Annotated in this window: 60 protein-coding genes and 1 pseudogene (2 of these 61 only partly in view); 20 read left to right on the plus strand and 41 right to left on the minus strand. The window is 47.5% G+C overall.

Going from position 1 to position 56,468, the window contains the following annotated elements; all coding sequences use genetic code 11:
* The 3 genes from ACMUEV_RS15920 to hisG form a co-directional block, all read right to left on the minus strand.
* Positions 1 to 108: the 5' end (the start) of a TetR/AcrR family transcriptional regulator gene (locus ACMUEV_RS15920; RefSeq protein ID WP_017288138.1), read on the minus strand. The gene continues 474 nt to the left of window position 1, outside the view; the window shows 108 of its 582 coding nt (coding positions 1-108); it begins with the start codon at positions 106 to 108; the stop codon falls past the left edge of the window.
* Between the two features lie 223 nt (positions 109 to 331).
* Positions 332 to 2,128 carry an ABC transporter ATP-binding protein gene (locus tag ACMUEV_RS15925; protein WP_190652301.1) on the minus strand — a complete coding sequence of 599 codons (1,797 nt, stop codon included), beginning with the start codon at positions 2,126 to 2,128 and terminating at the stop codon, positions 332 to 334.
* Positions 2,125 to 2,769, minus strand: coding sequence for an ATP phosphoribosyltransferase (gene hisG, locus ACMUEV_RS15930; RefSeq protein WP_190652302.1), 645 nt, complete (start codon positions 2,767 to 2,769; stop codon positions 2,125 to 2,127). The genes ACMUEV_RS15925 and hisG overlap by 4 nt, the downstream gene beginning before the upstream one ends.
* A 93-nt stretch (positions 2,770 to 2,862) precedes the next feature.
* On the opposite strand from hisG, the gene rppA reads away from it, so the two are divergent.
* A complete protein-coding gene (gene rppA / locus ACMUEV_RS15935; protein WP_190652303.1) occupies positions 2,863 to 3,543 on the plus strand; it encodes a two-component system response regulator RppA in 681 nt (226 codons plus the stop codon).
* A gap of 9 nt (positions 3,544 to 3,552) precedes the next feature.
* Here rppA and ACMUEV_RS15940 read toward each other — a convergent pair whose 3' ends face one another.
* Together ACMUEV_RS15940 and ACMUEV_RS15945 are read right to left on the minus strand one after the other, a co-directional pair.
* Positions 3,553 to 4,143, minus strand: coding sequence for a Uma2 family endonuclease (locus ACMUEV_RS15940; RefSeq protein WP_190652304.1), 591 nt, complete (start codon positions 4,141 to 4,143; stop codon positions 3,553 to 3,555).
* A gap of 102 nt (positions 4,144 to 4,245) precedes the next feature.
* On the minus strand, positions 4,246 to 4,836 hold the full coding sequence (locus tag ACMUEV_RS15945) for a Uma2 family endonuclease (protein ID WP_190652305.1): 591 nt from the start codon (positions 4,834 to 4,836) through the stop codon (positions 4,246 to 4,248).
* A gap of 75 nt (positions 4,837 to 4,911) precedes the next feature.
* Between ACMUEV_RS15945 and ACMUEV_RS15950 the strand changes: the two genes are divergently transcribed.
* Positions 4,912 to 5,778 (plus strand): FTR1 family iron permease, encoded by an 867-nt coding sequence (locus ACMUEV_RS15950; RefSeq protein WP_190652306.1) that lies wholly within the window; start codon positions 4,912 to 4,914, stop codon positions 5,776 to 5,778.
* Here the strand turns inward: ACMUEV_RS15950 and ACMUEV_RS15955 are convergent.
* The 12 genes from ACMUEV_RS15955 to ACMUEV_RS16010 all read right to left on the minus strand — a co-directional run bounded on the left by ACMUEV_RS15955 (position 5,738) and on the right by ACMUEV_RS16010 (position 14,898).
* Entirely contained in the window at positions 5,738 to 6,607 is an 870-nt protein-coding gene (locus ACMUEV_RS15955) for a lipid kinase (RefSeq protein WP_017288131.1), read from the minus strand. The genes ACMUEV_RS15950 and ACMUEV_RS15955 overlap by 41 nt on opposite strands.
* 235 nt (positions 6,608 to 6,842) lie before the next feature.
* On the minus strand, positions 6,843 to 7,109 hold the full coding sequence (gene psaK / locus ACMUEV_RS15960) for a photosystem I reaction center subunit PsaK (RefSeq protein WP_026148626.1): 267 nt from the start codon (positions 7,107 to 7,109) through the stop codon (positions 6,843 to 6,845).
* 107 nt (positions 7,110 to 7,216) lie between these two features.
* On the minus strand, positions 7,217 to 8,587 hold the full coding sequence (locus tag ACMUEV_RS15965) for an AtzE family amidohydrolase (protein WP_190652307.1): 1,371 nt from the start codon (positions 8,585 to 8,587) through the stop codon (positions 7,217 to 7,219).
* Entirely contained in the window at positions 8,584 to 8,763 is a 180-nt protein-coding gene (locus ACMUEV_RS15970) for a DUF4089 domain-containing protein (RefSeq protein ID WP_190652308.1), read from the minus strand. The genes ACMUEV_RS15965 and ACMUEV_RS15970 overlap by 4 nt, the downstream gene beginning before the upstream one ends.
* The gene (locus ACMUEV_RS15975; RefSeq protein ID WP_190652309.1) at positions 8,760 to 9,146 is read right to left on the minus strand and encodes a gamma-glutamylcyclotransferase; all 387 of its coding nucleotides are present in this window, start codon (positions 9,144 to 9,146) and stop codon (positions 8,760 to 8,762) included. Before ACMUEV_RS15975 ends, ACMUEV_RS15970 begins: the two co-directional genes overlap by 4 nt.
* Positions 9,147 to 9,161: 15 nt before the next feature.
* Positions 9,162 to 9,605 (minus strand): type II 3-dehydroquinate dehydratase, encoded by a 444-nt coding sequence (aroQ, locus tag ACMUEV_RS15980; protein ID WP_190652310.1) that lies wholly within the window; start codon positions 9,603 to 9,605, stop codon positions 9,162 to 9,164.
* A gap of 27 nt (positions 9,606 to 9,632) precedes the next feature.
* Positions 9,633 to 9,770 (minus strand): hypothetical protein, encoded by a 138-nt coding sequence (locus ACMUEV_RS15985; RefSeq protein WP_017288125.1) that lies wholly within the window; start codon positions 9,768 to 9,770, stop codon positions 9,633 to 9,635.
* A gap of 163 nt (positions 9,771 to 9,933) precedes the next feature.
* The gene (locus ACMUEV_RS15990; protein WP_190652311.1) at positions 9,934 to 11,181 is read right to left on the minus strand and encodes a competence/damage-inducible protein A; all 1,248 of its coding nucleotides are present in this window, start codon (positions 11,179 to 11,181) and stop codon (positions 9,934 to 9,936) included.
* Entirely contained in the window at positions 11,178 to 12,218 is a 1,041-nt protein-coding gene (locus ACMUEV_RS15995) for a glycosyltransferase family 4 protein (RefSeq protein WP_017288123.1), read from the minus strand. The genes ACMUEV_RS15990 and ACMUEV_RS15995 overlap by 4 nt, the downstream gene beginning before the upstream one ends.
* Before the next feature lie 334 nt (positions 12,219 to 12,552).
* Complete coding sequence (gene glyA / locus ACMUEV_RS16000; protein WP_197693267.1) at positions 12,553 to 13,830, minus strand: serine hydroxymethyltransferase; 1,278 nt, start codon at positions 13,828 to 13,830, stop codon at positions 12,553 to 12,555.
* Between the two features lie 13 nt (positions 13,831 to 13,843).
* On the minus strand, positions 13,844 to 13,972 hold the full coding sequence (locus tag ACMUEV_RS16005) for a hypothetical protein (protein ID WP_263970826.1): 129 nt from the start codon (positions 13,970 to 13,972) through the stop codon (positions 13,844 to 13,846).
* A 59-nt stretch (positions 13,973 to 14,031) separates the two neighbouring features.
* On the minus strand, positions 14,032 to 14,898 hold the full coding sequence (locus tag ACMUEV_RS16010) for an Rpn family recombination-promoting nuclease/putative transposase (RefSeq protein WP_190652312.1): 867 nt from the start codon (positions 14,896 to 14,898) through the stop codon (positions 14,032 to 14,034).
* Positions 14,899 to 15,037: 139 nt separating this feature from the next.
* On the opposite strand from ACMUEV_RS16010, the gene glmU reads away from it, so the two are divergent.
* On the plus strand, positions 15,038 to 16,393 hold the full coding sequence (glmU, locus tag ACMUEV_RS16015; RefSeq protein ID WP_190652313.1) for a bifunctional UDP-N-acetylglucosamine diphosphorylase/glucosamine-1-phosphate N-acetyltransferase GlmU: 1,356 nt from the start codon (positions 15,038 to 15,040) through the stop codon (positions 16,391 to 16,393).
* Positions 16,394 to 16,491: 98 nt separating this feature from the next.
* Here the strand turns inward: glmU and ACMUEV_RS16020 are convergent, their stop codons facing one another.
* The gene (locus tag ACMUEV_RS16020; protein ID WP_190652314.1) at positions 16,492 to 17,667 is read right to left on the minus strand and encodes a ferrochelatase; all 1,176 of its coding nucleotides are present in this window, start codon (positions 17,665 to 17,667) and stop codon (positions 16,492 to 16,494) included.
* A 110-nt stretch (positions 17,668 to 17,777) separates the two neighbouring features.
* Here ACMUEV_RS16020 and ACMUEV_RS16025 point away from each other — a divergent pair, with 110 nt between their 5' ends.
* The 3 genes from ACMUEV_RS16025 (at position 17,778) to ACMUEV_RS16035 (ending at position 21,614) form a co-directional block, all read left to right on the plus strand.
* Complete coding sequence (locus ACMUEV_RS16025) at positions 17,778 to 18,293, plus strand: hypothetical protein (RefSeq protein ID WP_017288118.1); 516 nt, start codon at positions 17,778 to 17,780, stop codon at positions 18,291 to 18,293.
* A gap of 282 nt (positions 18,294 to 18,575) precedes the next feature.
* The gene (ilvB, locus tag ACMUEV_RS16030) at positions 18,576 to 20,414 is read left to right on the plus strand and encodes a biosynthetic-type acetolactate synthase large subunit (protein WP_017288117.1); all 1,839 of its coding nucleotides are present in this window, start codon (positions 18,576 to 18,578) and stop codon (positions 20,412 to 20,414) included.
* A 618-nt stretch (positions 20,415 to 21,032) separates the two neighbouring features.
* On the plus strand, positions 21,033 to 21,614 hold the full coding sequence (locus ACMUEV_RS16035; protein ID WP_190652315.1) for a hypothetical protein: 582 nt from the start codon (positions 21,033 to 21,035) through the stop codon (positions 21,612 to 21,614).
* Between the two features lie 117 nt (positions 21,615 to 21,731).
* Here the strand turns inward: ACMUEV_RS16035 and ACMUEV_RS16040 are convergent, their stop codons facing one another.
* From ACMUEV_RS16040 to ACMUEV_RS16055, 4 genes are all read right to left on the minus strand, one after another.
* Positions 21,732 to 22,502, minus strand: coding sequence for an HAD family hydrolase (locus ACMUEV_RS16040; RefSeq protein WP_190652316.1), 771 nt, complete (start codon positions 22,500 to 22,502; stop codon positions 21,732 to 21,734).
* Between the two features lie 29 nt (positions 22,503 to 22,531).
* The gene (locus ACMUEV_RS16045; protein ID WP_197693268.1) at positions 22,532 to 23,224 is read right to left on the minus strand and encodes a DUF502 domain-containing protein; all 693 of its coding nucleotides are present in this window, start codon (positions 23,222 to 23,224) and stop codon (positions 22,532 to 22,534) included.
* Positions 23,225 to 23,451: 227 nt separating this feature from the next.
* Positions 23,452 to 24,312 (minus strand): glycosyltransferase family 2 protein, encoded by an 861-nt coding sequence (locus ACMUEV_RS16050; protein ID WP_017288111.1) that lies wholly within the window; start codon positions 24,310 to 24,312, stop codon positions 23,452 to 23,454.
* A 79-nt stretch (positions 24,313 to 24,391) separates the two neighbouring features.
* Positions 24,392 to 25,210, minus strand: a complete 819-nt coding sequence (locus tag ACMUEV_RS16055; RefSeq protein ID WP_199329622.1) for an HpsJ family protein — start codon at positions 25,208 to 25,210, stop codon at positions 24,392 to 24,394.
* A 324-nt stretch (positions 25,211 to 25,534) separates the two neighbouring features.
* Between ACMUEV_RS16055 and ACMUEV_RS16060 the strand changes: the two genes are divergently transcribed.
* Both ACMUEV_RS16060 and ACMUEV_RS16065 read left to right on the plus strand, forming a co-directional pair.
* Complete coding sequence (locus ACMUEV_RS16060) at positions 25,535 to 26,320, plus strand: hypothetical protein (RefSeq protein WP_348251535.1); 786 nt, start codon at positions 25,535 to 25,537, stop codon at positions 26,318 to 26,320.
* Between the two features lie 450 nt (positions 26,321 to 26,770).
* Positions 26,771 to 26,998: pseudogene (locus ACMUEV_RS16065) on the plus strand (PIN domain-containing protein); the annotation flags it as partial.
* A 6-nt stretch (positions 26,999 to 27,004) separates the two neighbouring features.
* Here ACMUEV_RS16065 and ACMUEV_RS16070 read toward each other — a convergent pair.
* On the minus strand, positions 27,005 to 27,835 hold the full coding sequence (locus tag ACMUEV_RS16070; RefSeq protein ID WP_242044607.1) for a DUF72 domain-containing protein: 831 nt from the start codon (positions 27,833 to 27,835) through the stop codon (positions 27,005 to 27,007).
* 103 nt (positions 27,836 to 27,938) lie between these two features.
* Here ACMUEV_RS16070 and ACMUEV_RS16075 point away from each other — a divergent pair, with 103 nt between their 5' ends.
* The gene (locus ACMUEV_RS16075; protein WP_017288105.1) at positions 27,939 to 28,817 is read left to right on the plus strand and encodes a M48 family metalloprotease; all 879 of its coding nucleotides are present in this window, start codon (positions 27,939 to 27,941) and stop codon (positions 28,815 to 28,817) included.
* A 53-nt stretch (positions 28,818 to 28,870) separates the two neighbouring features.
* Entirely contained in the window at positions 28,871 to 29,449 is a 579-nt protein-coding gene (locus tag ACMUEV_RS16080) for a rhomboid family intramembrane serine protease (protein ID WP_017288104.1), read from the plus strand.
* Between the two features lie 47 nt (positions 29,450 to 29,496).
* Here the strand turns inward: ACMUEV_RS16080 and ACMUEV_RS16085 are convergent, their stop codons facing one another.
* Entirely contained in the window at positions 29,497 to 31,017 is a 1,521-nt protein-coding gene (locus ACMUEV_RS16085; protein ID WP_190652319.1) for a carotenoid oxygenase family protein, read from the minus strand.
* 14 nt (positions 31,018 to 31,031) lie between these two features.
* Positions 31,032 to 32,468 (minus strand): folate/biopterin family MFS transporter, encoded by a 1,437-nt coding sequence (locus ACMUEV_RS16090; RefSeq protein WP_017288102.1) that lies wholly within the window; start codon positions 32,466 to 32,468, stop codon positions 31,032 to 31,034.
* Positions 32,469 to 32,698: 230 nt separating this feature from the next.
* Here ACMUEV_RS16090 and ACMUEV_RS16095 point away from each other — a divergent pair, with 230 nt between their 5' ends.
* The gene (locus ACMUEV_RS16095; protein WP_347276257.1) at positions 32,699 to 32,923 is read left to right on the plus strand and encodes a chlorophyll a/b-binding protein; all 225 of its coding nucleotides are present in this window, start codon (positions 32,699 to 32,701) and stop codon (positions 32,921 to 32,923) included.
* A gap of 91 nt (positions 32,924 to 33,014) precedes the next feature.
* Here ACMUEV_RS16095 and aroH read toward each other — a convergent pair whose 3' ends face one another.
* Positions 33,015 to 33,425 carry a chorismate mutase gene (gene aroH / locus ACMUEV_RS16100; protein WP_199329625.1) on the minus strand — a complete coding sequence of 137 codons (411 nt, stop codon included), beginning with the start codon at positions 33,423 to 33,425 and terminating at the stop codon, positions 33,015 to 33,017.
* A 78-nt stretch (positions 33,426 to 33,503) separates the two neighbouring features.
* Positions 33,504 to 34,343, minus strand: coding sequence for a signal peptide peptidase SppA (sppA, locus tag ACMUEV_RS16105; protein WP_017288099.1), 840 nt, complete (start codon positions 34,341 to 34,343; stop codon positions 33,504 to 33,506).
* Positions 34,344 to 34,462: 119 nt separating this feature from the next.
* Here sppA and ACMUEV_RS16110 point away from each other — a divergent pair, with 119 nt between their 5' ends.
* A complete protein-coding gene (locus tag ACMUEV_RS16110) occupies positions 34,463 to 35,527 on the plus strand; it encodes a DMT family transporter (RefSeq protein WP_190652320.1) in 1,065 nt (354 codons plus the stop codon).
* Between the two features lie 54 nt (positions 35,528 to 35,581).
* Positions 35,582 to 36,550: a HEAT repeat domain-containing protein gene (locus tag ACMUEV_RS16115; protein ID WP_190652321.1), complete on the plus strand. Its 969-nt coding sequence runs from the start codon at positions 35,582 to 35,584 to the stop codon at positions 36,548 to 36,550.
* A gap of 183 nt (positions 36,551 to 36,733) precedes the next feature.
* Here the strand turns inward: ACMUEV_RS16115 and ACMUEV_RS16120 are convergent, their stop codons facing one another.
* On the minus strand, positions 36,734 to 37,252 hold the full coding sequence (locus ACMUEV_RS16120; RefSeq protein ID WP_026148622.1) for a hypothetical protein: 519 nt from the start codon (positions 37,250 to 37,252) through the stop codon (positions 36,734 to 36,736).
* A gap of 183 nt (positions 37,253 to 37,435) precedes the next feature.
* Here ACMUEV_RS16120 and ACMUEV_RS16125 point away from each other — a divergent pair, with 183 nt between their 5' ends.
* Together ACMUEV_RS16125 and ACMUEV_RS16130 are read left to right on the plus strand one after the other, a co-directional pair.
* Positions 37,436 to 38,128 carry an RNA polymerase sigma factor gene (locus tag ACMUEV_RS16125; RefSeq protein ID WP_017288090.1) on the plus strand — a complete coding sequence of 231 codons (693 nt, stop codon included), beginning with the start codon at positions 37,436 to 37,438 and terminating at the stop codon, positions 38,126 to 38,128.
* Positions 38,128 to 39,168, plus strand: a complete 1,041-nt coding sequence (locus tag ACMUEV_RS16130) for a tetratricopeptide repeat protein (RefSeq protein WP_190652322.1) — start codon at positions 38,128 to 38,130, stop codon at positions 39,166 to 39,168. Before ACMUEV_RS16125 ends, ACMUEV_RS16130 begins: the two co-directional genes overlap by 1 nt.
* 6 nt (positions 39,169 to 39,174) lie before the next feature.
* On the opposite strand, the gene ACMUEV_RS16135 is transcribed toward ACMUEV_RS16130, so the two are convergent.
* The 10 genes from ACMUEV_RS16135 to ACMUEV_RS16180 form a co-directional block, all read right to left on the minus strand.
* Positions 39,175 to 40,179 carry a pentapeptide repeat-containing protein gene (locus ACMUEV_RS16135; RefSeq protein WP_190652323.1) on the minus strand — a complete coding sequence of 335 codons (1,005 nt, stop codon included), beginning with the start codon at positions 40,177 to 40,179 and terminating at the stop codon, positions 39,175 to 39,177.
* Between the two features lie 250 nt (positions 40,180 to 40,429).
* Entirely contained in the window at positions 40,430 to 41,872 is a 1,443-nt protein-coding gene (locus ACMUEV_RS16140; protein WP_190652324.1) for a polysaccharide biosynthesis/export family protein, read from the minus strand.
* Positions 41,873 to 41,888: 16 nt separating this feature from the next.
* Entirely contained in the window at positions 41,889 to 42,971 is a 1,083-nt protein-coding gene (locus ACMUEV_RS16145; RefSeq protein ID WP_190652325.1) for a glycosyltransferase family 4 protein, read from the minus strand.
* On the minus strand, positions 42,949 to 44,094 hold the full coding sequence (locus ACMUEV_RS16150) for a glycosyltransferase (protein WP_190652326.1): 1,146 nt from the start codon (positions 44,092 to 44,094) through the stop codon (positions 42,949 to 42,951). Before ACMUEV_RS16150 ends, ACMUEV_RS16145 begins: the two co-directional genes overlap by 23 nt.
* Positions 44,095 to 44,185: 91 nt before the next feature.
* Positions 44,186 to 45,316, minus strand: coding sequence for a glycosyltransferase (locus ACMUEV_RS16155; RefSeq protein WP_190652327.1), 1,131 nt, complete (start codon positions 45,314 to 45,316; stop codon positions 44,186 to 44,188).
* Positions 45,317 to 45,333: 17 nt separating this feature from the next.
* Positions 45,334 to 45,531, minus strand: coding sequence for a DUF2949 domain-containing protein (locus ACMUEV_RS16160; protein WP_017288083.1), 198 nt, complete (start codon positions 45,529 to 45,531; stop codon positions 45,334 to 45,336).
* Positions 45,532 to 46,031: 500 nt separating this feature from the next.
* Entirely contained in the window at positions 46,032 to 46,544 is a 513-nt protein-coding gene (locus ACMUEV_RS16165; RefSeq protein WP_017288082.1) for a DUF192 domain-containing protein, read from the minus strand.
* Complete coding sequence (gene nblR, locus ACMUEV_RS16170) at positions 46,541 to 47,230, minus strand: response regulator transcription factor NblR (RefSeq protein ID WP_017288081.1); 690 nt, start codon at positions 47,228 to 47,230, stop codon at positions 46,541 to 46,543. The genes ACMUEV_RS16165 and nblR overlap by 4 nt, the downstream gene beginning before the upstream one ends.
* A 98-nt stretch (positions 47,231 to 47,328) precedes the next feature.
* Positions 47,329 to 48,231, minus strand: a complete 903-nt coding sequence (locus ACMUEV_RS16175; protein ID WP_017288080.1) for an NAD(+) kinase — start codon at positions 48,229 to 48,231, stop codon at positions 47,329 to 47,331.
* Between the two features lie 36 nt (positions 48,232 to 48,267).
* Positions 48,268 to 49,251, minus strand: coding sequence for an SDR family oxidoreductase (locus ACMUEV_RS16180; protein ID WP_190652328.1), 984 nt, complete (start codon positions 49,249 to 49,251; stop codon positions 48,268 to 48,270).
* 189 nt (positions 49,252 to 49,440) lie between these two features.
* Between ACMUEV_RS16180 and ACMUEV_RS16185 the strand changes: the two genes are divergently transcribed.
* Complete coding sequence (locus tag ACMUEV_RS16185; RefSeq protein WP_017288078.1) at positions 49,441 to 49,818, plus strand: ArsR/SmtB family transcription factor; 378 nt, start codon at positions 49,441 to 49,443, stop codon at positions 49,816 to 49,818.
* Positions 49,819 to 49,847: 29 nt separating this feature from the next.
* Here the strand turns inward: ACMUEV_RS16185 and petM are convergent, their stop codons facing one another.
* Positions 49,848 to 49,952, minus strand: coding sequence for a cytochrome b6-f complex subunit PetM (petM, locus tag ACMUEV_RS16190; protein WP_017288077.1), 105 nt, complete (start codon positions 49,950 to 49,952; stop codon positions 49,848 to 49,850).
* Between the two features lie 82 nt (positions 49,953 to 50,034).
* Between petM and pdxA the strand changes: the two genes are divergently transcribed.
* Positions 50,035 to 51,054: a 4-hydroxythreonine-4-phosphate dehydrogenase PdxA gene (pdxA, locus tag ACMUEV_RS16195; RefSeq protein WP_190652329.1), complete on the plus strand. Its 1,020-nt coding sequence runs from the start codon at positions 50,035 to 50,037 to the stop codon at positions 51,052 to 51,054.
* 311 nt (positions 51,055 to 51,365) lie between these two features.
* Complete coding sequence (locus tag ACMUEV_RS16200) at positions 51,366 to 51,587, plus strand: DUF4327 family protein (RefSeq protein WP_026148621.1); 222 nt, start codon at positions 51,366 to 51,368, stop codon at positions 51,585 to 51,587.
* Positions 51,588 to 51,652: 65 nt separating this feature from the next.
* Here the strand turns inward: ACMUEV_RS16200 and dapF are convergent, their stop codons facing one another.
* Positions 51,653 to 52,492 (minus strand): diaminopimelate epimerase, encoded by an 840-nt coding sequence (dapF, locus tag ACMUEV_RS16205; protein ID WP_190652330.1) that lies wholly within the window; start codon positions 52,490 to 52,492, stop codon positions 51,653 to 51,655.
* Between the two features lie 78 nt (positions 52,493 to 52,570).
* Here dapF and ACMUEV_RS16210 point away from each other — a divergent pair, with 78 nt between their 5' ends.
* Complete coding sequence (locus tag ACMUEV_RS16210; RefSeq protein ID WP_017288073.1) at positions 52,571 to 52,786, plus strand: Hfq-related RNA-binding protein; 216 nt, start codon at positions 52,571 to 52,573, stop codon at positions 52,784 to 52,786.
* Positions 52,787 to 52,913: 127 nt separating this feature from the next.
* Here the strand turns inward: ACMUEV_RS16210 and ACMUEV_RS16215 are convergent, their stop codons facing one another.
* Positions 52,914 to 55,208, minus strand: a complete 2,295-nt coding sequence (locus tag ACMUEV_RS16215) for a cation:proton antiporter (protein WP_190652331.1) — start codon at positions 55,206 to 55,208, stop codon at positions 52,914 to 52,916.
* 272 nt (positions 55,209 to 55,480) lie between these two features.
* On the opposite strand from ACMUEV_RS16215, the gene ACMUEV_RS16220 reads away from it, so the two are divergent.
* A protein-coding gene (locus ACMUEV_RS16220; RefSeq protein WP_190652332.1) for a histidine kinase crosses the window boundary here: on the plus strand, positions 55,481 to 56,468 show its 5' portion. The gene runs 161 nt beyond the window's last position; 988 of the gene's 1,149 nt are visible here — the first part of the coding sequence; the start codon lies at positions 55,481 to 55,483; its stop codon lies beyond the right edge, outside the window.

Raw genomic sequence — 56,468 nt, forward strand, 5'->3', positions numbered from 1 at the left:
GGCGATCTGCCGCATCGTAATCGCGGCGTATCCTTTCTCAGCAAACAGATCAAACGATTTAAAAATCAGTTCCTTGCGATAGCGATCGTGGTCAACAATTTTCGGCATACAGGCGAATTGGGATATCGAATGATCGATATATTCTATCGTCTAACCGTAAGAGGAACCTTGATGGAAACTGAGTCATGGATTTATATCGAACGCTTGTTATAAATTCTGCCCCATAAATTTCGGTTTGTAAACCCTTTTTGGAAAAAAGCGATCGTGCAGCAGTTCTAGCGGAGAACATTAGCTCCGCTAGAACTGCTGCTACTCCAAAAAAAGAGGAATACTAACTCTCAAGCATTTGCAAATGATAGAGACTGGCGTAGAGTCCGCCGAGATTCAGCAGTTCCTCGTGGGTTCCAGATTCGATCAACTGTCCTCGCTTGAGCACGAGAATACGATCGACATTGCGAATCGTTGAAAGCCTGTGCGCAATAATAATCGCCGTCCGATTTTCTAGCAGATGTTCTAATGCCTCTTGAATCAAAGCTTCTGTGCCCACATCTAAGCTGGCGGTAGCTTCGTCTAAAACCAGAATTTTCGGATCGCGAATCGCTGCGCGCGCAAAGGCTAGCAGTTGTTTCTGTCCACCAGAAAGGTTTGTGCCGCGTTCTCGCAGCGCAGTATTGTAGCCTTGCGGCAATTGTTCGATTAAGCGATCGACATTTGTTCGTTCAGCAGCAGAGCGAATTTGCTCAAAGCTATACGACTCACCCAAAGTAATGTTGCTTTTGACATCGCCAGCAAAGATGAAGCCATCTTGCAAAATAATCGCCATGCGACGACGCAGTTCGGCTTGAGGCAAGTCTCGAATATCCACCCCATCGAGTAGAATTCTGCCGCTCGTCGGTTCGTATAGACGACTGAGTAACCGAATGATCGAACTCTTTCCGGCTCCAGTTGGACCGACTAAAGCAACTTGTTCACCCGGACGAATCGTAAAGTCGAGATTGTGTAAAACGAATTCATCTGCTTTGTAAGCAAACGAGACATTCTCGAAGCGAATCTCGCCCGCTTGCGAGGAAGGAGGAATCTGACCATTTGCTGGATCACGAATCTCGATCGGCTCATTGAGAATTTCACTCACTCGCTCAACTGCGGTAAAGCCAGCCTGAATCGCGGTAAATTTCTCCGCAAACTGCCGCAACGGGTCAAACAAGCGTTGAGCAAACAAGATGAACGTAGACAACACGCCAAAGTTCAAATTCCCGCCTGTGACCAGCCATCCCCCAACACCGAGCACACCTGCGATCGCCACAAGTGAAATCCATTCCAAGGTCGCCGATACCGCAGAATCGAAAAAGATAGTGCGATCGACTTCTTTGATGTAGCGCTGATTGACTTCCCGAAACAGTTGGCTATTAAACTGCTCACGTCTGAACAATTGAACGACCCCAATCCCCGTAATGTTCTCTTGGAGCATCGAGTTGAGATCAGAGAGTTCCTCACGGGCGCGATAGTTCGATTTGCGATACTGCTGCTGAAAGTAAACGATCAATCCTGTGACCGGAATCAGCATGAAAATGAGCAGTAACGCAAGCTGCCACTGAATCAGAAACATCGTCACCGTGATCGTCAGCATCGTGAACAAGTCACCGACAACCCCGATCGCTCCAGTCGAAAATACTTCGCCCAACGCTTCGACATCACTGGTTAAGCGGGTGATCAACTTGCCCACAGGAGTGCGATCGAAAAATCGCACCGCTAAAGAAGTCACATGATCAAACAAATCATTGCGAATGTTAGCGGTAATTCGCTGACCCACATTCTGAACGAGAAAGCCTTGAGACGCATCGAAAATCAATCGAAATACGATCGTCGTCAATAACAACATTGCCAATGCATTCAGCCCTTGACTCAGCGAGAGATCGCGCAAAAAGCCGAAGGGCGCATCAAATGCAGAAGGCTCGCGTTTGAGCAGAGAAACAGCTTTCCCGATCAAAATCGGCTGCACAGTACTTGCGATCGCAGATGGCACAAGAAACACCATCGACAACAGCAATAATTTCAGATTTCGACGAGCGTACGGAGCGAGACGCATAAATAAGCGCCAATCAGTCTCTTTAGAGCGAGAAGAATTCATACAGGAGATGCAATTTGGTGACGAATATTCTGGATATGCTGACTGATATTGTCGCTGTCCAGTCGATAGCTAAGCGGATGAGCGATCAGACGAGCGGTGCTATGGAATAAGACATCGATTTCGATTAAGCCATTCTCACGTAAGGTATTTCCGGTGGCGACCAAATCCACGATCGCTTCTGACATGCCTGTAATTGGACCTAATTCCACAGATCCGTACAGTGGCACAATTTCAACAGGTAAATCTAAATTCTCAAAATATTCCCGCGCACAATGGACAAATTTAGACGCGACTCGACCATGCAGGGGCAATTCTAACGACGATCGATAAGGACTTTCCGCTTTCACCGCCACCGACATTCGGCAGCCGCCAAATCCCAAATCAATCAGATGCGCAACATTGGGCGCTTTTTCCTTCAGCACGTCATAACCAACGATGCCTAATTGCGCCTGCCCGTATTCGACATACACAGGCACATCGCCATTTCGCACGAGAAGGGCTTTCGCTGTACCTGTGGGGTCAGTAATTTGAAGCTGTCGATTGCCGGATTCGAGGAATGCGCTAAAATCTAGCCCGATCGCTTTGAACAATCGGATGCTGTCTTTGAGAAGTGCGCCTTTCGGCAACGCAACGGTAAGCATGAAATCAACCCGCAAGAATGTCAGAATCTTATATTAGAGCAATCTGTTTTGAGTTGGGGCATCTGAGGTGGGGAGTAGGGAGTGGGGAGTTGCATGAAAATTCTGTTAGTCGATGATGAAATCGAAATGGCAAATCCCTTAAGCCGTTCCCTGCTGCGCGAAGGCTACGAAGTGGATGTCGCGTATGATGGCGATCGCGGTCGGCAACTGGCGGGTCAGGGAGTTTACGATTTGCTGATTCTCGATTGGATGTTGCCCGGATATTCTGGACTGGAGATTTGCCAAAATCTGCGATCGCAAGGTGATATGACTCCAGTTCTGTTTCTCACGGCAAAAGATACGATCGACGATCGAGTTCAAGGGTTAGATGCAGGAGCCGACGATTACATTGTCAAACCGTTTGAACTGCGAGAATTACTGGCACGAGTGCGAGCACTGCTCCGCCGACCGACAAATATTGAGCCAACTGCTACGCCTCGATTGAAAGTAGACGATTTAGAATTAGACACTCAGAATCAAGTCGCTTATCGCAATGGCAGAGCGATCGAGCTTTCTGAAAAAGAGAGCCAACTGTTGGCATATTTAATGCGACAGCCGAATCAACTTCTCACCCACGAACAGATTTCCCAGCATCTCTGGAGTGACAGCGAGAAACCAACCAGTAACGCTTTAGTTGCACAAATTCGTTTGCTCCGCAGAAAGATCGAAGCCAAAGGAGAAACATCGTTAATTACAACCGTATATGGCAAAGGGTATCGATTTGGCAGTGGATAGTTTGCTGATTTACATTCCTGCATTGAGCACCTGTTTTGCGGTGAGATCTAGCTCTGAGAAGGTAGGAGAAACGACGCGATCACCTTCCTGAAAACAGCCAATTTCTTGATATTCATTTCCATTCAGAGCCAGGACAGTCACGGTATTGCGATTCGGATCGATGATCCAATATTCAGCAATTCCCCGTAGCGCATACTCTTTGCGTTTCTCAATGTAATCGCGATCTCGCGATCGTTGATCTTCTTCGCTGTTGGAGACAACTTCAACCACTAGCAAGGGCGGTGGCATCTCAGCTTGCAACACTCGACTTCCGCTCAAAATTGCAGAGACAGATTCTTCTGTATGCACAACTAGATCGGGCTGTCGTGCTGTTACTCTCGACGAACTAACAACAATTTGATGCCCAGTCGCCAAACGATAATGAGGAATACCCAATCTTACAAACGTCACAATCAGGAATACTGCGATCGTGTTGTTAATGGGCATCTCCGGCGGCATCTCGACTAATTCTCCATTCACTAACTCATAACGGGTGTCTGTCCCGTCGTCATAGTCAAGATATTCCTCGATCGTTCTAAACCTCGGCTTGGCTTGGGTCATGGCTTCTCTCCTTCTAAGCCGATGATAACTTAAAGGCATTGCCTCACAACTTCCGTGAAGTTTGGTGTCTAGAATAGCAGCAGGTTAGGATTCGACTGAATCTCACATTCCAGCCTGTAAGATTTGTTTTGCAGTGATTTCTAGTGCTGGAAATACCGGAGAAACGATGCAATGATTATCTTGAAAACAGCCAATTTCTTGATATTCATCCCCATTCAGAGCGAAGACAGTCACAGCACTGCGATTCGGATCGATGATCCAATATTCAGCAATTCCTCGCAGTGCATACTCCTTGCGTTTTTCAATGTAGTCGCGATCTCTCGATCGTTGATCTTCTTCGCTGTTAGAGACAACTTCAACCACTAGCAAGGGCGGTGGCATCTCAGCTTGCAACACTCGACTTCCGCTCAAAATCGCAGAGACAGATTCTTCTGTATGCACAACTAGATCGGGCTGTCGTGCTGTGACCTTAGTTGAACTTGTTACAACCTGATGACCAATCACCAATCGATAATGAGGAATTCCGATCCGTAAAAATGTCGCAAACAGAAAACTAACAATCAAATTGTTAATGGGCATTTCCGGCGGCATCTCGACTAATTCTTCATTCACTAACTCGTAACGGGTGTCCGTCCCGTCGTCATAGTCAAGATATTCCTCGATCGTTCTAAATCTCGGCTTGGCTTGAGTCATCGCTTTTTCCTCCTGACCTGATGATAGCTTCGATCGAGCTTCTAAAATAAGTCATAGTTCTTCAGGTTTGAATGTATGCTTTCGACGTTTGTGATTACCCTGCGAGAAGGTGTAGAAGCTGCTCTCGTTGTCGGAATTGTGTTGGCATATTTGAATAAAGCGAATCGCTCGTATCTGAATCCTTGGGTTTACGCTGGCATTGCAGCAGGAATTCTCGCAAGCGTTGCAATTGGAACCATATTTATTGGAACGTTATCGAGTTTAGACACGACTAGTCAACTGTATTTAAAACCATTGCTCGAAGCGATATTTGGACTGATCGCGATCGCGCTTTTAAGTTGGATGCTGATCTGGATGACCCGACAAGCAAAATCTTTAAAAGGTGAAGTCGAACACGAACTCGATCGCGCCATTCAAACCAATGCCGCTTGGGGCATTTTTGGCATTATCTTTTTTGCAGTTCTGCGAGAAGGCTTTGAAACTGTTGTGTTTATCGCTGCCCAATTTCAGCAAGGTGGCTCACCTGTGATTGGTGCAATGGGTGGACTCTATGGGGCGACGATCATCGGGATTTTATTGTTCAAACTCGGCATTAAAATCAATCTCAAGCAGTTCTTCCAAGTCATGGGAATCTTTTTACTCTTGATTGTTTCGGGCTTAGTGATTGGAGTACTCGCACATCTGAATAAAAGTTTAGTGCTCAATCCAAACTTCCCCTGTAATCAAGATTCTTGCATTTTAGGCGGCTTGATTTGGGATACTTCGCAAGTCCTACCTCAAAAACAATTTCCGGGCGTGATTTTGCATACCTTGTTTGGTTATGTCGATCGCTTTTACTGGGCAGAAGCGATCGCATACTTCACCTTTTTGGCGACAGTTGGAACCCTCTACCTCAGAAGCCTTACGGAACCAAAACAGGCAGTGCCTTTGGAATCACCTTAAAGTGAGCAGGCGTTGAAGTTGTAATCTCGCCATCTGTGTTGATCGATTTTGGGGTGGGACAGTACACAAAGAACTCCTCTCCTGCCCAAGTCTGTACCCAAGGCGATCGCGTTTGTGTTCCTCGTCTCAATGCAGGCAAGACAGCTAGCATTTGCCACCAATGATCAATCTCAAGGCTATACAAATCTAGGCGACCATCAGTAATGGCAGCATCTTCTGCGACAGTCATTCCCCCACCATAGTAACGCCCATTCCCGACAGCAATTTGAATGGTTTTCACTTTCTGAGACTGACCATTGATGACAATTTCCGCTTTAAATCTCCGCGATTTCCAAAGCACTTTCAACGCGGTCGCTGCATAAGCTAAGACTCCCCAGCGCCGTTTGACTGATTTCGTCAAACCGCGCGTAATCTGAACACTCAATCCCAAACTTGCCACATTGAAAAAATAGTGACCATTTACCCAACCTAGATCGATATGCTCCACTTTCCGACCTGCAACGACCTGACACGCTTCCGCTAAAGTGGACGGAATGCCCAAAGTTCGAGCCAAATCATTTGCAGTTCCAAGCGGCAAAATTCCCAGTGGGAGTTGCGTTTCCACAATACCCGGTACGGCTGCATTCAACGTTCCGTCTCCTCCACCCACAATCACTAAATCAACCTGATCGCGATGGTCTCGAATCACTTGTGGCAGTAAGCTAGGACGATCAATCGGCGCTTCGATCAGTTCAAAGCCAACCGATTGCAGTTGAGCGATCGCTGCTTCGAGTTGTTGCTGACCTTTGCGAGCATTGCGATTAACCAGAAGTAGCGCACGATGAGCCATGATAAACGTCAAGGTAAGGGAACGGATGCCGCAATCTTAGCGGATGGCAGGTATTCTCGCATGTGTCTATGGCGGTGAAGTATTGAAACTGGAGTGGGGAGTGGGGAGTAGGGAGTGTTGACAAGTAGTTCTTCCGTCTCTGCATCTCAACCTAAAAATAACTTCCTCACCCATCGCTTTGAGTCAACTCTTTTTGAGTCAAAACGATCGGTGAGGAAGCTTGTCATCTTCTCGCTTACAGCACGCCTGCGTTGCTCAGTCCGAGAATTACACCAGCACCTAGAACATGTCCAAAGCTCATCGTTCCCAGCAGTTCAGGAACTCCGAATCCTTCAAACAATGCAGGAGTGCTAACGGGAAGTTTCGCGCCAACTCCGCGATTTTTGATCGCAAAACGTCCGATCGCAACTGAAAACAAACAGCACAGCGTCATGGTGATTCCGACACCCGGTGACCATTCGATCGTCCGAGGTGCAGCCGTAAGAAGTAATGAGTAAAGCAAAGTTTTTCTCCTATGTCTTGCTAAATTGACACATTCACCAAGATCATAGATACCCGGTTGTGGATTTCTCTGGTCGCTTTTGTTGAAAGAGTTAACACATGAAAAAGTTAACTCAGTGAGACAACACCCTTCGCTTCCAATTCTGCTGCAACCCGCAACACTAAGGCTTCCTGATAAGGAGCAGCGATAATTTGCACTCCTAACGGCAATCCTTCTCGTTTCACTGGAACCGAAATAATCGGTAATCCAATGAATGAAAGCGGTTGTGTAAAAATGCCAATATTCGGGCGCACGAGCATCTCTTGCCCATCTAAAACTATCGTTTGCTGTCCAATCCGAGGCGCGACACAAGGAGTCGCTGGAGCCAAAATAATATCGACTGACTGAAAAACTTCGCGGACTTGATCGCGAAACCACTGCCGAAATCGCTGCGCTTGCAAGTACCATTGTGCTGGCATCAATGCTCCCGCCAACAAGCGATCGCGCACAGCCGGATCAAAATCCTGGGGACGAGTGCATAGATGCTCAAAATGCAAATTCGCTCCCTCTACCCCCGTCATCACAAATGCGGCTGCCCTTGCCCGATGCGCCTCTGGCAAGATCATGCGCTCCGTTACCCCCAACGCTTCTGCCACTTTCTGAACAGCTTCAAAGACTTCTGGCTCAGCACCTTTGGCAAAGTAACCATCCGCGATCGCAATTCTCAATCCTTCACTGCCTTTTGCCAGTTCGGGTAAACAAAGTTCGGGCGGTCTTTGGGTACACACTGGATCGCTCGGATCGTACCCCTGCATCAGGTCAAACAGGAGTGCAATGTCACGAGTCGATCGCGCAAACGGACCGAGATGATCCAAACTGCCCACAAACGGATAGGTACGCGATCGCGGTAACCTTCCATAAGTTGGCTTGAGTCCAAAAATCCCGCAGAACGAGGAAGGAACGCGAATCGAGCCATTCGTATCAGACCCTAAGCTAAACGGGACAAGCCCTGCTGCTACGGCTGCCGCTGAGCCGCCGGATGACCCTCCTGCGACTCGCTCTAGATCATGCGGATTACGGGTAACTCCATAGTGTGCATTCTCAGTCGTGAACCCGTAAGCAAACTCATCCATCGTGAGCGCGCCGACTAAAATTGCACCTGCCTGCTTCAATCGAGCCACTAGCGTTGCATCTTCAGTCGCAGGTGGATTGTCAGCATTGATTTTAGAACCTGCTAACGTTGGAATTCCTGCGACATCGAAGAGGTCTTTCACGGCAAAAGGAACCCCCGCTAAGGCTCCAACTTCTTCTCCTGCCGCAATTTTTTGATCGATACGATCGGCATCTGCGATCGCTGACTCTGCCAAAACCGTTGTAAAGCAGTTATAAGTTTGATTCTCCTCGGCAATTCGAGCCAGCGCCGCTGCTGTCACAGACTTTGCGGTGACTTCGCGGTTTGCAACAGCAGTCGCAATTTGAGTCGCATCAGGAATCGTCATGGTTCAAACACCGGGGCAATTTCAATCTCTTCGGGAAGCGGAAACTCTAACACCAATTTCGCAACAGTCTGAATTCGCTGAAAGTTGGCAACGACACTCTCTCGATACTCGTCCGGAATCGGCATCGCAACCACTTCAGACATCACCTCGACAAATTTCTCCGGGTCATTCGTCATTTTTTTGCCTCGGTATAAGCTCGCCACCCGCCGTATTCAGTAATCTCGACCTGCCCTTCACACAGAAAAGGCTCGCCCAATACGCCTAATACTTCTTCGCCATCAATCAGCCGAACTTTCCCGATCGACAATCCAGGCGGTTCCTGCATCAATAGGGTTGCTAATCCACTGGCTGGAACTTCCCACACTTCGACTGCCACTGCAACGCCATTTTCTTTGACTTTCAACATTGCCGGATGACGATCGCCAATTGACCAAATTCGATAGGCTGGCTCAGTCTGCGTCTCTCGCAGAAATTTCGCCTCGATGGCTAATAAGTTTTGATTGAGTTCAAGCCCGCGCATCAATGTACCATTGACCGCTAAGCGCACCGCACTATTCATTGAAACTGATAGAGACTACATATTCTGTCTTAAGTAGTGTACAAGTGCTTGCAATCCTAAACGGTAGCTCTCGGCTCCAAATCCACAAATTTGTCCGATCGCGACTGGAGCAATATAAGAATGATGTCTAAATTCTTCGCGCTTATGAATATTGCTGAGATGCACTTCAACCGCTGGCAGATTCACACCCGCGATCGCATCTCGGATGGCAACACTCGTATGCGTATATGCACCTGGATTAATTAAAATTCCAGCATGACGACCCATCGCATCGTGGATAAGATCAACAAGCGCGCCTTCGTGATTCGATTGCGCTGTGGCAATTTCAAACCCGAGCGACTGAGCTTCCTTTTCTAAAGCCTGATTAATTTCGTCCAGCGTAACAACCCCGTAAACTCCAGGTTCTCTTTTACCCAGGAGATTCAGGTTTGGTCCGTGGAGAACCAAAATGCTGTCCAACTCACTTGCCTCGTAAGTAGCGTCAAACTAGCGATGACGAGGACGGTCGTGAACGGGGATTGGGATCAACTCTGCCTCAGGTTCTTCTTCAGGACCTAAGAGGGTTTCGATCAAGCGACGTGCCCATTCTTTAAGCTTTTCTAATACCTTTTCAACGTAATCCATCAGTCAGACGGCTCCTTTGATAGGGTCTAAATTTTGCTCAATCAGCGATTGAAGCGTAACCTAATTTTATCAGGCGGATTTTGGAAAACCAATGATCCCGGAGTAGGAAGATCGGCTATTTAAACATCATACCGAAAGATAGATTAAACGCAAGTTATAAAACTTAAGACTTGTTTAACAACCGCCGCCGGAGTTGATCCAAGGCGCTGCAAGCACTGACTTGACGAACCCATTCTCGACCGCGATCGCCAAATTGATACGGTTGGCTTGTCGCGCCTTCAGCATTTGCTAAGCCAATATAAACCAGTCCCACGGGCTTCGCGTCCGTACCCCCCTCTGGTCCTGCGACACCTGTGATACTCACGCCCCAAGTTGTATTCAGTTGAGTACGCACTCCCATCGCCATCTGTTCGGCAACAATTGCGCTCACGGCTCCTTGCTCGGCGATCGCACTTGGATCAACGCCTAACATTTTTTCTTTAACTGAATTGTCATAAGAGATAATTCCGCCCCAAAAGTAGGCTGAGCTTCCTGAAACACGAGTCAGCATTTGTCCTAACCCGCCACCTGTACAAGATTCAGCAACGCTCAGGGTTTCATGACGCGATTTCAGCAAGTCACCGACTACAGAAGCTAACGTATCTTGATCCGCGCCATATTGATCAATGCCTGCAATCTCGCTCAATTGCTGTTCGATCGGCGTAATTAACGCTTGGGCAGCTTCAGCAGAAGCAGCCTTCGCTGAAATTCTTAATTTTACTTCTCCATAGTTGGCATACGGCGCAACAGTGGGATTTTGCAAATCAAAAAATGGTGCAACTTTTTCAGCCAGTGCAGATTCTGAAATGCCCCAAAATCTCAGCGTTCGACTCACGATGATGTCTTTTCCCCAGCCTTGCGATTTGAGATAAGGTACAGCGACTTCACGCCACATATACTTCATCTCAGTCGGAACCCCTGGAAACGTCAGAATGGTCAGATTAACGCGCGGCTGCCAAATCATACCGGGCGCACTGCCGATCGCGTTGTACAAGATGTCTGCACCTTCCGGAATCAAGGCTTGCTTGCGGTTGTTATCGGTCATCATCCGACCGCGTTGAGCAAATTTCTGCTGAATGTCTTCGATGATTTCTGGCTTTTCAATCAGAGGCGTTTGGAAAAAATCTGCGATCGTTTCGGTCGTCAAGTCGTCTGGAGTCGGTCCTAATCCGCCTGTGAAAACGATCAAATTTGCGCGATCGCTGGCAATTGCGATCGCCTGTTTCAACCGCTCAGGATTATCTCCCACCACAGTTTGAAAGTAATGGGGAATGCCCAATTCCGCAAACTGCTGCGCTAAAAACTGAGCATTCGAGTTCAGAATATCGCCGAGCAAGATCTCTGTGCCGACGCTAATAATTTCTGCGTTCATCGTGCGGTGCGCCAAACTTGCCAACTCGTTACGCTTAAGATCACTGTCGCCGCGATCGCATATCCCACTCCGCTTGGCATTCCTGATACTGCCATCGCCAAACTCCCTGCCCAAAGCGTCAGCGAGTAGATAAACAAAACCGCCAACCGTTGCGAGAGTCCTGCTTTAAGAAGGCGGTGATGTAAATGTCGCTTATCCGCCACAAACGGAGATTTTCCGCGCCGTAAGCGATCGAGAATCACAGCAGACATATCCAAAATCGGAACCGCCAAAATTACGTAAGGCAACAAGACTGCAACAGTCGTGACACTTTTCACAAGACCAATCACACTCACAGCAGCGAGAGTAAACCCGATAAAATACGCCCCACCGTCACCCATAAAAATCTGAGCCGGGTTGAAGTTGTAGCGTAAAAATCCAAACGCTGCTCCTGCCAAAGCCGCTGCAAATAATGCGGCATGAGGCTGTCCCATAAACAGACAAGTCCAAAACATCACAAAAGCTGCGATGCCTGACACTCCGGCTGCTAAGCCATCTAACCCATCAATCCAGTTAATTGCATTTGCCATTCCCACCAACCAGACCACGGTAATGGCAAGACTTGCCCATTCTGGCAATGCCGACAATCCTAATCCGGCAAGCGGGTTCGTCAAGAAATCAATCTGAACACCGGATTGCCAAACCAGCCCGGACACGACCACTTGCAGGATTAATCGGGTTTTCGGTGAGAGGTTAAACAAGTCATCAGCCAGCCCGATCAAAAAGAAGGCGATTCCACCGATCGCGACTCCTAAGACCTCTGACTCTTTTCCAGGTCTGAGGAAATCAAATCCTCCCATTCCCCAAGCGACCAACATCGCCATCACGACCCCAATAAACATGGCAACGCCACCCAGTCGCACCATGGGACGTTGATGAACTTTGCGATGGTTGGGCTGATCGACCAAGCCAATTCGCCTGCCATAGCGGTTGATGATGGGGGTTGTCACGATAACAACGAGGAAAGAAATCAGGAATGCGGCAAAAAACGACGGCATTAGAAATCGTAGGTAGGAAGAACAGAAGCTTCAGGGAGAGTGTACTACGGATTCGCGAATCCTTCGCAAAGAATTATGAACCACGGTTGACTATTTAATTCATAAATTTATTTTGATATTTATCATCTATCGCAAGATTTGTTCACTCAAACACAACGAAAGGCATCCCCTTCAGGATGCCTTTGTCACGATTATTCGGCGCACTCGACTCGAATCAGGAAGGATTGGAAGCAATCCTGTGAGGAGGTAGGGAGATAGGGAGAACTCAGATACAGATTACTCCCTATCCCGCTATCCAATTGATGGTAGTGAACTACGACTCCCTATCATTTCCCTAGACCAGCGCTGGAACTTGAGCCGCAAGATGCGGATAAAGCGGGAAGCGTTCGCATAATGCAGCCACTCGACGACGGCAATCTTGAGCGACGGTGTCGTCTTCTGGGCTGAGTAAGCGATCGGCAATAATATTTGCGATCTCGGTGAATTCTGCTGTTCCCATACCGCGGGTCGTCATGGCAGGCGATCCCAGTCTTAGACCACTGGTGACAAACGGCGATTCCGGGTCAAACGGAACCGTATTTTTGTTTGCCGTGATGTTGACACCGCTGACGAGTTGATCGGCAATCTTTCCGGTCATTTTGATCGATCGTAAGTCTACCAACATTAGATGATTGTCAGTTCCGTCTGAAACGATCTTGAAGCCGCGATTTTGCAACTGAGATGCCATTGCTGCGGCATTCTCAATCACCTGACCCGAATAGGTTTTGAATTCAGGCTTCAATGCTTCCCCAAACGCTGCGGCTTTTCCAGCGATCACATGCTCCAAAGGTCCGCCTTGAGTTCCAGGGAAGACAGCTTTATCGAGTTGTTTACCCAATTCAGCATCGCGAGTCATGATCAGACCGCCTCTCGGACCACGGAGGGTTTTGTGCGTGGTGGTGGTTACAACGTCACAGAACGGAATCGGGTTTGGATGATGTCCAGTGGCGACTAAGCCTGCAATGTGAGCAATGTCAGCGAGTAAGTATGCGCCGATTTCATCTGCGATCGCTCTAAATTTTTCAAAGTCAATCACACGCGGATAAGCCGAATAGCCGCAAATCAGCAATTTCGGACGATGCTGAAGGGCTAAATCGCGAATTTGGTCATAATCCAATTGCTCAGTCGCTTGACTCACGCCATAGTGCTGAACGTTGAACCATTTTCCTGAGACGTTGACGGGCGATCCGTGGGTCAAGTGTCCGCCGTGGGACAAGTCCATGCCCATGATCGTGTCACCTGGTTTGAGCAGCGTGAGGAAAACAGCGAAGTTTGCCTGTGCCCCAGAGTGAGGTTGAACGTTGGCGTGAGCTGCTCCGAAGAGTTCTTTTGCCCGATCAATCGCGAGTTGTTCGACGCGATCGACAAATTCGCAGCCACCGTAGTACCGCTTATTGGGCAAGCCTTCTGCATATTTATTGGTCAAAACTGAACCTTGCGCTTCCATCACCGCTGGCGATGTGAAGTTTTCGCTGGCGATCAGTTCAAGGTGATCGCGTTGGCGTTGGAGTTCTTGTTGAAGCATTTCGGCGAGTGCGGGGTCACTCTTAGCGAGAAAGTCTGATTGAGTCACAGTGCTAATTCCTTTAATTCGTCGATTCGGAAGTCGTCCTTCGAGTCGCGCGATTGAGCAGTGAAACGAGACGCGAATCAAGGGGTAAAACAATCTGAGACGGCTCAATCACGAATCGGGCGCTTCCAAGATTTCCGATCATAACGCTCTTCGATCGAGACTTTCGTGCAATCCCTAAATTTTTGTATGAACTTTGAGAAACTAACAAATTTGTTCTAACCAGGCTGTCAAGTCGCGCATTGTTGTGAAGTTGAGTAGAGCGATCGCCAAGGATTCCAATTGGTCAAGAGTCAAGGTGGAAATTTGAGCGATCGTTTCTTCTGAAAGCGACCCAAGTTTCTGATTCAGTTGAAGTAAGACAAGCGATCGACACTCATACTCTCTACCTTCTTCTCTGCCTTCTTCTCTACCTTCTTCTTTTGCCTCTTGATAAACCCGTGTCTGTTGAAGTGAAGTTCCTAGCATCTGTTCAATCTCCTGCCGACCTAGGTCTGTGAATTTGTAAACGAGAATTGTAGTGACCATCTCTATGATGTCACGTCTTTTTTGTGTTGAAAATTCGGACTGCTGCACTCGATCGAGCAAGCCACGAGCAGATTCAAAGGCGCGATTTTCAGCGATCGTCGTGAGCACCATCAGTGCAATTCCCAACGGCAACTGTTCTATCTCGCCTAATTCACTCAAGTAAATTCGACAAATCCGATGCCCTCCTAATAGATCCTCAAACGGAAGAGTATCTGATTGCTCAGTGCTGCGTGAAGGATAAATTACGACTCCTCGCCAATCTGAGAACTTCGTCCGATTTCGGTAGAAGTAAAAAGACGACTCACTAAATAACCTTTCATACAGCAGTTCATCTTTTTGAAATTGCACTTCGCAGAAATAGACAATTCCAGCAGCCTCAGAATCAGGCGGCAGAAATACGCCATCGATCTCAAATTTTGGCTCTTTGACTGCAACCGAGTCGAATCGATAAGCTTCTGCATTCAGGGGTGGGGAGTCTAGAAGCTCGAACAGAAGCGAGGGAGATTGCCGAAACAGCGCATAAAAGATCGAATCGCGACGCATAGAAAACGAGGGAAAATCAAAGCAATTGTACTATTATGTCCGATTAAAAATTAAAACTTCCCGGTGAAGATTCATTAGAAGATGAAGGAATAACCGACTCACGGTATACTCCCTCTCGTATTGAGCAAGTAGAAAACGTATGGTAGCGGTGGCAATTCTGGCAGCAGGTCGCGGAACACGGATGAAATCGGATTTACCCAAGGTGTTGCATCAGTTGGGAAGTCGATCGCTCGTTGAACGAGTTTTGGGCAGCACAACTGCGATCGCGCCTTCTCGTCGATTAGTGATTGTTGGCTATCAGGCAGATTCAGTTCGAGAAGCATTAGCAGATTATCCAGACGCGATCGAGTTTGTTGACCAAACCGAACAGTTAGGAACAGGTCACGCAATTCAACAATTGATTCCATCTCTAGAAAACTTTGACGATGATCTCATCGTTTTAAATGGCGATCTCCCACTTTTACGCCCCGAAACGCTTTCTCTGCTTCTTGAAACCCATCGCGCAAAAGGTAATCCAGCAACCTTACTTGCAGCCCATGTTCCTGATCCGACTGGATATGGACGAGTCTTCTGTGACGAGAATCAGATTTTGACCGAAATTGTCGAGGATCGAGACTGTACCCCCGAGCAGCGATTAAACGATCGCATGAATGCAGGCGCATATTGTTTTCGCTGGAAAGATCTGGTTCAGGTTTTGCCCAAGCTGAACTCTAATAATGAGCAGAAAGAGTATTACATCACAGATGCGATTAACTTCTTTGATGCAGTGACTGTGGTTGATGTCCCGGATTATCAAGAGGTTTTGGGGATTAACGATCGCGCTCAACTGGCTGATGCTTATGCGATTTTGCAGAAACGAATTCGAGATCGCTGGATGCGAGAAGGCGTAACCATCATTGACCCCAATAGCGTCACGATCGACGATACGGTCGAACTTGAAGCCAATGTGACGATCGAGCCACAAACCCATTTACGTGGCAAGACAACCATCAAGACTGGAAGCCGCATCGGACCTGGAAGCTTAATTGAAGACAGCCAAATTGGAGAGAACGTAACGGTTCTATTTTCAGTCGTGGCAGGCAGTGTGATTCATTCCAATTCCCAGATTGGGCCTTATTCACATCTAAGAGCACCCGTTGAGATCGGGCAGGGTTGCCGAGTCGGGAATTTTGTGGAATTGAAAAATACGAAACTAGGTGAGAAAACGAATGCGGCGCATTTGTCGTATTTAGGAAATGCGACGATCGGCAATCGCGTCAATATTGGAGCCGGAACGATTACCGTCAATTATGACGGCGTGAAGAAATATCCGACCACGATCGGCGATCGTACCAAAATCGGCTCAAATAATTGTTTGGTCGCGCCAATTACGATCGGGGAAGATGTCACAACCGCAGCAGGTTCGACGATCACCGAAGATTTGCCGAATGATTGTTTAGCGATCGCGCGTGCCCGCCAAGTCGTTAAACCCGGTTGGAAACGCAAGGATAAATAAAATTCAACTCTGATTCTAAATTCAGAAATCCCGCTTAATCCTCCAAATTTAGAGAAATTGAGCGGGATTTCATCTATCAAAACAATGCGAACCCGCGATTAATGGTGATGATGATCGTGCCCGTGATCGTGACTGTGATCATGGTCATGGTCGTGCCCGTGATGGTGATGATGATGCACCTCACCATGTACAGGAGTCACCGCTAATGCTTCCTCCGCCAATAGCGAATCAATCTGTGGATTCGCCCAATCTGCCACCATCTTCAAAAAGTCTGCGTCGTCATTCACACAAGGCATCCGCACGTATTTCACATCAGAATATTTGCGATGCAACTTCTCAATGATGTGTTCAACATCTAACAGCGTTTCATGATTTTCAGTCGCAAACCCGATCGGCATAAACACGATCGCTTTCGCACCCAATTCGATCAAATTCTTTGCGGCCAAATCCGCATTCGGTTGCGTCCACTCAATCAACGGAGTTTGATGATTGAGCCAACCGACCGAGATCAAAGGATACTTGTCAATTAAGCGATCGCGAACCTTATCATAAAGCGCCTGACTCTCGGTAATCCCAGAGGTAAAGCCTTTCGCTTTATGAGGACAGCCATGATTCATCAGCACAATCCCAATTTGAGACGGGAGATAGTGCTCCGCTAAATCTGATTGAATCTGCTTCTCAACCATCCGCGCCATCAGATTGAGATATTCCGGACGATCGAAGAAAGAAGGAATATACCGCGTTCCCTTGAGCCAATGTTCTCCCTCGTCTGCCGAATTCGCCAAAGCCTTATTGACTTGCTCCACTGCAATTCCACTCGTGAAAATCGAATCCACAACGAGCAAAGGATAAATCAAGATCTTTGAAAACCCCTGCGCTTTGATTTCGGCGAGCACTTGCTCTGGAAGAAAAGGCTTACAGAAGTTGAACGCTTTAAAGACTTGAATGCGATCGCCCCATTTCTCTTGCAGAATTTCTTCTACCCCGGCGCGTTGCCGCTCAAAAATCGCATTGTGTGGAGAAATAAAATTGCCATGCTGATGACCCCACTCATGCAGATCAAACACCGCTAAAAGTTTTGCCAAAGGGGGATATACCCAAGTTGGAACGGGTGCAAATTTAGCAGTCAGCAGATTCAAGGCTTGTTCATTATAATTTGCAAAATCTTCGTAACTTTCGACTTCGCCATATCCCATCAATAAAACCGCAACTCGTTCTGAGCCTGAAGATGCGAGATGATGAGAATGTTCGAGCTTGTCTGGAGTTGCAACCACTATTAAAGCTCCTTGCCTAAAGAATGTATCGAGTAGGTTTAGGCATTAGGCTAACATCCCCTACTGGGGGATGGTGCTATCCCTCGGTAGATTGTGATGAAACTTCAGCAATGCAGATTTTTATTTGTCCGGGCATACATTCGCCAACATTAACGACGCAATTTGTTACAGCGTTAGGACTGTCGCAACAGGAAGTTTTAATCTTTCCAGCAGATCAGCCCGTTTACTCTCCGCAGCATGTACTTGACTTCTTTGAACCGCAAGCCCCCGTTGTGATGATTGCGTTTAGTGCAGGAGTTGTGGGTGCGATCGCTGCCACTCGAACTTGGTATGATCGCAATATTCCAATTTCTGCACTGATCGCGATCGATGGCTGGGGAGTTCCATTATTTGGAGATTTTCCAATCTACCGGGTGAGCCACGATCAATTCACACATTGGAGTTCAAAGCTGCTTGGGGGCGGAGAAAGCTTTTATGCTGATCCAGCCGTTGACCATCTGACCATGTGGCACTCTCCACATCTGGTTCGTGGCTACGTTGACTTTTCAAATCGAACCCCAAATCGTGTCACAACGGCTGCAACCTTTATCCTTGAGAAAGCAGGTATCACTCAGTTTCAGTCTTAAGGTTGGTTTTAGAAGTTTTGTCTATTTCGATGCCGAATCCGATTGGCACGCGATCGACAATAGATTCAAACCAAAAATTCGTATTGTCAGGCTTTTCTGACGGCTTTTTCTCGCTCAGATTGCTCAAACTCCCCAGTCATCGGGCATTTTGAAAATATCTTGAGTCAATTCTCTCGACACAAATAGGGATCAGTTTTACACTATATTCTTATTGCTTGCATCCTACGATACAAATTTCTTCCAATTTATCCAAATCGCGTAATACTTGACGAGGTTCCCCCAGTGCAATTGCAGCAACGATCGGCAGTCCAACGGGTGACGGGTGCTTTTGCTTTAATCGATAGTCTCAGTCGCCACGGTGTAAAACATATCTTTGGCTACCCAGGCGGAGCAATCCTCCCGATCTACGATGAGCTTTATCGCGCCGAAAAAGCCGGAATTCTACAGCATATTCTTGTGCGCCACGAGCAAGGTGCAGCACATGCCGCAGATGGCTATGCCCGTGCTACGGGTCAAGTCGGTGTGTGTTTCGCAACCTCAGGTCCCGGAGCGACGAACCTCGTCACCGGAATCGCTACGGCTCACATGGATTCGATTCCGATGGTTATCGTTACCGGTCAGGTGCCTCGACCTGCGATCGGCAGTGATGCTTTCCAGGAAACAGATATTTACGGCATTACTTTACCGATCGTCAAGCATTCCTATGTGGTGCGTGACCCTCGCGACATGGCGCGCATTGTGGCAGAAGCCTTCTTTATCGCTAGCACGGGCAGACCTGGTCCTGTGTTGATCGACGTGCCCAAAGATGTCGGCGTTGAGCAATTTGAGTATGAGCCAATCGATCCAGGATCAGTTCGCTTGACGGGATATCGCCCGACGACGAAGGGCAATCCGCGCCAAATTGGACAAGCTTTGAAATTGATTCGTCAGGCTCAGAAACCTCTGCTCTATGTGGGTGGTGGCGCGATCGCAGCAGGCGCACATGCAGAAGTAAAAGAACTGGCTGAACGCTTCAAACTGCCCGTGACGACAACTTTGATGGGCATTGGCGCATTTGATGAGCATCATCCGCTTTCTGTCGGCATGTTGGGGATGCATGGCACAGCTTATGCAAACTTTGCGGTCACGGAATGCGATTTGCTGATTGCAGTTGGCGCGAGATTTGACGATCGTGTGACTGGAAAACTCGACGAATTTGCGTCTCGTGCAAAAGTCATTCACATTGATATCGATCCGGCAGAGGTCGGTAAAGTTCGCTTGCCCGATGTGCCAATTGTGGGCGATGTGAAGCAAGTTTTAACCGACTTGTTAGAGCGCAGTGCAGACGAGAATGATCCGGCGAATCCAAATCAGACAGAAGCATGGCTCGCGAGAATCGATCGTTGGCGTGAAGATTATCCGCTCGTGGTTCCCGAATATCCAGGTGTTCTCTCTCCCCAAGAAGTCATTGCAGAAGTCGGACGACAAGCACCTCATGCTTTCTACACGACAGATGTCGGACAGCACCAGATGTGGGCAGCACAGTTCTTGAAAAATGGACCACGTCGTTGGATTTCCAGTGCAGGGCTTGGCACGATGGGCTTTGGTATGCCTGCGGCAATGGGTGCGAAAGTGGCAGTTCCCGATGAAGAAGTGATCTGTATCAGTGGCGATGCCAGTATTCAGATGAACATTCAAGAATTAGGAACTCTGGCACAGTACGGCATCAATGTGAAGACCGTGATTGTCAACAACGGTTGGCAAGGGATGGTGCGGCAGTGGCAAGAAGCCTTCTATGATGAGCGCTACTCGAATTCCAACATGCAAGTGGGAACGCCGGATTTTGTCAAATTGGCAGAGGCGTTTGGCATTAAAGGCATGATTGTCGAAACGCGCGAAGAGTTGAAGAGTGCGATCGCTGAAATGATCGCTCATCCAGGCCCCGTTCTGATGGATGTCCGCGTCAAGAAGAATGAGAACTGTTATCCGATGGTTCCATCCGGTAAGAGCAATGCTCAAATGATCGGACTCCCTGAGCGGAAATTGCTAGAACGGGCGGCGGAAACCGTTCAATGTGCAAGTTGTGGCACTGAAAATCTTCCGACGAATAAGTTCTGTCCAAATTGCGGCGCGAAAATTTAGCGCGATCGTCTAAACCTTCTAGAAGTCCAGCTTCTCAAATAGGCTGGGCTTCTAGTTTTATTCGCCTAATTCTTGAAGTGTGCGATCGTATCAGCTTCCCCGAAAGAAATCTTGTAATAGTCTAAACCTGTGAATGACCTATTGCATCTGAGTTCGGGGTAAAAAGCTGCTCAATGTAATCGTGTGAATAGAATTCGCGGCTACACAAACGAAGTCCGCTTCTTACTCGGTTCCCTATTTTACTCAATTTCTTACTGAGGAAAACCCTTCTTTAGAATTGAGCGCCTGAGGCGTACTATATGAGGCTGGCTTGTCAGTGCGCCGTCGCGCACTGTGTTATGTATAGCTGCGGCTTCAACCGCCGAGCACCAAAAGTTAACCCACACATTAGGTTATTGCCCTCAATACACCGCTCAAATGAGATGGTAAGGTTAGTGGCAATTTTTAGTTTATCAACCAATTCTTTGTATTGATTTTACCAGAAAATATTGATAGATTCTAGTGATATTACGTAAGCTCAAAAATTTACTCAGGTTGACGACTATCCTTATACTAAGCATTGCGAGTCAGACTTAGCGACTTGAAATGTAAAATATTTTGTAGCGAGCAATACAATCTATGAAACTCATCACTGGTCTATCAACGGCTGCCATGATTTCACTTGCCAACATTTCTCCAGGTTTTGCTATAGACCAATCTACTCATCGATCTTCTAGCTCTAATCAGACAGATAGAACATTAGTAGCTGGCGACATCAATCTAAGAGGCGTTATCAATCGATTAGTGCGCAATTCAATACGGAAAAAGCCTGTACAGAGACCAAAAGCAATCCGTGTAGAACAACCTCTCAATTCAATTCAGATTCAACCCTCCGGCTATCAGCAGTTCCAAACAGAACGCCAAAAGCAAAGGCAAGCTGCGATCGAAAGAGAACGCATCTACTTTAACAGTCTGACCCCAGAGCAGCAAAAAGCCTACATTGCCCGTAAGAAAGCTCAGGAAGCTGCCGGTGCTGCGCTACTGCTTCAACTATTTGGTGCAGCAATGATGGGTGGTGGTCAATCTACACCTTCCCAACCTAGTTACGACTATATCTACGGAAATCAGTCACCAACTTATCAACCAACTCCTCAACCTGTCCAACCGATCGATTCTTTCTATGGAACAGGTCCAGGTGGCTCGTTCTACGGCAACAAATAGTCTTTCTTTAATTGCTCTGGTAAAGTCCAACTGCGAAAGAATCACAGTTGGACTTTTAGTGATGCCGTACTCCCTATAGAGTTAGGTACGTCGATCGTAAAGTTAGAGATCCCTTCCCTACAGCCAGTTAGAAAAATCTTGCCTGAATTGCTTTAGGGACATTAAGTGAACTCGATCGCTATTCTGCGCCTCTTCTCGTTCTGATCGCGTGTTATATCCCCAATCCGCCAGGAATAATTCGACATCTTGCAACGATTCCTGCTGCTCAACTGCCTGCAAGGTTTTCAATCGATCCTCAACAAACCAGATCGCACCCTGATAAACCTGTTGGAGTTCTTTCAAAACCTGTGGTTTCGGTCGCTTCGATTCTTTGCCGTACACTTGCGAATCTAATAGCTCAATCCCTTCCTGTTTCAGAAGCTGCTTGATAAATCGTCCTTCTTTTGTACTGATGATGAAAAAATCAGTTGAGCTATTCAAAATTGTATTCAGTCGATCGATCACGCCCGGATAAAATTCATGCTCTGCCAGCCAGTTGTCTAAATCGGTTGCAATTTTGCGATCGCGAATTCCATCGACCGCTGCACTGATCTCTAACGGTTTTAACTGCTCTTTCTCAATCGTCTGAGTCGCGATCGTCAGCCAATTCTGCAAAATCTCTTCTTCTTGCACACCGACTACCAGCGATCGGATCAAAATAGGCATTTCCCAGCCCGTCTCAATCACCGGACGCAATCGATAAAAAGCAGGTGCGATCTGCTCATTCGGCGTCGTATCCGTCTGCCAAATTTGCGCGTAAGCCTGCCAAGAGGTCTGGAAATATTCTTTCAGACCATCACAAATTACACCATCAAAATCTAACGCCAACACACTAGGGGAACCCGGCATACAACCTCCTCAAATTCCCCTCAAGCGTACTACTCGTCCGCCGTTGCTTCAACTAAAGGAGGTTTCGTAGTTGTCGAAGTTGTAATCACATTCATTGAGTCTGGGCTGACAATCCCACCTGAGATAATTACCTTGAACGCATCTTCGATCGGCAGCGACAAATTAATCACCGAATTCTCAGGCACAACAGCATACCAGCCCGTGGTCGGATTGGGAGTCGTGGGAATAAAGACGCTCAGCATATCCGTTTTGAAATGCGATTGCACCTCGGCTCCGATCGCACCCGTGACAAATCCTAGTGACCAAACTCCCTCACGCGGATATTCCACCAACACGACGCGGCGAAACTTTCCACTCGAATCGCGTAATACCGTTTCGAGCAATTGTTTCAGCGTTTTATAAATCGCACCCGCTAGCGGAATTGCCTGCAAAACTTGCTCACCGACATCCAAGAGCCAACGCCCCGCGATATTCCGTGCCATCAAACCGATAAACAGAATACTGAACAGAGGAACCGCTAGCCCTACGATAAAATTGAGCAGATTCACTAAGAGCGGATGTAAGCCGTCAAAAGGATTCAATTGTTTCGGAACGCGCGTCAGGAAATTGATCACCCAATTCGCGATCGTATACGTCAGCCAAATCGTCGTTGCCAACGGAATTACAACCAGTAATCCGGCGATCAGGTCGTTTTTTAGATCTTGCTTAAGACGATGGATCACAGATATCTCCTTCATCTAACGGCAGCTATGCCATTCAGTGTAGACGTTACCTTAGAAGTAGATTTCGATTCTTGAATCGCAATTAGGAACGCTCCTCAAAAAATCTTGCAATCAGCATCTACTCTGTTTATTAATATTGTAAAGAAAGGTTGAGAATTTGAGGAATTTCTAAGCTTTCTTATTTAATCATTGATCCCCGCTCGACATATCCGAACACGATCTGTATATTATTTAACATTTTCTAGGATCGGTGTGACGAGTTTGGGAGAGTCTACAGGCTGATGCTGGAGTTCCCAAACCTTCAGCGTAATTAAATATTCGTAAAACGCTTGCAGCATACACCAGGTAAATCCTGGATAGCCGTCAAACATCCCACCTAAGAGCAGATACATATAGAAAAATCGAATCAACGGTCGAAAAGGCAGTCGCAGCGACAGATCCTTTAATGCCCGTCGCCGTTCGACTTCAGATTTGCCAAAAAATAGCGCGCTCCAATTTAAGCCTCCGGTTTCAAGTTGATGGATCGTTTCGATCGCTTCATTCGTTGAATAGCGATTGTGTTTATCAATCCAGCGGCTGAAACCTTTACCGGAGGTGTAATGCGGATAAGTTTCTTTGAGAAATCCAGTGGTTCCGTCTACGACTTCGCGTTCAGTATGTCCGTAATCGGTAAACCAAACTTTTTCTTTCTGAAAGAGTCTCAACTGATATCTCGGATATTGCGTGCTGCGGCGAATCCATTTGCCCATAAACATCACGCGCTCTGCCACGTAATAGCCGATATGCTCGGCTGTTTGAATTGTGTCGAGGCATTCTTGAAACAGTTCTGGCGTCATCCGCTCATCAGCTTCGAGGATGTAGACCCATTCGTGTTTCACAGGGACAGATTGCAGCATCCAGGTGCGCTGTTTGCCATGACTTTCAAACGGATGTTGAATCACGCGAACGGGATAAGAATTTGCGATCGCGATCGTTTGATCATCGCTACAAGAATCGACAACGATTACATCATCTGACAACAACGCTGATTCGATACATGCAGCGATTTCGACTTCTTCGTTGTGCGTCAGGATGAAAATAGAAAACATAACCGTAAAAAAAGGCAAAGGGGATCACCTTCTAGTTCTCCCCATTTGCCTTTTTAATCTTGCAAGCAGTCTCAGATTTTTATCGCATTACAGGCTTGCGCTTCCCACCAATCACACCCAACTCGCGTAATCCCGACCACCCGATCACGAAGTACGCCAGCGAAAGCAGTAAGCTGCTAATCCCGACTCGAATTCCAGTTTTCCAGAATTCGTTTCTCGCTTGATTCTCGGCTTGAGTGCGCCGTTCGCGAATTGAAGTCAATTGTGTGTTGCGGAATTCTTTTGCACGATCGGCAACCGAATTGGGATTCGCTTTTAGCGCTTGCAGTTCTTTCTGCGCTCGTTGGGCTTGAGTGAGTTGATCTCCTTTTAATTGACCACTGGCGATCGCTGCATCAATTTGTTTGAGTTGATCATCCAATTGTTTGCTCTGATTCGGGTCACGCAGCGCAGCAGTGATCTGATCTTGACGCTGTTGAACTTGGGTATTGAGTTGATTTTCTGCGTCTTTTGCTTCTCGATCGATGCGCTCTAGCGCCTGATCCGAAACCTGACGGGTATTGTTTAAGTGCAGCGGGAAAGCAATGAGGAACACCAACCCGAGGAGCAAAGACAGCAGCATCGCCCAGAACCGGAACGACATCGCAGGTTTAACGCGCTCTCCAAGATTGAAAGAACCGCTTTCTAGGAATGCACCGGCGAAGAGGAAGGCAAAACCGACGAGTGGAATGATTCCACGATCGACGATTTGTGTGACAACGTTCGCGAACCAGGCTTTATCAGAGAAATTCGGCGGAATTAGAACCGAAATATAGTCCACCATCGACGACACGATCATAATGATGCCGACGAGTCGGAGGACGAAGGGGGCGGTGGGAAGTGAATTCGTTGCTTTCATCGGGCTTTCTAGAAATTTAACGGTTGTCTACGGATTGCAAATTACTCAAACCTCATCGGGTTAGATCTGCGCGATTTCTTTCTTCAATGTAAAGTGACTTTGGAAACTTGGTTATTTTACATGAGTTATATGGCGATTCAAGCGCAGGAATACCGAGGATGTCTACGTCAGGTCAATGAATCAAATTCTAAATAGAAGTTGAGGTTTGCACCGCATGTAGAGGGTAACATTGCTACGCTTAGAAATCACAAGCTTTTTTGACCCCAGAACGCTAGCGGAGTTCCTTCTGCTTGAATTCTTATCAACTTTTCTAAACTTTCTGAGATGATGGCAACTCTCTCCGTGATTTCTCAAAAGCTAAATATCTATACCCCTCAGAATATTACGGTGAGGCAAGGGGATTTGATTGTGCCGTTGTTAGATGGGCAACTGTTGAGAGTGACACCCCAGGGAGAAAGTTCGGCGATCGCGAATTTTATGAAGGATGAGTCAGGTGTTCCGTTCGGAATGACCGCTCAAGGCAATGATGTGATTGCGACGGTATCAGGTTTTCTGCCCCAGCATTATTTAATGCGGGTGAAACCCGATGGCACAGTGGAGACGATCGCGGATTTATCTCGTCAGAGTGGGGCTTATGGTGCGCCGTTTGGGGTGACGGTGTTTCGAGATGAGTATTGGGTCACAGTCTCGACGGATGTGATCGAATCGACAAGTGAGTTGGTTCGAGTGAGCCAAAAAGGGGAAGTGAAAGCGATCGCGAATTTGACTGAGTTTAAGAATCCGTTTGGGCTAGTCGTGCAAGGCGATTCTGTGGTTGTGGCGCAGTCGAGTGGGCATTTGGTGCGGGTGAGTGAGAAAGGAGACGTGAAAGCGATCGTCGATTTGCAAGAGGCTGGATTTGGATTGCCCTTTAATGTCGCGATTTGGCGCGATCAAATTGTGGCGACGACGAATGCAGGGTTAGTGGTTGCGGTTGATCAAGCGGGAAAGGTTTCGACTGTTGCCGATGTAAAAACAGCGAAATATCAGATTCCATCGGGAATTGTCGCTTTTGAACAGGACTTGATCGTCACGACGAACGGTGGATTCTTGTTGAGACTTTCGGTTTAGATCGAGTAAACGAGGTAATACAAATACATCACTTAGCTATCCGTATGCTGTGAACATTTAGGGCTGCTTTAAAGGAAAACTCGGTTGAGTGGCTTGATGAAGCCCCCGAATTGGGAGAGCAATCGATCGCAGTTCACATCACCGTCTTAGAGGAAAAAACGGGCATAGATTCTACTACTCGTGGGCAAAGAATGGCTGAAGTGCTTGAGAAACTCGCCGCAAGTCGTGCTTTCTCAGACATTGAGCCGATCGCTTGGCAGCACGAAGTCCGTCAGGATCGCTCTATTCCAGGACGAGATGAATAATGCTTCTCGACAGCAACATTATCATTTACGCGATTCAACCTGAAAATGCTTAGCTTCGGCAATTTATCGCTGATCATGCTCCCGCTGTCTCTGCGTTAAGTTACGTCGAGGTTCTTGGTTATCATCGCTTAACAGAAGCAGATCGAATCGCTTGGAACTGTTTTTTCAAGTCGCTCAAGTTTTGCCGATGACTCAGCCTGTCTTGGAACAAGCTGTTGCACTCCGCCAGATTCGCAGAATCTCACTTGGAGATTCCACAATTGCTGGCACTGCACTCGTTCATAACTTGATCCTAGTAACACGAAATATCAACGATTTTCAGTGGATAGGGCAGTTTCAGTTGTTAAATCCGTTTGACGCTGAAACTCTATAACGTTTTTTAGAACAAGCTCATTTGTGAAGGCGGTTGTTCTATCAAATCCCAGGGAAGAGGCGGAACATTCACGTCTTGCTGCTCTAGTAATCTTTGGAATTGGCGGGCGTTTTGGGGTGAATGTTCTTCAACCGGGCAGTGGACAAAAAAGTAAATTTCTGTGCCTTGTTGTAACCAGCGATCGACAATTTTTACCCATTCTTCCAAATACTGCTGATTCAAAGTTGGATGGCTGATATATCGAATCAAAGTAAACGGTGCAGTCACATCCGGCTGCAATGGAACTTTCGGCTTTTTGCGTTCGCTCTCCAACTGCGGATCATCTTCGCATTCATAGATTGGACGTGTATCTAACAACACTCGCCCAATCTTTAACTCTCGCAATAGCTCGTTCAAGCGGCTGCGATGCGGCTCTTGAAACCATTGCGCATGTCGAACTTCTAACGCCAAATCTGCACCCTTCCAGCCTCGAAGAAATGCTTCTAAATCTGCAAAATTTGCGGGGCTATAGCTTGGAGGCAATTGAGCAAACAATATCCCTAAGCGATCGTCGAGTCCCTGCATGAGTTCCAAAAACTTCAAGGCTCCTGATATCGACGAGGCAAGTTTTCCAGAATGAGTCAATGTTTTCGGCAACTTTGGGCAGAACTTAAAGCCAAGAGGCGTTTCGGATTTCCAGCGATCGACTGTAGCGCGATCGGGAATGGAATAAAACGTCGTATTGCCCTCGACACAAGCAAAACGACGACTGTAGAGATTCAGAAAATCAGAGGCTTTGCTTTTCGGGGGAAACAGATCGCCTACCCATTGCTTATATGCCCATATTGCACAACCCATCCGAAATTTCGTTCTGTCGGAGAAAGAGGATTCAATCATCAGATAGAGTCAAATCACAACGTAAATTTAGACAATCAGACTGCCCCTTCAAAATTTGATCAACATGCTAGGTATCAATCAAGTTAAAACAGCAGGACTATTAGGACTTTTAAGCGGAATCCTGGTTTTAGCAGGTTACTATCTCGTCGGAAATGAGCAAGGTCTTATTTTAGGACTAATCTTTGCAGCTTTCACGAGCTTTGGGTCATGGTATTACTCTGATCGAGTTGCGCTTGCATCCTATGCTGCTCAGCCACTCGAACGTGAACAATCCCCCGAACTCTTTGACATGGTGAAACGACTCAGCGATCGAGCGGAAATTCCCATGCCCAAAATCTTTTTCGTTCCCACTAAATCCCCCAATGCCTTCGCAACCGGACGCGATCCAGAACATGCTTCTGTAGCAGTGACAGAAGGAATTGTTGATCTGCTGTCTCCAGAAGAATTAGAAACCGTTCTCGCTCACGAATTAACTCACGTGAAGAATCGCGATACGCTGACGCAAGCGGTTGCAGGTACGATCGCAGGTGCCATCACTTTTCTCGGTCGCATCTTGACCTTCGGCGCTCTATATGGGCCAGTTTACGGAAATAATCGCCGGGGCAACAATCCTTTAGGCATCTTATTTCTGATTGTTCTTGCCCCCCTTTCCGCTTCATTGATTCAACTCGCAATTTCTCGAACTCGTGAGTTTGCGGCAGATCAAGGTTCTGCTGAACTCACTGCCAACCCGTTAGCTCTTGCAAGTGCGCTAGAGAAATTGGAGACCGTTGGGCATCAAATCCCCATGAATGGAAATCCGGCAATGTCACCGCTCTTAATTGTGAATCCGCTATCAACCCAAGGGTTACAGTCTCTCTTCCGCACTCACCCTGCAACCGAAGAACGAATTCGTCGCTTAATGGAACTCGCGGCTCAACGCTCATCGGCGATCGCGGCTTAATTTCGTTGAGAACTCTGTGCTAGAACAGAAATATCTCAACACAAAAAACCGCTATGACGCGACGCGACTATAACGATCCCAACGGAATCGGTGATGAAATCAAAGCTCATATTGCAATCCTTGGCACGATCGTTGCCGCAATGTGGCTGCTGGAATTTGTCGATATTGCTTTAGGCGGTCGATTAAATTACCTGGGCATCTATCCTCGTAGCACGATTGGGCTGCGAGGTATTTTATTAGCCCCATTTCTACACCTGAACTTTCAGCATCTCATTAGTAACACCATTCCCTTCGTTGTCATGGGCTGGTTTGTGATGCTGCGCGGCATTCCTGAATTTTTCAAAGTCAGTGTGATCGTCGCTTTAGCAAGCGGAATCGGAACTTGGTTATTTGGTTCAGCAGGATTACATATTGGGGCGAGTGGTGTCGTCTTTGGCTATTTCGGCTTTCTACTCTCACGAGCTTATTTTGAACGGAGTAGTTTATCGATCGCGCTGTCTCTCGCAGTCGGCTTGCTCTACGGCGGTTTGATTTGGGGAGTGCTGCCGGGTCGCTTCGGTATCTCCTGGGAAGGACACCTTTTCGGTTTCTTGGGCGGGATTTACGCAGCAAGAGAACTTTCACGACGCTGATGCAAAAGAGCGATCGAAATTATTCGATCGCTCTTTTGCGTTGCAATCTATTCAAAGTAATGCGGCGTAAACGAGCCGTGCAGCCCGTAAGGAATATGATGCTTCAAATGGAGCTTTGCAACAACGCTCAAATCCTTTGCATCAACAATCACTACATCTGAGCGATCGCGTTTCACATCAAAGACTACTGCAATTAACCATCCGTCATCTTCTGCACCTTGCACTTCGGTGTAAAGTCCAGATTCTGAAGCTTTTCCACGCGGCACAAAGACAGGTTCGCTAACGTAGCCATCGGGTGCGAAACTACAAATCTGACGTGTTCCAGTTTCGACATCAACTTTGAGAATCGCTTGATGGGGAGCATTCCCACTTTCAGCATGAGCCGCAGCAAGATAAACATAGCGATGCTGTCGTCCAGCTAAAGCGGGGTGAATAAAAGGAAATTCACAGCAGCGAGGTTCGAGCAGTTGTCGATCGACCGTACCCGATTCCAAATTCATGCGGAATCGCCACAACTGACCCGGTGCAAGCGCATCGAAATCAGTTTCGCGATAGTCTGAACCCGGTTCAACAGAAGGCAAGCTCTCATAGCAAATCGAATCGAGTACAATTTCACCATCTTGCTCAAACGCATTCGCATGGTGGAACACAAAACCAGAAGGCGTTTCAAGAATTTTCGGTTTCGCTTTGAGGGCTGGATCGCGGGGAATAATCAGAACTTTTGTGGGTTGATCCGGGCGGAATTTGATACATTCACCTGCCGATCGCAATCCTGCTAAAAACGGCAAAGGATTGAATGCAACTGGATTTTGGAAAAAGATGCAATAGTTCGGTGTGATAGCAAAGTCATGAATAAAAGCAAATCCCGGAACTGGATGCTCATGATGCCGAACAATTTTGCCATCGAGATCCAATTCGTAAATGCTAATGGTGAAGGATAATCCAGCCTTGATCGAGAAGTTGACTAAGCAAGGGTTACCCTGATCAAATTGACTCGATGGATCAATCCAAGGATGTGCCGCAAACGGTGCGCCTGTCGAGAGTTCGCCATCGAAATACTCTAACCCGATCGTCTCTAAAGTTTTCGGATCAAGACGATGCGGCTCTGCGGCTTCCCAAAGGGCAAGTAATTTACCGCCCCAGTAAAGCACTTGTGTGTTAGCAATATTCTTAATGCGAGTATCAAAAGCATTAGCAAGCCAACCACCCGATTTTTGAGTGCCGAATACGCCTCGATAGAGAATTTTTCCAGCTTTTTGTTCTGCTAAGTAGCCTTCAGTTTTAACAAATCGATTGCGGTAATGAGCACGACCGTTGTGAAATGCGATCGCGCTAATCATGCCATCGCCATCAAACGGATGTTGAATCCGTTCTCCATTGATATCGAGCAATCCAGGCCCATTTCTAAACAACGTTCCGTTTAGCTCAGTCGGGATTTCGCCTTCAATCTCTTCAATCCAATAACTATGTTCTTCTTTCAGCGATCGATATCCGCGTTGCCATTCTTCTGTGTTGTAAGAACGGGTCGGAACCGTCGCTGCATGTTCAAAAAGCTGAAATCCTTGCATTATCCAATCAATTCCTAAACACTATCTTTCTGGACTTCAACGACTTCACTGCTACCGACCGAAACCAAAGCTTGTCCAACTGGCTCAGCAAGTTTGATCGGCTCAGAAGTCGTCGCATCTGCCCCAGGCAGCCAACCGAGTAAAGGTAAGGGTAACAACGTGCTCAAATTCGTAATCAAGACCAAAATCCATAGATTATCGAAGTTTGTCTCGGTCACACCAAACCAGTGAGTCAGTAACGCTCCAAACTCGTATGAGACTAATCCAGACAAGTTAACAACCGACATTAGCAACGCGAATAAGGTCGCTTCCACTCCCGGCGGGCAGAGTCTTGCTGCAAGCACGAGCACAGGCATGAAAGCAATCTGTCCCATCACCGTCAGAATCAAACTATCGCCCAAGCTAAACCAGCGATCGTCAATTCCCAATGCTCGATTGGTATGCGTCACGAGCAGGATCATCGACAATCCTAAAACTGCTGAAATGACGGTAGACCAGCCAAAAATAACTCGAAATGGCACCCCTTTGAGAAATCGTTGAAACACCCAAATTCCAACGATCGAGGCAATACTCGTGACAAGTCGAACTCGCCCTAAAAACTCCGGCTCAAATCCCAATTCATTCGTTGAGAAGTAAAAGAACGAAGATTCAGCCGTTGGAGTCGCTTGCCACAAGAATAAAAATGCAGTTGGCAGCCAAATCGATTTCTGCGTAATCGCCTGCTTCAATTGCTTCAATTGATCGCCCACAACTGACCAATCAGGCTTCGAGGTAACTGGAGACTCTGCAATCAACCAAGCCACAGATGAAGCAATCAGCGGAAATGTGGCGGTGATTAAGAAAATCGTTCGAGTATCAAACTGCTGAAGCAATGCCCCACTGAAGTAGGCAGTCATCAAACCACCCAATGCAGAAGCTCCCCAGCTTAGGGATTGCAACGAACCCGCGCCACTTACAGATTCGCCTCTGGCTCGTTCGACAACCAGGGAATCGACAATGACATCTGCGATCGCGGTAGACAAAGACCCTAATGAAATTGCCAACGTTGCCGCCCAAGCGGAATGTACAACCGTTGCCAGGAGAATCCAAGCTGTGGTTCCAATGAGCCCAGACAGAATCAGATAAGGACGACGACGATATCCAAAGATCGGTAAGCCATCCGAGATAAACCCAAATAGAGGTTTGATCATCCAGGGCAGCGCTACAATACCCAGCAGTGCTGAGACTTCAGCCGGATTGAGATGTAGCTCGTCTTTGAGAAAGAAACTCACAGCCAGTCGAGCTAATCCGAGAATCCCTTGGACAAAATAGACCAGCAGAATCGCGATTAACTCAGCAGATGGCTCGTGCCCAAAGAAGAGTTTCTCGGTCACGGATGCCTTGAGTTTGGATAAACCAGAGTCAGAAACAATCATTGACGTTTCTTTACAAATATCAATGTCTTTAATCATATCGCTAGATCCAGAAGCCGGGTATTATCCGACCTGCGGAAAGTTGCGATTTACTGATTTACGAGTCTTTCTCCTCAGGCTGCATTCTCTCCCGTATGGAAAAGAGAATCTGCGCTATTCTAGCAATTCTTGTTTTAGCAATTCTAAAGTCTCTACACCTGTAAATTTCTCTAAGGCAACTTTTATGTATCGCACTTAACCATATTCGTAATACTTTGACACTTTTTGTAATATTAGTTAATATATTTACAGCTAATGCGTTCAGAGTACTTACCATGCAAGACACACAAAAGATTACAGCACCTGCTGTAGAGGATCGTAACGCTTGGAAATTTGGCTTCACTCCGCAAGCTGAACTATGGAATGGTCGATTAGCAATGATCGGCTTTGTGGCTGCTTTGATCACTGAATATTTAACAGGTAGCGGCGTATTGCGCTTCCTGGGTCTGATGTAATCGTATCGTTATCTTTCTTTTAAATTCTGGTCAACCTTGAAAGCTAGTCTGTTGGGCATCTCTGGTAGAGATGCCCAGTTTTTTTTGCAATCTAACTTTGCGTTCCAGCAATTTGAGCGATCGTCCAATCTGGACGAAGATTTTTTGCCTGTCTCAGATAAGGATGATGAATTTTCACATCCGGATCAGGCGTATTGAAATGAATCAAAAACCGGATACACCGCTCTAAACTCCCTTTCACATACATTTGCTGCACGTCGATTAGCGGCACATTTGCCCAATGCGCGCGTTCTCTAGCGATCGCAGCCGGAAAAATCGCATCCAGATCTTTCGTCACCGTAAACGTAGCACTGACGATCTCATCAGGGTCTAACGTGTTGTAAGCCTCCAACTCGTCTAATAACTCCGTCACCGCTTCCCGAATTGCCTCGATCGTATTTTCTGAAGCGGTGGTCGCTCCCCGAATTGCTCGTACTCGCCAATGCACGTGGGTATCCTCCATATCTTGCTCGTCTCAATCCACTAGCTTATCAACGAAGGGATATAGATTGAATCCGGATCATTGCTTCATTCTTTACGCTTAAGGGCGGTATAACCACAGAGGCAACCCACAAGTTTCCAGTTCAAATTCCAACCAATCCATTCCGACAACCAACGGCGGCAAGGCTCCAATCAGTCCGTCTAAGCGATCGTTCGACGTGAATCGACTCACAACCGACTTCTTCTCTTCAAAGTTAAATGTCTTGGTTTTCTCAGGATCAAGCCCAACCAATTCACAAGCCCAACGACGGGCATCTTCTTCAGTTCCCAAGCGATCGACAACTCCTAAAGCGAGTGCCTGCTGTCCGGTAAAAATTCGCCCATCTGCAAACGTTCTGACCGTCTCCTCTGGGAGGTTTCGTGACTCTGCAACGGTCTGAACGAATTGAGAATAGCTAATATCAATCAGTTCTTGTAGGATTTTTTGCTCAGGCTCAGTCAGTTCTCGATCGAACGACAAAATATCTTTGTACGGACCTGATTTGATCACTTTGAAGGAAACGCCAACTTTTTCGAGCAGACGCTCAATATTATTCCCACGCAGAATCACGCCAATACTACCTGTAATCGTTCCAGGATTCGACATAATGTGCTGTGCGCCCATGCCAATGTAAACGCCACCTGAAGCCGAAATATTGCCGTAGCTCGCAACGATCTTTACCTTTTCGCGCAATCGTTTCAGCGCTTCGTAAATTTCCTGAGAATCGCCTACGGTTCCGCCCGGGCTATCAATTCTCAGCAATAGAGCTGGAAATTCTCTTTCCTCAATCACTTTGAGATTTTCAAGCACTCTTTTTCGAGTTGCACCTGCGATCGCGCCTTTCACCTCAATTCGAGCAATCTGTTTTCGTGACCCACGTTTTCTAAAGAACCGAACCATAAATTTCAACCATCACAAGTATGTTTGATTCTAACGAATCCGATCGCCATCGCTATAAAGAATACTTAACGAATCTACATAATTTACTAAGATTAGAGTAGCCTCATTCCTAATTGCCCATGTCACTCAAATCTCGATCGCCTTTCCTGCTCATCGCACCTTTTTTCCTATGGGGAACTGCAATGGTCGCGATGAAAGGAGTCATTCCCAATACCACGCCTTTTTTTATGGCAGGGGTGCGTTTACTCCCTGCGGGAATTTTGGTTTTATTGGCAGCAATTTGGATGAAGCGATCGCAACCACAAGGGTGGGCAGCATGGCTTTGGATTAGTTTCTTCGCCCTAGTCGATGGCGCACTGTTTCAGGGTTTTTTGGCGCAAGGATTGGTGAGAACTGGGGCAGGACTGGGATCAGTGATGATTGATTCTCAGCCTTTAGCAGTCGCGCTGATGGCGTTATGGCTCTTTGGGGAAAAGATTGGAGTGTGGGGCTGGATGGGGTTAGCAATAGGCGTTTGCGGCATCAGTCTGCTCGGCTTGCCTGAAGAATTCATTCTTTCAGCAGGATCACGTTTAGGAGAAGCTTTTGTCGATATCGGCTCATTTGCTGACTTGCTCGCTGGCTTATTCGATAACGGGCAATGGCTTATGTTACTTGCTGCTCTATCAATGGCAGTTGGAACGATTCTTTCTCGCTATGTTTGCCAATATGCAGATCCGATTTCAGCCACAGGCTGGCACATGATTTTAGGCGGATTGCCCCTGTTTGGATTGTCGAGCCAGTTAGAAACTGATCAGTGGACAAATTTAAGTGCAGCCAATTGGGTGTCGTTGTCTTATTCCACAATTTTTGGCAGTGCAATTGCGTACGGTTTATTTTTCTATTTTGCTGCGAGTGGGAGCTTGACTAGTTTAAGTTCTCTGACATTTTTGACACCCGTATTCGCTTTGCTGTTTGGCAACCTTTTCTTAGCTGAAGTCCTCAGTCCGATTCAGTGGATTGGCGTTGCTCTAACTCTTATCAGTATTTACTTAATCAATCAACGTGATGTCTTGAGTGGATCAATTTCTGAGTCGATCGAAGAAGTTCAGGGTAACATAGCCGAGAATAGGCAAATGCTACCGCAAGCCGACTCGAATCTCAGTGAAATTACAACCATCTCGGACTCTAACCTCGATCGCTAAATCGATTCGGGCATTCTAGGAGTCGAATGGCGATTTGCAGTTTTGGATTTGTTTATGATCCCACGCCCCAGTCTCCTGATTGTCACTTGTGCAGCTTGTCTCAGTGTGTCGGCGCGTTCGGTCGAGGCAAGTCAAGCTCAAAATTTAGCCTCACCCGTTTTGGCAAAAACAGGTCAGCCAGCAAACCCACCGCTTTGGGCTTCTCCAATTGTGCTAGGAGGCGCTGGAGCAGTCGCGATCGTGGGAGTTGCAGTTGTTATCGCCTTAAAGCGTATGGGACAAACAACGCCTGACATCCTAGAGCCGATTACGCCTGATTTAAACCCTGCCCCCCCATCTTTACCAGCCTCCCCATCCTTGCCATTGAGTGTTCCAACGTTGAACGGCTCAACTCTCAAGTCAGAGCTAGCAAACTCTCGCCCAACCTCTCAAAATGGCAATGGTCGATCGCAGACAACTCTCCAATCTGAGATTGCTGAGCCGCTAACTCAGGTTGTCAATTCTCCAAAGCCTACGGAGCTAGAATCTCAGCCCAAGCTTGAGGAAACGACGCGACTTGCGAAAGTCAATATCGTCGATGAACTGATTCAAGATCTGCGATCGCCTGATCCAGTTAAGCGCCGCAAAGTGATTTGGGAGTTGGGACAAAGAGGCGACACTCGTGCCGTGCAGCCACTCGTCGATTTGCTGATTGATTCGGATTCTAAGCAGCGAAGTTTAATTCTCTCAACTCTGTCAGAGATTGGAACTCGCACCCTCAAACCAATGACCCGCGCTTTAGCGGTGTCATTGCAAGATGAAAATGCAGAAGTGCGAAAAAATGCCATTCGAGATTTGACGCGCGTGTATGACATGGTTTCTCAAATCAGCAATCTCTTGCACAAAGCCACTGAGGATTCAGACAAAGATGTGCAAGAAACAGCAAAATGGGCTTTGGGTCAATTGAATCGCATTCGTCAGGTTCCGGGTGACAATCTGCCTGCCTTGAAAAATTCAGTCAGTCCTCCTGAAAGTTTGCCATAGGCATGAATGGGATTTGAGCAATCTTCGATACAGATTTCTCGCCTAGATCCCGTCAAAATTACGATTGTGTCCTAGAGTCAAATCACCATAACTTCGGCTCCCTTGCGGGAGCTATTCTTTTTTAAAGAGCAAAACGAGGAGCCAGACTTTTCTAACTCCTCGTTGTAAAACTCAAATTCAGGCTTAGTTCACAACTTCTGCAAACTCAACCACTTGTCCGGTGAAGTCTTTTGCTAGAAAATTCAAAGGCTTTTCACGACGGATTTTGTGCTTGATGCCGCGAGTTTGAATGCGGAGAAGGATCTGATCGAGACAATCTCGATCGAAACAAACATGCCGTTGTCGGTCTTTCTCGCCCAAGGTTGCACCAGAAATCACATGCAGTTGAGTATTTTTCTTAAGCTGATACCACAGTCCATCGTTGCCGTTACCACGCGCCGTCGTACTTCCCATCGAACCAGTAAGATACATTGGGTTCACGCCTGCCGTTCCCAATGACTGTTCGTAATTATAGTAATAATGCAGGGGAATCTCAGCCACTGCTAGCTTCAACATCCCTTCGTAAAAATCGCGGGCGCTCTCAATATCTGAAACCATCACAGTATGAACCTTGGGAGCGCTCGTCAGGAAAAGCCACATTGCTACAGCGTATGCGCCGAGCAACATCACCATGATGCCTTGAGTTGAGAATAAACTATCCATAGATTAAAAAGACTAACGCAACGGGCTGAGTTACAGAATCAGTCCACTTATTCTATCAATACGATTCTGAAACCATCCGCAAGCTTTAGAAAATCACAATTTTTTTGGGCGATCGACCTCTAAAAAAACGTGCCATTTTCGATTCAGCCTGTATATAGTTATTAATCCGACCTTGACATTCTTATGAAAGCTGTAGCGGTTCCAACTTTTCCAGAAGCAAATCATCCAATCGTTAAAGCATTGTTTCATCACAGCGATCAGGAATTGCTGACCTTGTTTCAGCGCTATCCTGACTCTGGGCAATTCTTTACAGCGCTGTTTTGTCGCTACAGTCCCATGGTTTATGCGTTAATTCAGCGCTCCGCCCGCTCGCCTGTGCAAGCTGAGTATCTCTTGGCATTGATTTGGCGACATGTCTTTCACGAATTGGCAGGCGTTGATTTGCGAGTGTTTAGCCAAAGTGGCTCAACCTTTCAAACTTGGCTTTTAGCTGTGACGGCATCGGGGATGAACGAAGCAGAATTGCCGCCTGTTGAGGAAATTCATTATGACATTCGACGGGTTTCTCCGCCATTTTGGTGTTATCTCGATCGTGCTTTAGAACAGTTGCCACCTTTGACACGTTTGACGATCGTCATGGCTCAAACCTTTCACTGGGGAGAAACTCGAATTGCTGCGTATTTGCAAGCCGAGGGTGAACAAATTGATGCGGAGCAAGTCAAAGCACATTTGCAGGCAGGCTACAAAGCTTTAGAGAAACTTTTGCCGGATGACATTAGAACGATCTATCTGGGTGGGAATGCTTTAGATCAAGAATCGGTTTCCGAATTGGAGGCTGATTTCGATCCAAGCCTAGAAGAAATTGAATTTTTCTAATGTTGAAACTCGTCCCCTCGATCGCGCTCAGCCTGTTGGTCAGTAGCGCTCTGGCTGCTCCTAGCTTCGCGTCTTCACTCAATCACCAGTTGCGTGTTCAGTACAATAACGGCACGCAAGGCAGTACGCGACAAACCGCCGATCGCATCGTGGAATCTGGAATTCAAGCGCAACGAAGCGGTTTACTCGATCAAGCGATCGCGGATTGGAATCGCGCTCTTGACCTCTATCAACAAATTGGCGAAATCCCAGCGCAGGGGCGGGTCTATGATTTGCTCGGCATGACCTATATCCAACTCAATCAATTGAACAATGCTGAGAATGCTTTCCGCCGCAGTTTGGGTGCAGCCCGCGATGAAGGCAATACGATTCGGCAAATCTACGGCTATAACAATGTCGGACAAGTGATTCTGCAACGTGGGCAAACCGTTGAAGCCGCGAATTCTTTTGCAGAAGGTGTGAGAATCGCTCGCCAAGCGAAACATGATGCAGGACTGGGATTATCGCTGAGCAATTTGGGATTAGCAACTTATGCCCAAGGGCGATATCAAGCCGCGATCGCATTTCTCGAAGAAGCCCGCAAGTTCCGAGATCAGGCAAAAGATCCCATTGGTGCAGCGAATACTTTGAATAACTTAGGCGATGCCTATCGGGCGGTTGGATCTTTTGCGCTCGCTTATGCAGCCCACGATCGCGCGATGACGCTCGCACAGACAGGAAGCGACCAAGCGGCTCAATTTCGAGCGTTTGATGGCATGATGCTCGCAAATCGAGGCATGGGTCAAGAGAATCGCTTCACCGAGATGCTGAATCAGCGTTTAGCAATGGCAAATCGGAGTAACGACGCTTGGCAAATGCTGAACTCTTTGAAAATGGTGGCGCAGCATCAACAGCAGCAGGGCAAACTCACTGCGGCTGAGGGCTATTATCAGCAAGCTTATTCGGTGGCTCAGAGATTGAATGCAGCCCGGGAACAGACCTTTTTGAGAGAACAACTCGGGTTTTTGCGATCGCACAAATTCCGTTGGCAAGCGCGATAAGACACATCAAGAAGTCTTAACCCCGTGGACTTTTCCATTCGGCATAATTGCGCCCTGAAGATTTGCTCCCGTGAGTTTCACCATGACTCGATCTTCAAAGCCAACTTTCGCACCCTCTAAATTCGCGCCCCGCAGGTCTGCCCCACTTAAATCAGCGCCGATTAGATTCGCCTCCCGCAGATCTGCCCCACACAAATTTGCTTCCAGCAAATTCGCACGGAACAAATTCGCTTTCTCTAATTTCGCACCTTCCAAGTTTGCCTTGTGCATAAACGCATCACTGAGATCGGCACGCGTTAAATTCGCACGACTCAAGTTATAGCCAGACAAATCTTTCTCTTTTAAGTTCTGTCCGCTCAAATCTTTCCCCGTCATATCTGTCATGTGGGGACGTGCGGGCGTTTTGGGAGGCTGGTGATATTCAGCGCGATAGTGGGATTGACGATAATAGTTTTGATCATTCGTCGATTTATGCGGATTCGCATCAGCCGATTTTGCCTGTTCAGAGCGATTGGCATCCGAAGTCTGATGATAATTTGGACGGGGATAAGGCTGATAGGTTTGGTAATTTGGGCGTGAATTCGCGGTGTGCTTTTCCGAATGTCCGTTATTTGAGTGCCCGCTATTTGAGTGCCCGTTATTTGAGTGCCCGCTAGTCGAATGCCCATTGGTTTGCCGTCCACTGGAGGTCTGCCCACTGTGGTAGCCCGTCGAAGATTGGGTCGGAGGACGGTAATAGTAGGACTGATAATAAGTTTGCTGCGCAGGCTTAGGTTGAGCCGCTGCAGGTTTTGGAGTTGCGCCGTTTTTATGGTGCGATCGCAAGGTATCTCGTGCCTGATTCAATTCCTTGATTTTCGCTTCGGCTTTTTGCACTAAGCGGGGATTATCCTTGGGGATACGGTCAGGATGCCAAATAAACACTAAATCCTTATAAGCTTGGGTCACCTCTTCCATCGATGCCCCAGGCTCTAATCCTAATAGTTGATAGCAGCGTTCTAGCTCACCCATCTACTTCACCATCCCGCTTCGACCGATAGCCAACTGTGATTACTCACTCACTCATTCTCCAATGAAGAATGAAGTAGAAAGCTTGCTTTGATTCAGTGTAAACGGTTCTTCGGTCGCCTGTCTCGGAATAAAGAGTGATTTAATCTCGTTAACCCATTGATTAAATTTATAAATAGCCGGGAAAAAGAGAAACAAGGCTCAGACCTCATATGCAGAGCCTTGTTTCCCCAGCTTGAGATGGAACCGAAACTTAACGGAAAATCCCAAAGATACCAAGTGCCGGCCCTAAGAAACTGCCGATTCCTTCAGCAACACTTTGCAGTCCAGTCTTACCGACCACGATCGTATCTCCGGCTTGCAGAGGAGGATTCTTCGCTTGATCAATGCCGCGGGAGAAATCGATATCGACCCGACGACGATCAACGGCTCCATTCGGCTGAAGGCGAATAAATTCAACCGAACTCTTACGCGCTCCCCGAGCAAAGCCACCTGCCGCAAGCAGGGCTTGGTTCATCGTCGTGTAAGGTGGAACCTGAACTGCACCAGGTTTTTCTACTTGCCCGACCACATTGACCGTGATCAGTTCAGGCGAGATTACCCCACGACCCATAATCGCGGCATCTTCTGGAGTAATCGAAGCAGTTGCCAGAGGCACAATGACGCGATCGCCTTCTTGCAAGATGATGTCCTGCTTGCCGTCGCCCTCTCTCAACAAGCTCATCAAATTCACTTTGATGGTTTGTTCGGTTCCGTTGGAAACTGTTCGCCGCACTTCAATATCGCGAATATTGGCTCGCTGAGTGATACCACCTGCTTGTTGCAGTGCTCGGGTAACAGTGGGTGCTCTCAGGCGCTGTGCTGCTGTGGTGGCTCCAGGAGCAGGGGTTGTCGCACCTGTATCGGAGACCGCGATTGTTTCACCGCGCACGGTTTGAGGTCCAGGACGATTCACTTCCCCAGCAACAATAATGCTGATTGGTCGATCGAAGCTTGCGCCTAAACTAGAGTTTGCCAGTTCACTCGATTGATCAAAATTTAGCGCAGCCGCTGCAGGCACATAGACACTGTCCCCGTCGCGCAACTGCACGTCTTGACCTAAATCACCACCTCTCAAGAGTTTGGCTAAATCAACCTTGAATGTCTGTGTTCCACCGCCACCGGGGCGACGACGCACGATCTCGACTTGCTTGAGATCTGCTGACTGCTTGATTCCACCTGCCATCTGTACCATGCGGCTCAGGGTGGGAATACCAACATCCCCCAGCGTCGTAGTGTAGGTTCCTGGGCGTGCCACTTCGCCGGATACTGCCACCTGAATGGGACGAGCAGTCAATAAACTGACGGTAATCACAGGACGAGTCAGATATTCGCTGTAGCGTCGTGCCAGCGTATCAGATGCCTGCCGCATCGTTAATCCTTGCACCACGACTCCACCTGCGAGTGGTAAGTTGATCGAGCCATCCGACATGACTTGATATTCGCCGCTATATTCTGGGACACCGAAGATATCGATCTTCACTCTGTCACCGGAGCCAAGTAAGTACCCTTCATCTACTCGAACCGGAGCCGGACTCGCAGCCGCTGGGGCAGGTCGAGTGGGCGCAGTCTGGGCGATTGCAGGAGTCGCGATCGCGGTCAATCCGAGTAGTGTTGCCATCATCAGCGGGTTAGGCTGAGCCTTTTTCCAATCCATAGATCTGATAAATCTCCTAAGCACAAACAGTCCGAGTCAGTTCTGCGATCGCACTTTGATACACCCCAAGCGTTTCCTGATGAACACGTTCCACCCGTAACCAATCTAAATTGGTCTGGGCACGCTGCTTCCAATCTTCTAATTCATCTCGCCGAGTCAACAGCCCGGAAAGTGTCTTAGAAAGAGCGGTGATGTCTTTGGGTGGGATGAGTTTTCCGGCGCTTCCACCGTCGAGGACTTCTGGAATGCCATCGACATTGGAGGCGACGATCGCACATCCAGCTTCCCGTGCCTCAGAGAGCACTAACCCAAAAGGTTCTCGGCGAGAGGCGAGTACAAACACATCCGTTGCAAGCAGATATCGCTGCGGTTCCGCTTGGAAACCCTCAAAGTGAATCCGTTTCCGGTGAGGACTTTTCCTGGCTCGACGCTCGAACGCCGCCCGTTGCGGACCATTTCCTACTAAATATAAGTGGGCGGTTGGATGTTCGTCAGCTATCTGCACAAAGGCTTCAAGTAAGTCTTCAATTCCTTTGCGGTGATAGAGTCCGGCGATAGTCGTGATGGCAGGACGCTCTAACAATAAGGGTTTGACCCGATCCAGGGGGGTCTGTCTCAGACTGCCAATCGTTCCATTCGGCACCACATGGAGTTTCCGTACTGGAATACCCCGATGTTGCATTGATCGCGCAACTGCTTGGCTGACTGCAATGACCCGATCGGCAACTCCCATCAAAACTGCATGAAATTGCCATTCATTGTGGACGGTTGAAACTAAAGCATAATCGGCATTTCCACGCAAAGCTTTCCCTAAAATCACGCCAGTCATCATGTGGGCATGAACAATATTCGGTGAAAATTCTTGCGTAATTTTTCTAAATTTCTTGGTAGCGTTTAATACTTCTATCGGAGAGCGAGAAACTTTTAGCGGGAAATGCTGGATTTGAAATTGCTTCATCAAACATTCATATTCACCGCCCGCCGAAGCGATCGCGACCTCAAAACCTGCTTGAGCTTGAGCACATGCGAGGTCGATTGCAGCATTGACAATCCCGTTTCCAATATTTTGAGCGTGGTTAAGGATGTGAAGAATCCGCATCTAAGCTAGTCTGCAACAGGGTTTCCACAAATGTGAGGTATTGATCGACGATGCGATCGCGCTCAAAGTCTAGAGAGCGCTGTTTGAGAAGCGTCGAATCGATCGACCTATCCAGCGTGTCCAGAATCGCGGTTGCCATTTCTGCCGGATCAGCAATTTTTACTAGCTTACCGTATTTTCCCGCTGCTAGAGTTTCCGCAGGTCCGCTGGGACAGTCTGTTGCCACGATCGGAACACCGCAAGCGAGGGCTTCTGCCACAACATTTCCAAAGCCTTCAAATTTCGAGGACAAAACAAATACAGCTGATGCTGCCATGTAGGCGTAGGGATTTTCCACAAATCCGGGCAAGGCGACGTCTTGTTCGAGTCCGAGTTGCCGAATTCGTTCCTCTAATAGAGCACGTTGTTCGCCTTCACCCAGAATCATCAAGCGTGCGGGACGAGTCGCCCGAACTTGAGCAAAAGCTTCGATTAACGTGAAAAAATCTTTTTGGCTGACCAATCGTCCGACTCCCAAAATCACAGGAGGTTCTCCAGGCTGAAACCAAGGGTGATCGATCGGTTCTTGGCTTTTCTGAAATACATCGGGCGTGACCACCGGATTGTAGATGACTTGAATTTGTTCGACTGGAACTTGGGTAAGTTCAGCAACATCCTTTGCAGTTCCTAAAGAAGCAGCGACGATCGCATCGGATTTGGGATAGAGCCAGCGCACCATGCGCGATCGCACTTTGCCAAAGGTTGCACCTTGATGATTTCTAAACTGCTCAGATAAATAAGTCTGGACGCACATCACAATTCGAGTCGGAGCCTTACCGCGCGCACATAACGCTGAACTTAAGATATCTAATGCAGAGAATAGAACGGCAGGTTGTTCGGTTTGCAAATATTGATGCAGCGCCAGCGTTTTTGTAATTAGAACCGGGAATTTTGCTTTTAAATCGACGATGCGAACTTCAGGCGGAACGCGATCGAGATAGGCTCCTCTAGCTTCCGCCAAGACTAAATCAACTTTCCAGCCTCGCTTAGCGAAACCAATCGCGAGATAAAGCATGGCACGTTCAGCTCCGCCCCCATCTAGAGCCGGTAAAAATATGCTGAGTAAAGGTCTGGGAGTAGACATGCTGTTTTACAGAACGGCGGTTGATAGCATGAAGGAAGTTTTCTGCAAGGTCATCTCTCCATAGTTTGAAATTACAGTGATGCAAAACGAACTACAACCGAGCTTGAAGATGCTGCTGAATTTGAGCGTTCGTTTCTGTCAGGCGGAATTTCTGGCTGGCTTGATGTTGAGCCTTTGCCGCGATTCGAGCAGCTTCAGTCGAGTTTTGGCGACAGTGCTCGATCACACGTGCTAATTCTTTCGCATCGCCTGGAGAAGTAAGCCATCCTGTGGTTCCGGAATCAATCAGTTCTGTGGCTGCTCCTGCTTTGGCTGCGATCGTCGGTATGCCACAAAGCATAGCTTCCACAATCACTCGTCCAAAGGGTTCTGCTGCAATCGAGGTATGCGCGATCACATCACAAGATTTCATTAGTGCCGTCACGTCATTGCGAAACCCGAGAAATTTGACGCGATCGTGCAGTTGAAATTGCTGCACCTGATTTTGTAATTGTTGAACGTAATCTTGTTCGCCAAACAATGCATCACCGACAAAAATTGCGCTGACGCTTTCGTCACAGTACTGCAACGCTTCGAGTAATACATGCTGCCCTTTCCAGGGTGATAAGCGGCTGAAGTGCCCAACGACGAAGCGCCCTTCTAATTCTTCTAATCCAATTGGCGATCCTACCTCAGTTTGATAAGGTTCCAGTGCGAATCCGTTGTAAACAACTTCAACTAGATCGGGATTTCCACCTGCTTCGATGAATGCAGTTCGACTCGCTTGAGAATTTGCAATCACCAGCTTGGCGCGATTTGCCATCAGAATTGACAAGCGTCGATTCGTTTTACTGAAATGCTCAGGAGAAAGAATATCGTGCAGGTGATACACCAAAGGTCGGTTTGACAAGGCACTCGCGATCGCACCAACAACTAAAGCTTTTTGCGTATTCGCATAGATTGCATCATAGCTACGACCGAGGGTAGCAACACGCATTGCTAAAGGAATTAATTGTCCCAAACCCAGGAAACCTGCGATCGCGCCGCTTGATTTACGTACAGCAATCGACTTTTTCGCTAAAACTTGAACCGGAATCTGCTCTTGCTCAAGCCGTTCTCGGAAGTCACCATCTTCAAACAACCCAACCAAGCAAGAATCTCGATATGCTCTTGCAATATCAAGTAGGCACAGTTCTGCACCTCCAGATTTACCTGTCTGGTCTAAAAATAAGAGTCTTTTCACGCCACAACCTGAGAAACCTACCTTTCGGATGAGTCTAGCCAGTTGTAGATTCGGTCGAGCTGTTCGATCGTAACGAGACCATACTGCCAGAGAATCATCGGAAGAGGGCCTGGATTCTGTTCGCGGTATCGCAGTGCAAGAGCGATCGAAGAAGTAGATAGCGACAGTTCTTCTTGTAAAAACCGGATGAACTTGGAATGGGTTGCAGTCAACATCAGACAAATACCTCTGGAGTAGACGGGTTTTACACAGGGTCAAGTGAATCTAATTATGGAAAAGCCAAGCTAGCTTGACCTATGAGAGTAGCCAGTGTACGAAGTGGTCAGTACAGTTGAGAAATACTGAACATATCGTTTCCATTAAGTTTGTCAGTCCGAGTATCAAGGCAATTCTGAGTTGGAATCAGCAGATCTTAAGGTTTTCTTACTTTTATTAGATAGAAGCTGCGTAAAAGTTTCACAGATTCAAGCTAAATAGCGCAAGCTCAAGCTGCCACAAGAACAGGCTTCTAGCGTAAATCGAGATAGCGGAAAGTGTCTCTATCTGAAGTTAGGTTGCCTGCTGTCACGCAGATCGTTATGTTCATTCATTTATAAACAAGGTTTACAACAAATGTTAACGAGATGAGTGTAATGCCACATCCTCGAACCCTTTCGTTTCTTCCAGAAGAGTTAAGAATTAGCCTTAGTAGTTTAAGAGATTGTGACAAGCATTGCTATTTTTTAAGCGATTTAATAAAAATGCGATCGCCCACTTTTAGCCCCAATTCAGCGGCTCGTCCTGCTCGTAGCTCGATCACTTGATCAATATCGATTGTCGGTGATCCATAAGTTGGACAGGGATCAGCTTTACAAGGCGGAACATTTTCAGAGATAAATCGAATTGTGCCATCTCGCACGAACAGCATATCTAAAGGAATGAGCGTATTCTTCATCCAGAATTGGGCGGGGCGAGCTGGCTTGAAGGGAAAAAGCATGCCGCGATCGTCTGCCAAACTGGTGCGATACATCAACCCCATCGCTTGTTCTGCGGGGGTTCGGGCAACTTCGAGTTGAATGGTTTGATCTGCAACTTGAAAAAATGCGGAGAGCGGCAAGACTTGCCCCAGAGGCGCAGCGGGCGAACTGCTGCGCGGCAATTCAGTGGGTGAGGGTTTTGCTTGTGTTGTGGTGGAACAGCTTGCCAGCAACACAAGCAAACTTAACCAGGCAAAAAATCGATTTTTCATGACTCTCGTAAAACGTAGCCGACTCCACGAACGGTTTGAATGAGGCGCTTTTCACCCTCGTCTTCAATCTTGAGCCGCAAATACCGAATGTAGACTTCGATGACATTGGATTCGCCAACAAAGTCATAGCCCCAAACGTTCTCTAAAATTTGCTCACGGGTCAGAACTTCGCGCGGATGCTCCATCAAGTATTTGAGCAATTCATACTCTTTCATTGTTAAGTCGATCGCTCGACCATTTCGCAACGCCTGACGAGTCGCTAAATCTAGAACCAAGTCGCCAAACTTCAGTTGCTCAGTACTCGGAATATCAGGCTTGAGATAAAGTTTCACCAGTTTGAGAAATTCCTCACTCCGGTAAGGCTTGAGAAAATAATCGTCGGCTCCGGCTTCGATACACGCGACGCGATCTTCAACGGCATCGCGTGCCATCAAGAGCAAGACTGGGATTCGAGTACCACTGGTTCGGAGATTGTGACAAAACGAGAGTCCAGAATCGCCATCGAGTAAACGATCGACAACGATCAGCGCGGGATGTTTCTCGATCGCTTGTCTTAATCCCATATGCGCATCATGAGCCACGATCGTTTCATAGCCCGATTCTTGCAAATCCAAACTCACATGATTTGCTAGTGCTGCATCAGTTTCGACAATCAAAACGCACGGAGTCACATCGGCAATACTCATTCCGCAGAGCCTCGCATGGAAATTCAGCCTATTCTAACCATAGACGGCAATTTTGGGAAAAGTGCCCCAATTAAATAATTAAATAACGTCCTCAGACTCTAAGTCGGTTTGGCAACATGCGCTACGCCCCAGCCAAGTTTTTCTCGTAAGACACTGAAGAATTCAGGCGGACGTAAACGGACAAATCTTGCAGGATATGGGGCCTTTTTCACACAGACATGATCGTCTGGCAACACGTATGATCCGGCGTTGCCATCGGCGGTCAGAACGAGGCGATGCGGAATTGCAGGATAAATCGTGACCGGATCGCGATTGGGAAATACGAGCGATCGCGAAGCTAAAGAATGTGGGCAGATCGGAACCAGAATCATCACGGGAATACCGGGAACAATCACAGGCCCACCTGCCGATAAAGCATACGCCGTTGAGCCAGTTGGCGTGGACACAATAATTCCATCTGCACCAATATCGACACGATTGTGTCGCCCGACGCTGATCTCAAAATGGCACATGCTGGTCAAAGGTTCACGATGCAGCACCATCTCATTCAGACATAGGGCTTCCCAAAGCATGGCCTCCTCTCGAATGATTTGCACATGCAGCATGGTGCGCTCTTCGATTTCGTAGTCTTCAGAGAGCAGCGCGTCGAGCGCGGCTGGCAATTGATTTAATAAAATCTCGGTCAAAAATCCCAAGTGCCCCGTGTTGACCGCCAACAGTGGAATGTTGCAGGGTGCAACCTGACGAAATGCAGACAAAACTGTGCCATCGCCACCTAAGACGATCGCGAATTTCATTTCAGAATCGAACCCAGGCGGAACCAAGCGATCGATCGGGGTGTGACAAATTGGACTTTCAGGTGAAGCATATCCGAGGATTCCGCCTGCACCCGTTGCCAATGCCACATCCCAGCCTAGCGAAGTCAGCTTCGCTTCGAGATCGGTCGCAACTTGACAAGCGATCGGCTTGTCATCGTTGTAGATAATGCCAGCTTTCGGCACGCGCAAAACCCTGTGAAATGGTGATGAATTCTAATTCTAAAAGCGGGGATACGCTTTTTTCGTACGCTCTTTCTTTTTCTTGGCTTGCTCTTGGGCGTATTCGACTTCCTTCAGCTTCTTCAAAATGCGGCTGAAATACTCTTGCAGATAGGATTCTAGCGTCGTCATTTCTTGAGGATCTAATCCCAAAACTTCGTACGTTTCATCCATTGAAGCCGTTAACGGTCTGCCTGTTGCTACGACTTCCGTAAACGCTAAGCGATCGGCAATATTCCAAGTCCACTGAAAGAATTGAGCAATCCGCCGCGAGATCCGCACAACTGCGATCGGCGTTTTAGTCACTTTTGCCTGTTTGCCGGACAGCCGCTCACAAACTTTAATAATTTCGTCCGCGCCCCAAGCTTTTGAACCGACAACCGGAAGGGTTTTGCCAATTGATTCTGGGACTTTTAAGGCTTGAACCGCGAATTTTGCAATATCGATCGTGTCCATATAAGCCGTGGGAGCAGTATTCCCCATCACCCATACGCTTTGCCCTTCTAAAATCGGGATGGCATATTGTCCGATTAAGCCTTGTAAGAATCCGCAAGGGCGAAGAATTGTGTAGCTTAATCCCGATTCTGCTAAGAATTTCTCAAGGCAAGTCTTAATTTCCATCAGAGGAACCTTGGGAAATTTCTCTGCATCCAGAATCGAAAAGAAGATATATCGCTCAATTCCCGCTTTCTTCGCGGCTTGAATCAGATTGACCTTGCCTGTCCAATCGACTTCTTTGATACTGAGCGAATCGGTTGCTCGTGCAGTTGCAGCATCAATAATCGCTGTCACACCCTCTAGCGCTGCCGGAAGCGTCTCTGGATAACAGAGATTTCCGGTCACGAGTTCGGCTCCCCATTCTTTTAGAAAAGCAGCTTTGCGGGGGCTACGTACCAAACAGCGAACTTTGTATCCCTCATCTAGGGCGCGCCGAGTGATCTGCCTTCCTAAAGTGCCAGTCGCACCTACTATCAATACGCTCATGAGGAGTTATGTGACAAATTGTTAACTTTTCGATAAATTCTATCAGAAATCTTGGCGTTGAGTCGCGCAAAGCAAGAACGAATTCCAGATCCCCAGTCGAACATCCCTCATCGTAACCTGGATTAAGGGATGTAACCTGACTCCGTACGCTACGCTAAATAAAGCGATCGCTCAACCTTGTAACTGAATATGGCAAACCCTAATCCGGCTGAAACTGAGCAATGTGCGGTTCAGCATCCTGTGAATTTAAATAATATTCGCTTTCTCCACCGGGACTTACTGAGTGTAGAGAAGTCTCAGCGCATGGCGGAGTTTTTCAGTTTGCTAGGCGATGCAAACCGCCTTAGAATTCTCTCGGCACTGGCAGTTCAGGAATTATGCGTGTGTGATTTGGCAGCAGCCGTCAAAATGTCGGAATCGGCGGTATCGCATCAACTCCGAGCGCTGCGATCGATGCGCTTAGTGGGCTATCGCAAACAAGGGCGGAATGTTTTTTACTCGCTCAAAGATCATCACGTTCTCAATCTTTATCGCGAGGTTGCTGAACATTTAGACGAAGAAGAGTGAAGGATTTCCCCCACTCTCGCGTTTGATTTCTATTCTTCTCCACCTTGGAGTTTAAGGAGTAAGAAACCGAGCGACAACCCAACTAAGATTAGGGTGGACGCTAAAAATGCAGTGTTAAAAATTTCGCCAGCCATTGTTTGAATTCTCCTCTTAAACAGCAATTAGGTGGGTCATCTCTAAGTATTGTAAAGCAGTTCAGTCACGCCTTAGAACCCAATGCCACGTTTAGTTATTTCCATGGGCGACCCTGCCGGAATCGGTACAGAGGTTATCCTCAAAGCTTTAGCCGATCCAGCCATTTCACAACAAGCCGAAATTACGATCGCTGGAAATCGCAATATTCTCCTCGAAACGTACGATCGCTTAGACAGCGCTGCGAATCCTGAGAATCTCAACCTGCTTCACATCGAAACTCCCGGTTCAATCACGCTTGGAACCGGAAATGCAGCCAGTGGTGAAGCCGGATTTCGATATTTGGAAACCGCGATCGACCGCACTTTAAGCGGCGAGTTTGATGTGATCGTGACCGCTCCGATTGCAAAATCCGCCTGGAAAGCCGCAGGTCACATTTACCCAGGACAGACAGAACTTTTAGCAGAAAAAGCGGGTGTGAATCGATTCGGCATGATGTTTGTTGCGCGATCGCCACATACCGACTGGGAACTTCGCGCTCTGTTGGCAACCACGCACATTCCTTTATCCCAAGTACCGGAGAAATTAACCCGAGAAGTTTTAACGCTCAAATTGGACTTGTTGATTGAATCGCTGCAAGATTCGTTTGGGATCACTCAGCCACGAATTGCGATCGCCGGGTTAAATCCCCACAGCGGTGAACAGGGGCAACTAGGACGCGAAGAAATGGACTGGATATCCGATTGGCTTGCAGCAATGCGGCAACGCTTCCCACAGGCTCAACTCGATGGATTATTGCCACCAGATACGATGTGGGTCAAACCGGGTCAGGCTTGGTTTGGGTTGGGACAGGTCAATGCTCACGATGGATATCTAGCGCTCTATCATGACCAGGGGTTGATCCCGGTGAAACTGATGGCATTTGATCGCGCCGTCAACACCTCGATCGGACTGCCATTTATTCGGACATCACCGGATCACGGGACTGCCTTTGACATCGCAGGCAAAGGCATTGCAGATGCCACCAGTATGAAAGCCGCGATCGAGTTCGCAATTAGACTTGCAAAACGTAAAGCATTGTCTCAATCCATGAAGGGAATCTAAGCCAAAAACAGTTATCTGCAACACAATCCGTCAGACCCGCGTTCAGCAAAGCCTTTGAGCTGAATTTTGTAGGGGTAACATGGCTAAACAATGTCAGAATCTCATAACTTTAGAGACACTTCGTAAACTTTTGACCCCAAAATGAGTTAGAAAATAGAGAGAATTCAGTATATCTCACTACAGATTTCAGCCGTTTTGAGGAGAGTAATGGCTGATTGTATTGAGGATTGATGTTCCGAACTTTTGCTACTTGGTTTGTCCCCCAAATAGATTTCAATCTTCGATCCCAGATTTCTCAGGAAGGTAGACCCATGCTTCAGACAGCACAGTACTCGCTTTGCATGATTCAAGACGAGGTACGTCAACTTATCGATCGAGGTGTTGTGAGCCGCCACCAGCCCATTTACACCCTTTGCAAGCACATTCCGGCGCGTGAATGGGTACGTTTTGAAACTGAGTTAGAGCGGTTCGACTTCTTGCTGCGTGACCGAATTGGCGATTTGATGGCTCAGGAGTGCTGGGATAACGATTAGGGAGATGGGGAAATGGGGAGATAGGGAGCAAAAGCGAGTTCCATTTCTCCCCATCCCTCGTCTTTCTAGCTTCGACTGCCTGTAAACACTTTTTCTGCGCCTCCGGTCATATAGATTCGACCATCGGCTGCCCATTCAATGTCGAGACATCCGCCCGGTAATTCAATCGTTGCGCGTCGATCACATTTCTCATTGAGAACACCTGCGACCAAGGACGCACAAGCCCCCGTGCCACACGCCAGCGTGATTCCGGCTCCTCTCTCCCAAACTCGCATTTTCAGGTAGTCTGATCGGACGACTTCAATGAACTCCGTATTGGTGCGTTGTGGAAACACTGGATGGTGTTCAAACAGCGGGCCAATTTTCTCTAACTCGATCGCAGCAACGTCATCAACGAATGTGATGCAATGTGGGTTTCCCATGCTCACACAAGTCACATTCCAGGATTTTCCTGCGACTTCCAACGGCTGATCGATTACCTTCTCACCCGTTAAGGTGGTTGGGATTTCACTTGCTAGGAGACGGGGTTCGCCCATATCTACGGTAATTTGTCCGTTGGATTCAAACTTCGGCGTTATTATACCTGCCAAAGTTTGAATGCGATATTTTTCTTGAAATTTTCCAGTCTCAGCCGTTTCTAGATCGGCGAGGAATCTTGCCATACAGCGAATGCCATTGCCACACATCTCTGGCTCAGAGCCATCTGAGTTGAAGATCCGCATCGTATAGTCTGTGCCATCTTGACCGGGAAGTGCAAAAATGACTCCATCTGCTCCGATGCCAAAATGTCGATCGCACCATGCGATCGCTTGATCCGGCGTTAGTTTTGGTTCTGTCGAAGCCCGATTGTCAATCAAAATAAAGTCGTTTCCAAGCCCGTGATACTTTGTAAATTCGATCGCCATAGTGCAAGACTGTATAGGATGTGGTGAATTGAGGCACTCTAGTAAATTAGAACGATTTCGATCGAGGACTTTTCCCCAATGAGTATTGAACTAGATACCGGATTGCCAAGTACTCGTCAGATTCAGACGATTATTCGTGAAGAAAAAGAAGTTGAGATGAAACTTTCTACCGGAGATTTACTCACGGGAAAGGTTCGCTGGCAAGACCCTCATTGTATCTGCATCATGGATCACTACGACCAGCCCACGATCGTCTGGCGACAGTCGATCGTATTTGTGAAGCCAAAAATGTGATTTCAGGTTAATTTGCAACCCTTCAACCCGCAATCTCAGCGGGTTTTGTTTTTAGAAAATGTTAGATTTTTCGTCGCACTTATCTGCTCTGAATTGAATATCAAAGCGGGAAAGCATCGAAGCCACCTTAACTTTCTACTTCAGGGATTGAAGTCGTGATTAAAGGCACTTCCGTTTTTGGGGCAAGGGATTCTTGAGCTTGGGTCAGGGCATGAAATCCGCCACAGAGTAATAAGCGATCGCCATTCTGAATCTCTGCATCAGGTTCGGGGAATCGAATCAATTTTCCATCGCGTCGAATGGTCTGAATTGTGATTTTATAACGCTGCTGAAGTTCAAGTTCTAAGAGCGTTTTACCGATCAAAGGGCTTTCTGAAGGCACTTGTAGCCACTGGCAAGAAGAATTCGTCGAAGGCACTGCTGCTTCGCCTCTTGCCAGTTGGTCAAATGCAGCAACTTCATCGGTTTCACCCACGATTAATAAGCGATCGCCTTGTTCCAATGTCGTCAAACTCTCTGGATAATCGATCGTCAACCCGCCCGCACGACGAATCGCCATCACAGACACACCCGTTAAACGGCGAATATCCGTTTCTTCGATCGACATTCCCAGTAATGGAGACTCTTCTGGCAACGCATACCAACGACTATTCATCTCACCTGTGACCGCTTTGAGATCGCGCGAAATGTTCTCAGAAGCCTGGTCTGGGCGAAACTCTAAATAATGAGAATTCCGAATCATCTGCACTTCTCGCTGCACTGCGGGACTTGGGATGCCGATTCCCGCCAGCAAATGAGCCGAAAGCTCTAAACTCGTCTCAAATTCAGGCTGGACGACTTCGCGCGCTCCAAGCTGATAGAGCAATTCGATGTCTTTGTCTTTGTTAGCTCTGACCACTAAATCTAAATCTGGGGAAATTTCCAGCGATCGCTTCACGCACAATCTTGTGCTCATCGGATCAGGAAGCGCGATCGCCATTCCTTTCGCCTCTGCAACTCCTGCTTTTTCTAAAACATAGGAACTTGCAGCATTGCCGTAAATATAGGGAATTCCAGCTTCTCGAACTTTTTGAATTTGAGACTCGGATTGATCGATGACTAAAACAGGATGATTGCGATCGCGCAACAATCGCACAATATTTCGTCCAATTCGACCGTATCCACAAACAATGAAATGATCTTTGATCGGCAGATCCTCAGAAATCGCTAACGGTTCATCGGATTGCTCTAAGAATTTCACTAGCCAAGGAATTGATTCGCCCCAAGCAAATAATTTTGGAACAAGTCTCAATACGAATGGGGTCACAACCAAAGTAACCGCCGTCGTCCCCAAAATGAGAAGGTAAACTCGACGCGAAACTAATCCTAATGTCTGTCCTTCACTCGCCAAAACAAATGAAAACTCTCCAATTTGAGCCAGTCCCAACCCTGCAATCAAAGCGGTTTTCAAGGGATATCGAAAAATTCGCACCAGCGGCGTAATGATTAAGAATTTGCCAATGAAAACAAGGGTGACTAAACCGAGAATCAATTCCAAATTATTCCAGAGGAAGACGGGATCAATCAACATCCCGATCGACGCAAAGAACAACGACGCAAAAATATCGCGCAGTGGTTCTACATAAGTCAGCGTTTGGTCGGCGTATTCTGCATCTGAAATCATTAAGCCTGCAACAAAGGCTCCCATTTCGATCGACAGACCCAAATGCTCAGTTAATAAAGCAATACCTAAACAGAGCGCAACCACTCCCAGCAAAAATAATTCGCGGCTCTCAGTTTTTGCCAATAATCTTAAAAGTCGTGGAATTACCCAAATCCCAGCGGCAACGGCTCCAAGTGCAAAGAGACCCGTTTGGAGAAGTGCCCACCCGATCGCTAAACCGACTTCTTCCGCTGGCTGATCTAACGCAGGTAATACCGCTAACATCAACCCCAACGCTAAATCCTGAACCACCAGAATCCCGAGCATCACTTGACCATGAGGCGTGCTGGTCTCGTTGCGCTCCATCAAACACTTAAGTACAACCGCCGTCGAAGACAGCGACAGAATCCCGCCCAGGAAGACTCCTTGAGGGGGAGATGTCACCCATCCCATTGCCAAAGAAACTAATGTCGTCACCAGAATCGTGAGCGCAATTTGCAAGCCCCCGCCCCCGAGACTAATCACTTTAACTTTTTTCAGTTCTGAAAATGAGAATTCGACCCCTAGCGCAAATAGCAAAAACGCCACCCCAAACTGGGCAAGCGTTTCGACCTGGATAATCTCTTTAATTAACCCCAAGCCAGTCGGACCAACAATCACCCCTGCCGCCAAATAGCCCAGCAACACAGGTTGTTTCAATAGTGCGGCGAATAATCCACCCGCTGCTGCTGCCGCTAATACTGAGACGAGATCAACGATTAAACGAAAGTCTTCTTGCACGAGCTTCCAGAATTATTAGAAAGTTTATGACAGCTTATTAATTTTACTTTACATTGAATCACCAGTTTGTAGGGGAACTGACGCAGAATCTAACTGAAACGCCCGACAATGGAGGTGATGCGGTAATCTATCTATATAGAGTGAGTACGATCGATATTGGATTGGGGGCAAGCTCCGCGCATTTTGCGTGATGTTTCGATTAATTTAATATCCTTGATCGTGCACTCTAACCTTCGTCTTCAGACCCGCTTTCAGTTCTGAGAAGCCCATTCATGACGATGCAGGCACACTCTAACCCAGCCACTGACCCCAAAGTGACACTCCAAATTTTGCTGTTCGTCGATCAACGACCCGCGTCCCGCGAACAGATCAGACAAATTCGCGGTTTTCTCAAAGACCGGAGCGCGGAATGTCCATTTGAATTAGAAGTTGTCGATGTCGGTGAGCAGCCTTATCTCGCTGAACATTTTCGCCTCATTGCTACACCTGCTCTAATCAAACTTCATCCAGAACCCCGTCAGACTTTAACTGGAAGTGATTTAATCGTTCAGCTGAAAAATTGGTGGTCGCGCTGGCAAAAATCGATCGAAGAGACTCTTCCTTCTGATTCTACTGAACCCTCTGCCTCTGTCGGCTATTCTGCGGAATTAATTAAACTTACTGATGAAGTTTTCCGGTTGCAGCGCGAGAACGAGAATCTCCAGGCGCAGCTTCAGTTTAAGGATCAAATTATTTCCATGCTGGCGCACGATTTGCGCAATCCGTTGACCGCCGCCTCAATTGCGATCGAAACCTTAGAAATTGCGTACAAACAAGCAGACGGGCAACCTTCTCGGCTCACTCCGCAAATGACTGCGAACCTGTTGAAGCATGGGCGCACTCAAATCCGGACGATCGACCGCATGATCACGGATATCCTGCAAGCGGCAAGAGGGACAAGTTCCGAGTTGCATATTCAACCTGAAAAAATTGATTTGAGAGCGCTTTGTGAGGATGTTTTAGCGGGACTCGGCGATCGCATGCAGTCTAAAAATCAGCAGATCGCAACAGATATGCCTTCGGATCTGCCGATCGTGTATGCCGATGGAGAGCGAATTCGGCAGGTGTTAGTCAATATTTTGGATAACGCCATTAAGTACACGCCGACTGGTGGCAAAATTCAGGTTTCGATTTTGCACCGCACTGCTCAGAAAGTGCAAGTCAGTATTTGTGATACAGGCCCTGGAGTACCGCCTGAAAATCGCGATCGCGTCTTCGAGG

Origin of the sequence: Leptolyngbya sp. FACHB-1624 (assembly GCF_047649235.1) — a bacterium.
GTDB lineage: Bacteria > Cyanobacteriota > Cyanobacteriia > Leptolyngbyales > Leptolyngbyaceae > Leptolyngbya > Leptolyngbya boryana.

Bases quoted from the DNA above. Each gene is read 5' to 3' on its own strand.
- ACMUEV_RS16150 (WP_190652326.1), bottom strand. From the start codon at position 44,094: ATGTCTACTCCCAGACCTTTACTCAGCATATTTTTACCGGCTCTAGAT.
- ACMUEV_RS15955 (WP_017288131.1), bottom strand. From the start codon at position 6,607: ATGGCTCATCGTGCGCTACTTCTGGTTAATCGCAATGCTCGCAAAGGT.
- ACMUEV_RS16125 (WP_017288090.1), top strand. From the start codon at position 37,436: ATGAAAGCTGTAGCGGTTCCAACTTTTCCAGAAGCAAATCATCCAATC.
- nblR (WP_017288081.1), bottom strand. From the start codon at position 47,230: ATGAGTATTGCCGATGTGACTCCGTGCGTTTTGATTGTCGAAACTGAT.
- ACMUEV_RS16145 (WP_190652325.1), bottom strand. From the start codon at position 42,971: ATGCGGATTCTTCACATCCTTAACCACGCTCAAAATATTGGAAACGGG.
- ACMUEV_RS16135 (WP_190652323.1), bottom strand. From the start codon at position 40,179: ATGGGTGAGCTAGAACGCTGCTATCAACTATTAGGATTAGAGCCTGGG.
- ACMUEV_RS16200 (WP_026148621.1), top strand. From the start codon at position 51,366: ATGCTTCAGACAGCACAGTACTCGCTTTGCATGATTCAAGACGAGGTA.
- ACMUEV_RS16180 (WP_190652328.1), bottom strand. From the start codon at position 49,251: ATGAGCGTATTGATAGTAGGTGCGACTGGCACTTTAGGAAGGCAGATC.
- ACMUEV_RS16025 (WP_017288118.1), top strand. From the start codon at position 17,778: ATGCAGATTTTTATTTGTCCGGGCATACATTCGCCAACATTAACGACG.
- ACMUEV_RS15925 (WP_190652301.1), bottom strand. From the start codon at position 2,128: ATGAATTCTTCTCGCTCTAAAGAGACTGATTGGCGCTTATTTATGCGT.
- ACMUEV_RS16075 (WP_017288105.1), top strand. From the start codon at position 27,939: ATGCTAGGTATCAATCAAGTTAAAACAGCAGGACTATTAGGACTTTTA.
- ACMUEV_RS16115 (WP_190652321.1), top strand. From the start codon at position 35,582: ATGATCCCACGCCCCAGTCTCCTGATTGTCACTTGTGCAGCTTGTCTC.
- ACMUEV_RS15965 (WP_190652307.1), bottom strand. From the start codon at position 8,587: ATGACGATTCCTGATGCGACTCAAATTGCGACTGCTGTTGCAAACCGC.
- ACMUEV_RS15975 (WP_190652309.1), bottom strand. From the start codon at position 9,146: ATGAATAGTGCGGTGCGCTTAGCGGTCAATGGTACATTGATGCGCGGG.
- ACMUEV_RS15990 (WP_190652311.1), bottom strand. From the start codon at position 11,181: ATGAACGCAGAAATTATTAGCGTCGGCACAGAGATCTTGCTCGGCGAT.
- dapF (WP_190652330.1), bottom strand. From the start codon at position 52,492: ATGGCGATCGAATTTACAAAGTATCACGGGCTTGGAAACGACTTTATT.
- ACMUEV_RS16035 (WP_190652315.1), top strand. From the start codon at position 21,033: ATGAAACTCATCACTGGTCTATCAACGGCTGCCATGATTTCACTTGCC.
- ACMUEV_RS16080 (WP_017288104.1), top strand. From the start codon at position 28,871: ATGACGCGACGCGACTATAACGATCCCAACGGAATCGGTGATGAAATC.
- ACMUEV_RS16010 (WP_190652312.1), bottom strand. From the start codon at position 14,898: ATGCGTCGCGATTCGATCTTTTATGCGCTGTTTCGGCAATCTCCCTCG.
- ACMUEV_RS16070 (WP_242044607.1), bottom strand. From the start codon at position 27,835: ATGGGTTGTGCAATATGGGCATATAAGCAATGGGTAGGCGATCTGTTT.
- ACMUEV_RS15970 (WP_190652308.1), bottom strand. From the start codon at position 8,763: ATGACGAATGACCCGGAGAAATTTGTCGAGGTGATGTCTGAAGTGGTT.
- ACMUEV_RS15995 (WP_017288123.1), bottom strand. From the start codon at position 12,218: ATGCCGTCGTTTTTTGCCGCATTCCTGATTTCTTTCCTCGTTGTTATC.
- aroH (WP_199329625.1), bottom strand. From the start codon at position 33,425: ATGGAGGATACCCACGTGCATTGGCGAGTACGAGCAATTCGGGGAGCG.
- ACMUEV_RS16210 (WP_017288073.1), top strand. From the start codon at position 52,571: ATGAGTATTGAACTAGATACCGGATTGCCAAGTACTCGTCAGATTCAG.
- ACMUEV_RS16110 (WP_190652320.1), top strand. From the start codon at position 34,463: ATGTCACTCAAATCTCGATCGCCTTTCCTGCTCATCGCACCTTTTTTC.
- ACMUEV_RS15940 (WP_190652304.1), bottom strand. From the start codon at position 4,143: ATGACCCAAGCCAAGCCGAGGTTTAGAACGATCGAGGAATATCTTGAC.
- ACMUEV_RS15945 (WP_190652305.1), bottom strand. From the start codon at position 4,836: ATGACTCAAGCCAAGCCGAGATTTAGAACGATCGAGGAATATCTTGAC.
- ACMUEV_RS16040 (WP_190652316.1), bottom strand. From the start codon at position 22,502: ATGCCGGGTTCCCCTAGTGTGTTGGCGTTAGATTTTGATGGTGTAATT.
- ACMUEV_RS16005 (WP_263970826.1), bottom strand. From the start codon at position 13,972: ATGATCGGAAATCTTGGAAGCGCCCGATTCGTGATTGAGCCGTCTCAG.
- ACMUEV_RS16140 (WP_190652324.1), bottom strand. From the start codon at position 41,872: ATGGATTGGAAAAAGGCTCAGCCTAACCCGCTGATGATGGCAACACTA.
- ACMUEV_RS15985 (WP_017288125.1), bottom strand. From the start codon at position 9,770: ATGGATTACGTTGAAAAGGTATTAGAAAAGCTTAAAGAATGGGCACGT.
- pdxA (WP_190652329.1), top strand. From the start codon at position 50,035: ATGCCACGTTTAGTTATTTCCATGGGCGACCCTGCCGGAATCGGTACA.
- ACMUEV_RS16120 (WP_026148622.1), bottom strand. From the start codon at position 37,252: ATGGATAGTTTATTCTCAACTCAAGGCATCATGGTGATGTTGCTCGGC.
- ACMUEV_RS16085 (WP_190652319.1), bottom strand. From the start codon at position 31,017: ATGCAAGGATTTCAGCTTTTTGAACATGCAGCGACGGTTCCGACCCGT.
- ACMUEV_RS16055 (WP_199329622.1), bottom strand. From the start codon at position 25,210: ATGAAAGCAACGAATTCACTTCCCACCGCCCCCTTCGTCCTCCGACTC.
- ACMUEV_RS16090 (WP_017288102.1), bottom strand. From the start codon at position 32,468: ATGATTAAAGACATTGATATTTGTAAAGAAACGTCAATGATTGTTTCT.
- ACMUEV_RS16050 (WP_017288111.1), bottom strand. From the start codon at position 24,312: ATGTTTTCTATTTTCATCCTGACGCACAACGAAGAAGTCGAAATCGCT.
- ACMUEV_RS16165 (WP_017288082.1), bottom strand. From the start codon at position 46,544: ATGAAAAATCGATTTTTTGCCTGGTTAAGTTTGCTTGTGTTGCTGGCA.
- ACMUEV_RS16160 (WP_017288083.1), bottom strand. From the start codon at position 45,531: ATGTTGACTGCAACCCATTCCAAGTTCATCCGGTTTTTACAAGAAGAA.
- ACMUEV_RS15950 (WP_190652306.1), top strand. From the start codon at position 4,912: ATGCTTTCGACGTTTGTGATTACCCTGCGAGAAGGTGTAGAAGCTGCT.
- sppA (WP_017288099.1), bottom strand. From the start codon at position 34,343: ATGGTTCGGTTCTTTAGAAAACGTGGGTCACGAAAACAGATTGCTCGA.
- hisG (WP_190652302.1), bottom strand. From the start codon at position 2,769: ATGCTTACCGTTGCGTTGCCGAAAGGCGCACTTCTCAAAGACAGCATC.
- petM (WP_017288077.1), bottom strand. From the start codon at position 49,952: ATGGCTGGCGAAATTTTTAACACTGCATTTTTAGCGTCCACCCTAATC.
- ACMUEV_RS16130 (WP_190652322.1), top strand. From the start codon at position 38,128: ATGTTGAAACTCGTCCCCTCGATCGCGCTCAGCCTGTTGGTCAGTAGC.
- glmU (WP_190652313.1), top strand. From the start codon at position 15,038: ATGGTAGCGGTGGCAATTCTGGCAGCAGGTCGCGGAACACGGATGAAA.
- ACMUEV_RS16185 (WP_017288078.1), top strand. From the start codon at position 49,441: ATGGCAAACCCTAATCCGGCTGAAACTGAGCAATGTGCGGTTCAGCAT.
- rppA (WP_190652303.1), top strand. From the start codon at position 2,863: ATGAAAATTCTGTTAGTCGATGATGAAATCGAAATGGCAAATCCCTTA.
- ACMUEV_RS16060 (WP_348251535.1), top strand. From the start codon at position 25,535: ATGATGGCAACTCTCTCCGTGATTTCTCAAAAGCTAAATATCTATACC.